This window comes from Ideonella sp. (assembly GCF_044358605.1).
GTDB lineage: Bacteria > Pseudomonadota > Gammaproteobacteria > Burkholderiales > Burkholderiaceae_C > Ideonella.
The window spans coordinates 1-56454 of the sequence record NZ_JBIKNQ010000021.1 but is presented as its reverse complement, the minus strand read 5'-3'; the positions used below and the strand labels follow the sequence as shown (position 1 = coordinate 56454).

General features: G+C 61.6%; 50 protein-coding genes, 2 tRNA genes and 1 other RNA gene (1 of these 53 only partly in view). 25 read left to right on the top strand and 28 right to left on the bottom strand.

Annotated elements, in window-relative coordinates:
- The 9 genes from ACIQ3Q_RS09580 to ACIQ3Q_RS09540 all read right to left on the bottom strand — a co-directional run.
- Nucleotides 1-551, bottom strand: partial view of a sulfite exporter TauE/SafE family protein gene (locus ACIQ3Q_RS09580; protein WP_396268850.1) — the 5' portion only. The gene continues 274 nt to the left of window position 1, outside the view; the window shows 551 of its 825 coding nt (coding positions 1-551); the start codon lies at nucleotides 549-551; the stop codon falls past the left edge of the window.
- The gene (locus ACIQ3Q_RS09575; RefSeq protein ID WP_396268849.1) at nucleotides 551-1024 is read right to left on the bottom strand and encodes an EVE domain-containing protein; all 474 of its coding nucleotides are present in this window, start codon (nucleotides 1022-1024) and stop codon (nucleotides 551-553) included. The genes ACIQ3Q_RS09580 and ACIQ3Q_RS09575 overlap by 1 nt, the downstream gene beginning before the upstream one ends.
- Nucleotides 1025-1068: 44 nt before the next feature.
- Nucleotides 1069-1249, bottom strand: a non-coding RNA gene (gene ssrS, locus ACIQ3Q_RS09570) — 6S RNA.
- Nucleotides 1250-1319: 70 nt separating this feature from the next.
- Complete coding sequence (locus ACIQ3Q_RS09565) at nucleotides 1320-1649, bottom strand: cell division protein ZapA (RefSeq protein ID WP_396268848.1); 330 nt, start codon at nucleotides 1647-1649, stop codon at nucleotides 1320-1322.
- Nucleotides 1646-1864 (bottom strand): DUF904 domain-containing protein, encoded by a 219-nt coding sequence (locus ACIQ3Q_RS09560; RefSeq protein ID WP_396268847.1) that lies wholly within the window; start codon nucleotides 1862-1864, stop codon nucleotides 1646-1648. Before ACIQ3Q_RS09560 ends, ACIQ3Q_RS09565 begins: the two co-directional genes overlap by 4 nt.
- A 56-nt stretch (nucleotides 1865-1920) precedes the next feature.
- Nucleotides 1921-3030, bottom strand: coding sequence for a lytic murein transglycosylase B (gene mltB / locus ACIQ3Q_RS09555; RefSeq protein WP_396268846.1), 1110 nt, complete (start codon nucleotides 3028-3030; stop codon nucleotides 1921-1923).
- A 7-nt stretch (nucleotides 3031-3037) separates the two neighbouring features.
- The gene (locus tag ACIQ3Q_RS09550) at nucleotides 3038-5080 is read right to left on the bottom strand and encodes a transglutaminaseTgpA domain-containing protein (protein WP_396268845.1); all 2043 of its coding nucleotides are present in this window, start codon (nucleotides 5078-5080) and stop codon (nucleotides 3038-3040) included.
- Nucleotides 5077-6039 (bottom strand): DUF58 domain-containing protein, encoded by a 963-nt coding sequence (locus tag ACIQ3Q_RS09545; protein ID WP_396268844.1) that lies wholly within the window; start codon nucleotides 6037-6039, stop codon nucleotides 5077-5079. Before ACIQ3Q_RS09545 ends, ACIQ3Q_RS09550 begins: the two co-directional genes overlap by 4 nt.
- Nucleotides 6039-6965, bottom strand: coding sequence for an AAA family ATPase (locus ACIQ3Q_RS09540; RefSeq protein WP_396268859.1), 927 nt, complete (start codon nucleotides 6963-6965; stop codon nucleotides 6039-6041). Before ACIQ3Q_RS09540 ends, ACIQ3Q_RS09545 begins: the two co-directional genes overlap by 1 nt.
- A gap of 63 nt (nucleotides 6966-7028) precedes the next feature.
- Here ACIQ3Q_RS09540 and ACIQ3Q_RS09535 point away from each other — a divergent pair, with 63 nt between their 5' ends.
- Together ACIQ3Q_RS09535 and ACIQ3Q_RS09530 are read left to right on the top strand one after the other, a co-directional pair.
- A complete protein-coding gene (locus ACIQ3Q_RS09535) occupies nucleotides 7029-7964 on the top strand; it encodes a histone deacetylase family protein (RefSeq protein ID WP_396268843.1) in 936 nt (311 codons plus the stop codon).
- A 2-nt stretch (nucleotides 7965-7966) separates the two neighbouring features.
- Nucleotides 7967-9229, top strand: coding sequence for a mechanosensitive ion channel family protein (locus ACIQ3Q_RS09530; RefSeq protein ID WP_396268842.1), 1263 nt, complete (start codon nucleotides 7967-7969; stop codon nucleotides 9227-9229).
- Nucleotides 9230-9287: 58 nt separating this feature from the next.
- On the opposite strand, the gene ACIQ3Q_RS09525 is transcribed toward ACIQ3Q_RS09530, so the two are convergent.
- Nucleotides 9288-10811: a fumarate hydratase gene (locus ACIQ3Q_RS09525; protein WP_396268841.1), complete on the bottom strand. Its 1524-nt coding sequence runs from the start codon at nucleotides 10809-10811 to the stop codon at nucleotides 9288-9290.
- 71 nt (nucleotides 10812-10882) lie between these two features.
- The gene (locus ACIQ3Q_RS09520; protein WP_396268840.1) at nucleotides 10883-11491 is read right to left on the bottom strand and encodes a YqhA family protein; all 609 of its coding nucleotides are present in this window, start codon (nucleotides 11489-11491) and stop codon (nucleotides 10883-10885) included.
- Nucleotides 11492-11655: 164 nt separating this feature from the next.
- Between ACIQ3Q_RS09520 and acs the strand changes: the two genes are divergently transcribed.
- Nucleotides 11656-13623 (top strand): acetate--CoA ligase, encoded by a 1968-nt coding sequence (gene acs / locus ACIQ3Q_RS09515; RefSeq protein ID WP_396268839.1) that lies wholly within the window; start codon nucleotides 11656-11658, stop codon nucleotides 13621-13623.
- Nucleotides 13624-13714: 91 nt separating this feature from the next.
- On the opposite strand, the gene ACIQ3Q_RS09510 is transcribed toward acs, so the two are convergent.
- Nucleotides 13715-14011 carry a c-type cytochrome gene (locus ACIQ3Q_RS09510; RefSeq protein WP_396268838.1) on the bottom strand — a complete coding sequence of 99 codons (297 nt, stop codon included), beginning with the start codon at nucleotides 14009-14011 and terminating at the stop codon, nucleotides 13715-13717.
- Nucleotides 14012-14128: 117 nt separating this feature from the next.
- On the opposite strand from ACIQ3Q_RS09510, the gene ACIQ3Q_RS09505 reads away from it, so the two are divergent.
- The gene (locus tag ACIQ3Q_RS09505; RefSeq protein ID WP_396268837.1) at nucleotides 14129-14407 is read left to right on the top strand and encodes a TIGR04438 family Trp-rich protein; all 279 of its coding nucleotides are present in this window, start codon (nucleotides 14129-14131) and stop codon (nucleotides 14405-14407) included.
- A 98-nt stretch (nucleotides 14408-14505) separates the two neighbouring features.
- Here ACIQ3Q_RS09505 and ilvD read toward each other — a convergent pair whose 3' ends face one another.
- Nucleotides 14506-16362, bottom strand: coding sequence for a dihydroxy-acid dehydratase (gene ilvD, locus ACIQ3Q_RS09500; RefSeq protein ID WP_396268836.1), 1857 nt, complete (start codon nucleotides 16360-16362; stop codon nucleotides 14506-14508).
- Nucleotides 16363-16475: 113 nt separating this feature from the next.
- Here ilvD and lgt point away from each other — a divergent pair, with 113 nt between their 5' ends.
- From lgt to asd, 4 genes are all read left to right on the top strand, one after another.
- A complete protein-coding gene (gene lgt / locus ACIQ3Q_RS09495) occupies nucleotides 16476-17294 on the top strand; it encodes a prolipoprotein diacylglyceryl transferase (RefSeq protein ID WP_396268835.1) in 819 nt (272 codons plus the stop codon).
- The gene (gene dnaQ / locus ACIQ3Q_RS09490) at nucleotides 17291-18001 is read left to right on the top strand and encodes a DNA polymerase III subunit epsilon (protein ID WP_396268834.1); all 711 of its coding nucleotides are present in this window, start codon (nucleotides 17291-17293) and stop codon (nucleotides 17999-18001) included. The genes lgt and dnaQ overlap by 4 nt, the downstream gene beginning before the upstream one ends.
- A gap of 37 nt (nucleotides 18002-18038) precedes the next feature.
- A tRNA-Val gene (locus tag ACIQ3Q_RS09485) sits at nucleotides 18039-18113 on the top strand.
- Between the two features lie 94 nt (nucleotides 18114-18207).
- The gene (gene asd, locus ACIQ3Q_RS09480) at nucleotides 18208-19056 is read left to right on the top strand and encodes an archaetidylserine decarboxylase (protein ID WP_396268833.1); all 849 of its coding nucleotides are present in this window, start codon (nucleotides 18208-18210) and stop codon (nucleotides 19054-19056) included.
- Nucleotides 19057-19190: 134 nt separating this feature from the next.
- Here the strand turns inward: asd and ACIQ3Q_RS09475 are convergent, their stop codons facing one another.
- From ACIQ3Q_RS09475 to ACIQ3Q_RS09460, 4 genes are all read right to left on the bottom strand, one after another.
- Nucleotides 19191-19958 carry a head GIN domain-containing protein gene (locus tag ACIQ3Q_RS09475; protein WP_396268832.1) on the bottom strand — a complete coding sequence of 256 codons (768 nt, stop codon included), beginning with the start codon at nucleotides 19956-19958 and terminating at the stop codon, nucleotides 19191-19193.
- 110 nt (nucleotides 19959-20068) lie between these two features.
- Entirely contained in the window at nucleotides 20069-20833 is a 765-nt protein-coding gene (locus tag ACIQ3Q_RS09470) for an arginyltransferase (RefSeq protein ID WP_396268831.1), read from the bottom strand.
- Nucleotides 20834-20863: 30 nt separating this feature from the next.
- Complete coding sequence (aat, locus tag ACIQ3Q_RS09465; RefSeq protein WP_396268830.1) at nucleotides 20864-21598, bottom strand: leucyl/phenylalanyl-tRNA--protein transferase; 735 nt, start codon at nucleotides 21596-21598, stop codon at nucleotides 20864-20866.
- Nucleotides 21599-21662: 64 nt separating this feature from the next.
- Nucleotides 21663-24155, bottom strand: coding sequence for a sodium-translocating pyrophosphatase (locus ACIQ3Q_RS09460; RefSeq protein ID WP_396268829.1), 2493 nt, complete (start codon nucleotides 24153-24155; stop codon nucleotides 21663-21665).
- Nucleotides 24156-24379: 224 nt separating this feature from the next.
- Between ACIQ3Q_RS09460 and ppa the strand changes: the two genes are divergently transcribed.
- Together ppa and ACIQ3Q_RS09450 are read left to right on the top strand one after the other, a co-directional pair.
- Nucleotides 24380-24916: an inorganic diphosphatase gene (gene ppa / locus ACIQ3Q_RS09455; RefSeq protein ID WP_396268828.1), complete on the top strand. Its 537-nt coding sequence runs from the start codon at nucleotides 24380-24382 to the stop codon at nucleotides 24914-24916.
- A 164-nt stretch (nucleotides 24917-25080) separates the two neighbouring features.
- On the top strand, nucleotides 25081-27810 hold the full coding sequence (locus ACIQ3Q_RS09450; protein WP_396268827.1) for a M16 family metallopeptidase: 2730 nt from the start codon (nucleotides 25081-25083) through the stop codon (nucleotides 27808-27810).
- 30 nt (nucleotides 27811-27840) lie between these two features.
- Here ACIQ3Q_RS09450 and ACIQ3Q_RS09445 read toward each other — a convergent pair whose 3' ends face one another.
- Entirely contained in the window at nucleotides 27841-29025 is a 1185-nt protein-coding gene (locus ACIQ3Q_RS09445; RefSeq protein WP_396268826.1) for a GNAT family N-acetyltransferase, read from the bottom strand.
- Here ACIQ3Q_RS09445 and ACIQ3Q_RS09440 point away from each other — a divergent pair.
- Nucleotides 29024-30733, top strand: coding sequence for an NAD+ synthase (locus ACIQ3Q_RS09440; protein WP_396268825.1), 1710 nt, complete (start codon nucleotides 29024-29026; stop codon nucleotides 30731-30733). The two genes, ACIQ3Q_RS09445 and ACIQ3Q_RS09440, sit on opposite strands and share 2 nt — an antisense overlap.
- A gap of 48 nt (nucleotides 30734-30781) precedes the next feature.
- On the top strand, nucleotides 30782-31120 hold the full coding sequence (locus ACIQ3Q_RS09435; protein ID WP_210807408.1) for a P-II family nitrogen regulator: 339 nt from the start codon (nucleotides 30782-30784) through the stop codon (nucleotides 31118-31120).
- Between the two features lie 61 nt (nucleotides 31121-31181).
- Here the strand turns inward: ACIQ3Q_RS09435 and ACIQ3Q_RS09430 are convergent, their stop codons facing one another.
- From ACIQ3Q_RS09430 to ACIQ3Q_RS09405, 6 genes are all read right to left on the bottom strand, one after another.
- The gene (locus ACIQ3Q_RS09430; protein WP_396268824.1) at nucleotides 31182-31772 is read right to left on the bottom strand and encodes a TIGR00730 family Rossman fold protein; all 591 of its coding nucleotides are present in this window, start codon (nucleotides 31770-31772) and stop codon (nucleotides 31182-31184) included.
- Nucleotides 31769-32149 carry a diacylglycerol kinase gene (locus ACIQ3Q_RS09425; RefSeq protein WP_396268823.1) on the bottom strand — a complete coding sequence of 127 codons (381 nt, stop codon included), beginning with the start codon at nucleotides 32147-32149 and terminating at the stop codon, nucleotides 31769-31771. Before ACIQ3Q_RS09425 ends, ACIQ3Q_RS09430 begins: the two co-directional genes overlap by 4 nt.
- A gap of 31 nt (nucleotides 32150-32180) precedes the next feature.
- Nucleotides 32181-32777 (bottom strand): RDD family protein, encoded by a 597-nt coding sequence (locus ACIQ3Q_RS09420; protein ID WP_396268822.1) that lies wholly within the window; start codon nucleotides 32775-32777, stop codon nucleotides 32181-32183.
- Nucleotides 32774-33493: a DUF3106 domain-containing protein gene (locus ACIQ3Q_RS09415; RefSeq protein WP_396268821.1), complete on the bottom strand. Its 720-nt coding sequence runs from the start codon at nucleotides 33491-33493 to the stop codon at nucleotides 32774-32776. The genes ACIQ3Q_RS09420 and ACIQ3Q_RS09415 overlap by 4 nt, the downstream gene beginning before the upstream one ends.
- Before the next feature lie 76 nt (nucleotides 33494-33569).
- Complete coding sequence (locus ACIQ3Q_RS09410) at nucleotides 33570-34067, bottom strand: DUF3619 family protein (protein ID WP_396268820.1); 498 nt, start codon at nucleotides 34065-34067, stop codon at nucleotides 33570-33572.
- Nucleotides 34064-34627: an RNA polymerase sigma factor gene (locus ACIQ3Q_RS09405; RefSeq protein ID WP_396268819.1), complete on the bottom strand. Its 564-nt coding sequence runs from the start codon at nucleotides 34625-34627 to the stop codon at nucleotides 34064-34066. Before ACIQ3Q_RS09405 ends, ACIQ3Q_RS09410 begins: the two co-directional genes overlap by 4 nt.
- A 234-nt stretch (nucleotides 34628-34861) precedes the next feature.
- On the opposite strand from ACIQ3Q_RS09405, the gene ACIQ3Q_RS09400 reads away from it, so the two are divergent.
- The 6 genes from ACIQ3Q_RS09400 to pbpG all read left to right on the top strand — a co-directional run bounded on the left by ACIQ3Q_RS09400 (nucleotide 34862) and on the right by pbpG (nucleotide 42489).
- Nucleotides 34862-36649: an acetolactate synthase 3 catalytic subunit gene (locus ACIQ3Q_RS09400; RefSeq protein WP_396268818.1), complete on the top strand. Its 1788-nt coding sequence runs from the start codon at nucleotides 34862-34864 to the stop codon at nucleotides 36647-36649.
- A gap of 167 nt (nucleotides 36650-36816) precedes the next feature.
- A complete protein-coding gene (gene ilvN / locus ACIQ3Q_RS09395) occupies nucleotides 36817-37308 on the top strand; it encodes an acetolactate synthase small subunit (protein WP_396268817.1) in 492 nt (163 codons plus the stop codon).
- Between the two features lie 62 nt (nucleotides 37309-37370).
- Nucleotides 37371-38387: a ketol-acid reductoisomerase gene (ilvC, locus tag ACIQ3Q_RS09390; RefSeq protein WP_396268816.1), complete on the top strand. Its 1017-nt coding sequence runs from the start codon at nucleotides 37371-37373 to the stop codon at nucleotides 38385-38387.
- 127 nt (nucleotides 38388-38514) lie between these two features.
- Entirely contained in the window at nucleotides 38515-39345 is an 831-nt protein-coding gene (pssA, locus tag ACIQ3Q_RS09385; protein WP_396268815.1) for a CDP-diacylglycerol--serine O-phosphatidyltransferase, read from the top strand.
- Between the two features lie 211 nt (nucleotides 39346-39556).
- Nucleotides 39557-41098: a 2-isopropylmalate synthase gene (locus ACIQ3Q_RS09380; RefSeq protein WP_396268814.1), complete on the top strand. Its 1542-nt coding sequence runs from the start codon at nucleotides 39557-39559 to the stop codon at nucleotides 41096-41098.
- 164 nt (nucleotides 41099-41262) lie between these two features.
- The gene (gene pbpG, locus ACIQ3Q_RS09375) at nucleotides 41263-42489 is read left to right on the top strand and encodes a D-alanyl-D-alanine endopeptidase (RefSeq protein WP_396268813.1); all 1227 of its coding nucleotides are present in this window, start codon (nucleotides 41263-41265) and stop codon (nucleotides 42487-42489) included.
- A 66-nt stretch (nucleotides 42490-42555) separates the two neighbouring features.
- On the opposite strand, the gene ACIQ3Q_RS09370 is transcribed toward pbpG, so the two are convergent.
- The 4 genes from ACIQ3Q_RS09370 to hpnC form a co-directional block, all read right to left on the bottom strand.
- The gene (locus tag ACIQ3Q_RS09370) at nucleotides 42556-43323 is read right to left on the bottom strand and encodes an IclR family transcriptional regulator (protein WP_396268812.1); all 768 of its coding nucleotides are present in this window, start codon (nucleotides 43321-43323) and stop codon (nucleotides 42556-42558) included.
- An 83-nt stretch (nucleotides 43324-43406) separates the two neighbouring features.
- A complete protein-coding gene (hpnE, locus tag ACIQ3Q_RS09365) occupies nucleotides 43407-44681 on the bottom strand; it encodes a hydroxysqualene dehydroxylase HpnE (protein ID WP_396268811.1) in 1275 nt (424 codons plus the stop codon).
- A complete protein-coding gene (hpnD, locus tag ACIQ3Q_RS09360; RefSeq protein ID WP_396268810.1) occupies nucleotides 44681-45529 on the bottom strand; it encodes a presqualene diphosphate synthase HpnD in 849 nt (282 codons plus the stop codon). The genes hpnE and hpnD overlap by 1 nt, the downstream gene beginning before the upstream one ends.
- Nucleotides 45526-46365 (bottom strand): squalene synthase HpnC, encoded by an 840-nt coding sequence (gene hpnC / locus ACIQ3Q_RS09355; protein ID WP_396268809.1) that lies wholly within the window; start codon nucleotides 46363-46365, stop codon nucleotides 45526-45528. Before hpnC ends, hpnD begins: the two co-directional genes overlap by 4 nt.
- A 159-nt stretch (nucleotides 46366-46524) precedes the next feature.
- Here hpnC and ACIQ3Q_RS09350 point away from each other — a divergent pair, with 159 nt between their 5' ends.
- The 7 genes from ACIQ3Q_RS09350 to lon all read left to right on the top strand — a co-directional run.
- The gene (locus ACIQ3Q_RS09350; RefSeq protein ID WP_396268808.1) at nucleotides 46525-47631 is read left to right on the top strand and encodes an efflux RND transporter periplasmic adaptor subunit; all 1107 of its coding nucleotides are present in this window, start codon (nucleotides 46525-46527) and stop codon (nucleotides 47629-47631) included.
- A 22-nt stretch (nucleotides 47632-47653) separates the two neighbouring features.
- Nucleotides 47654-50767 (top strand): efflux RND transporter permease subunit, encoded by a 3114-nt coding sequence (locus ACIQ3Q_RS09345; protein ID WP_396268807.1) that lies wholly within the window; start codon nucleotides 47654-47656, stop codon nucleotides 50765-50767.
- Between the two features lie 193 nt (nucleotides 50768-50960).
- A tRNA-Leu gene (locus ACIQ3Q_RS09340) sits at nucleotides 50961-51047 on the top strand.
- A gap of 41 nt (nucleotides 51048-51088) precedes the next feature.
- A complete protein-coding gene (tig, locus tag ACIQ3Q_RS09335; RefSeq protein WP_396268806.1) occupies nucleotides 51089-52396 on the top strand; it encodes a trigger factor in 1308 nt (435 codons plus the stop codon).
- Nucleotides 52397-52568: 172 nt separating this feature from the next.
- The gene (gene clpP, locus ACIQ3Q_RS09330; protein WP_396268805.1) at nucleotides 52569-53177 is read left to right on the top strand and encodes an ATP-dependent Clp endopeptidase proteolytic subunit ClpP; all 609 of its coding nucleotides are present in this window, start codon (nucleotides 52569-52571) and stop codon (nucleotides 53175-53177) included.
- Between the two features lie 132 nt (nucleotides 53178-53309).
- Nucleotides 53310-54578 (top strand): ATP-dependent Clp protease ATP-binding subunit ClpX, encoded by a 1269-nt coding sequence (clpX, locus tag ACIQ3Q_RS09325; protein WP_396268804.1) that lies wholly within the window; start codon nucleotides 53310-53312, stop codon nucleotides 54576-54578.
- A 97-nt stretch (nucleotides 54579-54675) separates the two neighbouring features.
- Nucleotides 54676-56454: endopeptidase La (gene lon / locus ACIQ3Q_RS09320; protein ID WP_396268803.1), on the top strand; the 1779-nt coding region annotated here is incomplete at its 3' end.

Here is a 56454-nt window from a genome sequence, read left to right as displayed (position 1 = left end):
GCGTTGTGGATGGGCACATTGCACCAGGTCATGAAGGGCACGCTGACAAAGCCGCCTCCCGCACCCACCAAACCCGAGAGAAAGCCAATTCCCGTGCCTGCGGCCGTTTGCCCGGCCATGCCTGGCATTTGGCGGCTGGGCGTGGGCTTGGTGTTGCGCAGCATTTGGGTGGCCGAGAAGCTCACAAACAAGCCAAACACAGCGGCCAGCACTTGGCCTTTGAGCAGAGCAAACGCACCGGCCCCGGCGAGCAAGCCGCCCAGCACAATGCCCGGCGCCATGCCTTGCACCAGGGGCCAGCGCACCGCGCCGCGCTTGTGGTGGGCCCGCACGCTGGAGAGCGAGGTGAAGGCAATAGTGGCCATGGAGGTGGCAATCGCCATCTTGACGGCCATATTGGCCGGCACGCCGCGCTGGCCCAAGATGATGGTCAGAAAGGGCACCATCAGCATGCCGCCGCCAATGCCCAACAGGCCCGCTAAAAAGCCGGCAACTAGCCCCAGGCTCAGAAGCTCCAGCAACAGGACAGGATCCAACAATGCGTTCAGCATCAGAGTTTCTCGGGTTCCAACAAGGCCAGCACAGCCTGCCATTCTTCAGGGCTGACGGGGGTGATGGACAAGCGGCTGCCGGGTTTCAGCAGCACCATGCTGGCCAGCTCTGGGTGGCTGCGCATCTCGCGCAGGCTCAGCAGCCGTGTCTGGCGCCGCAGCTTGACATGCACATGCACCCAGCGCGGTTTGTCTCGGCTGGCTTTGGGGTCGTAATAGGGGCTGTGCGCATCGAACTGGGTTTCATCCACCGTCACGCCGCTGGCCACTTCAGCCAGCCCCGCAACGCCGGGCTCGGAGCAAGACGAGTGATAGAAGAGCACGCCGTCCCCCACGCGCATGGCATCGCGCATGAAGTTGCGCGCCTGGTAGTTGCGCACGCCCGTCCAGGGCACGGTTTGCTGTGGCAGGCGAGCGAGGTCGTCGATGGAGCACTCGTCGGGCTCGCTCTTCATGAGCCAGTATTGCGTCATGGGGATGAGGGCGCCAAGCAGGGATGCGGCCCAAAAGGTGGGGGGGTGTCCGCCGCAAGCCGTGGGCCGCATTCCTGAACCCAAGGGTTACAGGTGGGCGAGGTCAGCATGGCTTCGGGTTCATCTGACGCGAGACGATCACACCAGCCTTGCAATGTTCCAAGCCCTTGCTCGCGAAAGCATCGGTTCAAGGAAATATAAAACCCACGCGGATGCGACGGACAACTGCATTCTAGGCCTGCCACGCTGGAGGAACGGCCGTGAAGACCGCAAAACCCCTGCGTGCTCGCAAGATTCAGAGCAAATGACCGTCGCCGCCCAAGACGCCGTCGAGGCGGTCGATCATGCGGTCCAGCGATGCGGTGGCCTCGGCGTCCAGGCTCTTGTCGGCCACATCGGGCGCGGCCTGTCGTTGTGGCGTGGCCGGGCGCTCGGCCAACTGGTAGGCCAGGTTCAAGGCGGCCAGCACCGCCATGCGCTCGCGGGCCTTGACCTTACCGGCGTCGCGAATGGCGCTCATTTCGTCGTCCACCAAGCGCACGGCGGCTTGCAGCAAGGCCTCGCCGCCCTCGGGGCAGGCCAGCAAATAGCTCTGGCCCAGGATGGTGACTTCCATTTGCTTCATCCACCTTCTCCTGGGGGGCTAGCGTCTTGGGTTGGCAGGCGCTCCAGCAAGGCGTCGATGCGCGCACGCGCAGCCCCGAGCCGAGACTTGAGGCTGTCGCGCTCAGCGCTCAGTGAATGCACCTGTTGGGTGAGCAGGGCATTGGTTCGGGCGAGTTCTTCGTGGCGCAGCACGAGCCGCTCGATGCGATCAGCAAGATCGGACAGTCGGGACATGGGCGTGGCGTGAGAGGCTGTCGGGTGGAAGACCATTGTAGGGGCGAGGGCGACACTCAAGGCTTGGCCTCAGGCCGCGCTTGGCGCAGGCTGCGCGCCAGCTCGATGACGGCCATGGCGTAGTAGCTGGACCAGTTGTAGCGCGTCACCACGTAGAAGTTCTTGGTGCCCGCCACATGCACCGGAGCGCGCTCGCCCATTTGCAACTCCACCAAGGCCAAGGGGCCTGTGTAGGCGCGTCCGGCTTCGTCCAGCTCGGCACCGCGCTCGGCCATTTGTTGGGCGGTGAAGGTGGGCACGATGTCCGGTGCCAGCAGGTGTGCGCGGTCACGCGTATCGGTGGGCGGCTTGACGGCAAAGTGGGTGGGCTGGCCCCGCTCCCAGCCAAATTCCGCAAAGTAATGGGCCACGCTGCCCACCACATCGGCACCGTGAGAGTTCAGATCGATCTTGCCGTCGCCATCAAAATCAATCGCGTACTTGAGGATGCTGCTGGGCATGAACTGCGGCAGGCCGATCGCACCGGCGTAGGAACCTTTGACGCTGTGCGGGTCGCGGCCCTCGCGGGCGCACCAGCGCAGAAAGGCCTCCAGCTCATCACGATAAAAGCCGCTGCGGTCGGAGCGCCCTTTGGGGAAGTCGAAGGCCAGGGTTGCCAGGGCGTCGATGACCTTGAAGTCGCCGGTGATGCGGCCATAGTAGGTTTCCACACCAATGATGGCCACGATGAAGGAGGCGGGCACGCCATAGCGGGCCTCGGCTTGGCGAAGACTTTCTTCGTGCTGGGCCCACCAGCGCACGCCCTCGCGCACACGCTGGGCATCCACCATGCGGGCCTTGTAAGCCTCCCAGTTTTTGGCCACCCCAGCCGGCGGTGGCATGACCAGTTGCGCCACTCGCGGCAGATAGCGCGCAGTGGCCAGTTGCTTCACGGCCCAATCGACGGGCAGTTGGTGGCGCTCTGTCACTTGCTGGGCGAAGGCCACCACGTCCTCGCGCTGGCCGTACTGCACCACGTCCGGTGCGGTGTCTGAGCGGGCAGCAGCCGCTTTGCCTTTGCTTGGCGCTGCGATGGCCGCCAGCGGGCCTGCCAATACGGTGGTGACGGCGAGCAAGGTCAGGGCAGACCTGGCAGAGTGCGAAAGGAGTGAGGTGCGGTAGGGCATGGCGGGATTATCTGGGCTTGGGAATACTGCGCATGGCTTGCCTGAAACCACGCCACCAGGCTGTGGTGTTCTGGCCGCGTTCTTGGGCATTCTTGGGCGCGTAGCGCTGTGCATGCAGGTCCAGCAAGGCTTGGGTGGCGGCCTGGGCGGCGGCGCCGTGTTTGCCGCGCAGCGCCAGCGCCCAGGTGTGCGGGTCTTGTGCTGCGGTGGCCGCAACACCTGCCCCTTGCAGCTCAGCCAAGATCTTCTGAGTAAGGCGTTGCCAGGGGGCTTGGCGGCGGGATTCGCGCCACGCCCACAGGGCGCCTAGCAGCCCGACGGTGGCGGCGATCAGCACGATCAAGCGCAGCAGTGACACGGCGTCCACCTTGCCCCAACCCCATTGCTCTAGCCATTGCTTTTGCTGGTCTTTGCCATAGCTCAGCACCCACACATTCCAGCGGTTATCCAGGGTTTCGGCCCAGCGTCTCAGGGTCTGACGCAGACCGGGGCTCACTGCATCAAAGGCCCCCAGCACCAAGCCTGGTGGCGCGCTCAGGGTTTGGCCCTGCTGCACGCGCTCGGGGGCCACCGCGGCCGTGGGGTCCACGCGCAGCCAACCGACCTCGGGCTGCCAGACTTCGGCCCAGGCGTGGGCATTGCTCTGGCGCACCACCTGCTGCCCGTCTTGCAGCAGCTTGTCTGCACCTTGGTAGCCAGTGACGATGCGGGCGGGCACGCCCATGGCCCGCATGATCACCACAAAAGAGGCCGCGTAATGCTCGCAGAAGCCGGCCCGTCGCCCGAGCCAAAACTCATCCACCGCATCGCCGAGGTAGGCACCAGGGCTCAGGGTGTAGACGAAGTTTTCTTGGCGAACATGCTGCAAAACGGCTTCAACCAACTGTGGCACGGTCGCCCCTTGCAGCGCGGGCTGGCTGCGCAGTTGCAGCGCCCAGGCGCGGCTACGCGGGTGTTTGCCGGGCGGCAGGGCCGTCAGCCGGGCGCGGGCGTTGTCGCTCAGGCTGCGCACTGGGTGCTGGGCCAAGGCCTGGCCGCTCAAGCGCACCCGCTGCGTCAGCGGTGCGCTCAAACTCCACTGCCCGGCGTTATCTGGCCCCGCAGGCAGCGTGGCCAGGGGCGGGTTGGCCACGGGCTTGTCCACGGTGAACTCTGGCAGCGGCAGCCAAGAGATCTGCAGCGGCTCCAGGGTCATCTCGTAGCGCAGGGGGCGGGCCTCCAGCGCTTGCTCTGCCAGGTCTGGCCGGGGCCGCCCAGGGCTGGCGCGCCAGCGTTCACCGTCATAGTCGGTCAGCACCGGTCCACGAAAGTACAGGCTGTTCGCAGGCTGTGGCGCGCCGGTAAACCGAATCCGAAGGGCAATGCTGTCGTCCGTGGCCAGCTTGGCCACATCACCCAGTTTCAATTGGTCTGACAAACCTGTGCGCGCACCGTCAGTGGGTAAAGCCCAAAGCGGCCCTAGGCGCGGAAAAAGCAGGAACAAGGCCACCATGACCGGCGTACCCCACAACGTGGCCTTGGCCGCCAGGCTGGCCGCTTGCCGGATGGGCGGTGTGCCTGCGGGCATGTGGGCCAAGGTCAGTGCCGTGAGCCAGCCCCACACCGACAGCGTCATGCCCACGGCGGTGAGCAAAGACTGCGAGTTCAGGAAATTGGTGAGCACCAAAAAGAAGCCCAGGAAGAACACCACCAAGGCGTCACGGCGGGCTTTCAGCTCCAGCGTTTTGGCGGCCATCAGCACCACCAGCAGGGTCACGCCGGCTTGACGGCCCACCAGGGTGCGCTCACTCCAGTACGTCAAGGCACCCGTCAGAACCACCAAAGCGATCAGACTCCAGCGGCCGGGCAGTGGGCGTTCTGTCCAGGCCAAACGGGCGCGCCAGGCCAGCACGCCCAGGCTGACCACCGAGACCCACACCGGCAGGGTAGGTAGGTGCGGCGCCATGGTCCAAGCGATCAAGGCCAGCATGAACAGCGTGTCCCGCGCTTCTCGCGAGGGTGGTTGGGGCCAGCGCCAGCGCAAGCTAAGGTCTGGGGTGCGCTCGCTCATCGTGGCTGTCCCGCTTTGTTGAACAGGGCCAAGCGCTGCAGCGCCGCGTGCTGGTGTGCCGCGCCTTGGGCCAGTGGCAACTCCTCAGCGCCCAAGCGCAATCCCCATTGCAGGCCTTGGGCTTCAGCGGCCAGCACCCACGTGGCCAAGCGGCTGAGGCGCAACTCCGGGTCCGCTGCCTGGGTGTGGCTCCAGTCCAGCCACAGGCGCTGGGCCACGCGGCTGCTGCGGTCACGGCTCACCAACTCGCCCGTGCGGGCTACTTTTTTCCAGGCGACTTGCCGCAACGAGTCGCCACGTTGCCAGGGGCGTATGCCCTCGACCTCGTCACGGCCCACGCGGCTTTGCGCCCCGTCGCCTTCTGGGTTGTCCGCCAAATGCGGCAGGGGCGGTGGGGTGGCCTCCAGCGCCGGGTAGATCCAGGCCTGGCCAGCCGGGCGCCAGAGCGACCAGGCCCTGAATAGGCCAAAGGGGAAACGGCATTCGACTTGCAGCGCGGGCAGGTCATGATGCCCACGCTGGCGCGCCAGGGTGCTGAGCACCACCGGCGTGATGCCTTCGGCGGCAATGTCCACCCAGACCTTGGGCTCGCGGCCTTGTAAGCCAAAACCCAGGCCAAAGCGCTGGCGGCCGGGGTTGTGCACGCTGATCTCCAGGCTCATGTCCTGGCCCGCGTGCGTGGGCTGAGGGGGGCGCACCTGCAGGCTCAGCCCACGCAGGCTGGCATGGGTGATGTGCAGCGAGGCGGCAGCACTGCCCGCCAGCAAAAAGGTCAGGGCGTAACCCAGATTGAGCTGGTAATTGATGGCGGCCACCAGCAGCAGCAGCAGGGTCAGGCCAAAGGCCCAACCGGCCCGGGTGGGCAAGATGTAGACGTTGCGCTGCGTGAGGGTGTGCACAGCCACCGGGCGCAGCCGTGCCAGCCACCAGTCGCGCCACCAAGCCTGTGGGCTGCGCATCAGGGCAATCCCACGGCCTCGATCATGGCGCGTACTTGTTCGCGGCGCCCGCGGCCTGCACCCGGCACCGGATGCAAGCGGTGTACCAGCGCTTGGGGCAGCACTGATTGCAGATCATGCGGGCTGACGTGATCGCGCCCAGCCATCAGGGCGCGTGCTTTGCCCAGGCGCAGCACACCCAAGGCGGCGCGGGGGGACAAGCCTTCGGTGAACCAGAGGCCAGAGCGGGTCTCGGCGATCAAGGCTTGCAGGTAGTCCACCAGCGCTTCAGAGGCATGGATGCCGCGCACCGCTTGCATCAGCGTCTTCAACTCTTCCGGGCTGATGACCGGCCGCAGCTTGGCCAAGGTGTCTCGGCGGTCTTCGCCTTGCAACAGTGCGCGTTCAGCCCGCTTGTCCGGGTAGCCCAGGCTGATGCACATCAAGAAGCGATCCAATTGGCTCTCGGGCAGCGGAAAGGTACCGAGTTGCTCGGTCGGGTTTTGGGTGGCGATCACGAAAAACGGCGAGGGCAGGGCGCGGGTGGCGCCGTCGGCACTGACCTGCTGCTCCTCCATGGCTTCGAGCAGGGCACTTTGGGTCTTGGGGCCAGCACGGTTGATCTCGTCGGCCAGAAGCACTTGGGTGAACAGCGGGCCGGGGTGGAAGACGAAGGCCTCTTTGGCGCGCTCGAAGACGCTGACGCCAATCAGGTCGCTGGGCAGCATGTCTGAGGTGAACTGCACGCGGGCAAACTGCAAACCCAGCGATAGGGACAGGGCATGCGCCAGGGTAGTCTTACCGACGCCGGGTATGTCCTCGATCAATAAGTGGCCACCAGCCAACAGACAGACCAAGCTGTCTTCCACCTGGGCGGCTTTGCCCACGATGATCGTGCTAATCTGATTCTTGAGGTCAGTCAAACGAGACTGCAGCTGAGCGTTCATCATTCAAGGACGATAACGCACTTCCAAAAGACACACAGGCCGGTGGACCCGGCCAATCCTGACATGACGACGGCATATTTCTCGCATCCTGACTGCCGCGCCCACGACATGGGCGCCGGACACCCCGAGTGCCCCCAACGCTTGGACGCCATTGAAGACCACCTTCTGGCCACCGGCCTGGACGTAGCGCTGACCCGCATGGACGCGCCGCTGGTGGAGCACAGCGACCTGATGCTGGCTCACGCTGAGGGCTACCTGATAGAGCTCAACGAGTTCATGCAGCAGGCGGCCGAGACCGGCGAGCACCGCGCCCTGGACCCCGACACGACCGTCTGCCCACACACGTGGCGGGCGGCCTTACGTGCGGCGGGTGCAGCCGTGGCGGCCACAGACGCCGTGATCGATGGCCGCGCTGAAAACGCGTTTTGCGCCATTCGCCCGCCCGGCCACCACGCGACGCGCAACGAAACCATGGGGTTTTGCTTTTTTAACAATGTGGCGGTGGCGGCTCGGCATGCCTTGGATGTGCGGGGTTTGAGCCGCGTGGCCATCATCGACTTTGATGTGCATCACGGCAATGGCACCGAAGACATCGTGGCTGGGGATGAGCGCATCCTGATGGTCAGCTTTTTCCAAGACAAGCTCTACCCTTACAGCGGCGGCGTGCCCAAGGGCGAGAACATGCTGAACTTGCCCATCCCACCTTACACGCGGGGGGCGGAGATTCGGGAACTGATTGAGGCCAACTGGATGCCTCGCCTGAATGACTTCAAGCCGGAGATGATTTTCATCTCGGCCGGGTTCGACGCTCACCGCGAAGACGATTTGGGGCAACTCGGGCTGGTGGAAGCCGATTACGAGTGGATCACCCGCCGCTTGGTGGACGTGGCGCGCACGCACAGCCAAAAGCGCATCGTGTCTTGCTTGGAGGGCGGCTATGCGCTAAGCGCACTGGGCCGCAGTGTGGCGGCGCACTTGCGTGCCTTGGCTGACGTTTAAGCATGGGTGAGCATTTCTTGCCAGGGTTGGACCTGGGCGCTGCGCTGGGCACATTGCGCCAGCCGAGTGCATGGATAGAGCTGGCAGTGGCCTTGAGCTGCCTGGGCATTTCGTGGGTCTTGGTGCGGCTGATGCGGGGCGCTCAGGCACCCGAGCGCTCTATCTGGTTTGGCCGCAAGATCGTCGACGGCGTGCTCTTCCCGGTGCTTGCACTGGTGTTGGCCTATGCGGCCAAACGCTTGCTGATTGCGATGGCTGTGCCGGTGGCAGTCTTCAAGATCGTGCTGCCGGTGCTGATCTCCTTTGCCATCATCCGGCTCTCGGTGCGGGTGCTGCATGCGGCCTTTCCGGAGTCGAAACTGGTGAAGGTCGCTGAGCGGACCATCTCCTGGATCGCTTGGCTCGCCATGGTGGCCTGGATCACTGGCGTCCTGCCTTTGCTGCTAGAGGAGTTGGATCAAATCCACTGGAAGCTCGGCGGCAGCAATGTCTCCATGCGCACGCTGCTCGAAGGCGCGCTGTCAGCGGGCTTTGTTTTGGTGCTGGCGCTGTGGGTCTCGGCGGCCGTGGAAGACCGTTTGCTGCGCGGGGCCACCGGTGAGCAGCTCTCACTGCGCAAGGTGGCCGCCAATGCGGTGCGCGCGGTGCTGGTGTTCTTGGGCCTGCTGCTGGCCTTGTCGGCCGTGGGCATCGATCTGACCGCGCTCTCCGTGCTGGGCGGCGCCATCGGCGTGGGCTTGGGTTTTGGCCTGCAAAAGCTGGCCGCCAACTATGTGTCGGGCTTTGTGATCTTGGCCGAGCGCAGCCTGCGCATTGGTGACATGGTCAAGGTCGACAACTTTGAGGGCCGCATCACCGACATTGCCACCCGCTACACCGTGATCCGCGCCCTGAACGGTCGCGAGGCCATCGTTCCCAACGAGATGCTGATCACGCAGCGGGTCGAGAACTCTTCTTTGGCGGACCCGCGTGTGTTGGTCTCGACCATGGTGCAAGTGGGCTATGGCACTGATCTGGATGTTTGCATGCCCGCACTCATTGCGGTGGTGGCTGGCGTGCCCCGCGTGATGGCCGACCCCGGGCCTGTGGTGCAGCTGTCCAACTTTGCGGCGGATGGGCTGGAGCTGACCATCAATTTCTGGATCTTGGACCCCGAGAACGGGCAGGGCGGCGTGCGCTCTGATGTGAACCTGGCGATCTGGAAGTACCTCCAGGCGCAAGGCATTGAGGTGCCGTACCCACAGCGGGTGGTGCACCAGGCCTAAGGCGGGCCAAAAGCAAAAACGCCCTGCAGGTGCAGGGCGTTTTCTTGTCAGTGGCGTGTTACTCCGTCACGACGGGGATCTTGCCAATCTTGGCTTGCCACAACTTCGGGCCGGTGATGTGGGCGCTGGTGCCGCCGGCATCTACGGCCACCGTCACGGGCATGTCGACCACGTCGAACTCATAAATCGCTTCCATGCCCAGGTCGGCAAAGCCCACCACCTTGGCGGCTTTGATGGCTTTGGACACGAGGTAGGCGCTGCCGCCCACCGCCATCAAGTAGGCTGACTTATTGTCTTTGATGGCTTGGATGGCAACGGGGCCGCGCTCGGCCTTGCCGACCATGGCAATCAGGCCGGTTTTCTCTAGCATCATGCGGGTAAAGCCATCCATGCGGGTCGCGGTGGTGGGGCCTGCGGGGCCGACCACTTCATCACGCACAGGGTCCACTGGGCCGACGTAGTAGATGACGCGGTTGGTGAAATCGACGGGGAGCGTCTCGCCTTTGGCCAGCATGTCGGAGATGCGCTTGTGTGCGGCGTCTCGGCCTGTCAGCATCTTGCCGTTGAGCAACAAGGTTTGGCCTGGCGTCCAGCTCGCCACCTCAGCCGGAGTCAAGGCATTGAGGTCTACCCGCTTAGATTTGTTGTAGTCGGGTGCCCAATTGACATTCGGCCAGAGGTCTAGGCTAGGCGGCTCCATGAAGGACGGGCCTGAGCCGTCCAGCACAAAGTGGCCGTGGCGAGTGGCGGCGCAGTTCGGGATCATGGCAATGGGCTTGGAGGCCGCGTGCGTGGGGAAGGTCTTGATCTTCACGTCCAGCACAGTCGTCAGGCCGCCCAAGCCTTGTGCGCCAATGCCCAGGGCATTGACCTTCTCATACAGCTCGATGCGCAGCTCTTCCAGCTTGTTTTGCGGGCCACGGGCCAGCAACTCATACATGTCGATGTCGTCCATCAGCGACTCTTTGGCCAGCAGGGCGGCTTTTTCAGCCGTGCCACCCACGCCAATGCCCAAGATGCCCGGCGGGCACCAGCCTGCACCCATGGTCGGCACGGTCTTGAGCACCCAGTCAACAATGCTGTCGCTGGGGTTCAGCATATAGACCTTGGACTTGTTTTCTGAGCCACCGCCCTTGGCAGCGACGATCACGTCCACGGTATTGCCTGGCACCACGTCCATGAAGATCACGGCGGGGGTGTTGTCCTTGGTGTTCTTGCGCTCGAAGATCGGGTCGGAGAGCACCGAGGCGCGCAGCTTGTTGTCAGGGTTGTTATAGCCCTGGCGCACGCCTTCGTTGACAGCGTCTTGGATGGAGCCGGTAAAGCCCTCCCACTTCACGTCCATGCCAATCTTCAGGAAGACGTTGACGATGCCGGTGTCTTGGCAGATGGGGCGCTTGCCTTCAGCGCACATGCGGCTGTTGGTCAAGATCTGGGCAATAGCGTCCTTGGCCGCAGGGCTCTCTTCACGCTCGTAGGCGCGGGCCAGGTGGGCGATGTAGTCGGCCGGGTGGTAGTAGCTGATGTACTGCAGCGCGGCTGCAACGGACTCGATCAGGTCGGCCTGGCGGATGGTGGTCATGGGAGGGTCTCCGTGGAGGGGCGGAATCGCGATCTTGTGCCAGCAGGCTTTCACCATGCTGGCGAGTGTGCTCAGTGCGGATGGGCTTGTGGGGGGTGAAGCAGCCGGTCGGTGGCGGCAATGGCCAGCGCAGACAGCAGAAAGACGACATGAATCACCGTCTGTGAAATCAGTACCTTGTCCGTGTAGGCGCCTGCATTGATGAAGGTTTTGAGCAAATGAATGGAGCTGATGCCGATGATGGCAGTGGCCAGCTTGACCTTCAGCACTGATGCGTTGACGTGGTCCAGCCATTCAGGTTGGTCGGGATGGCCGTCAAGGTTCATGCGCGACACAAAGGTTTCGTAGCCACCGACGATCACCATGATGAGCAGGTTGGAGATCATCACCACGTCGATCAAGCCTAACACCACCAGCATGATGATGGTTTCGTTCAGGCCGCTGAGTGTGGTGCCTGCGTCGACCTTGTACCCAATACTGGTGACCAGAATCTGTAAGGCATTCTTGTCGCCAAAGGCCGCTTCGATCAGGTGGGTGAGCTCGACCCAGAAATGAAAGACGTAGACGATCTGCGCCAATATCAGGCCGATATAAAGCGGCAGTTGCAGCCAACGGCTGGCAAAAATGAGCCGGGGCAAGGGCGGCAGAGGTTTGGAGGCGGAGGGGTCTTGAACGTTCATTTTGGATTTTGGTGCGCAGCAACGCCCGGCATTTTAGGTGGCTTGAGGGTGATCAAAGGGGCGCAGTCCCAGGAGTAAGGCCTTCGTCAGACGCTGGCGACACATTAAGCACCGTACGCACCGCATGGGTGCCATGCATCAAACCAGCCTCCAGGAGACAACACATGAGCGACGATCTCAAGGTTTACAACCCCAACCCGGCAGCAGCCGCTGCGGCTCACATCAACGGCATGGCCGCCTACGAGGCCCTGTGCAAAGAAGCCGAAACGGACTACGAAGGTTACTGGGGCCGCTTGGCCAAAGAGCTGATCACCTGGAAGAAGCCTTTCACCAAGGTGCTGAACGAATCCGAAGCACCGTTCTTCAAGTGGTTTGAGGATGGCACGCTGAATGCCTCCTACAACTGTCTCGACCGCAATATCGAGCGCGGCCTGGGCGACAAGACCGCCATCATCTTTGAAGCCGACGGTGGTGAAGTCACCAAGGTCACCTACAAAGAACTGCTGGCCAAGACCTGCCAGATCGCCAATGGCCTGAAGGCGCAAGGCGTGAAGAAGGGTGACCGCGTGGTCATCTACATCGCCATGTCCATCGACGGCGTGGCCGCCATGCAGGCCTGCGCCCGTATCGGTGCGACCCACTCGGTGGTGTTCGGTGGCTTCTCGGCCCAATCGCTGCGTGACCGCATCGAAGACACCGGCGCCAAGGCCATCATTACCGCCGACTGCCAAGTGCGCGGCGGCAAGCAATTGCCCCTGAAGGCCATCGTGGATGAAGCCCTGACATTGGGCGGCTGCGACTCCATCCAGAAGGTGCTGGTCGTCAAGCGCGGCGACGTGGCTGTGACCATGAAGGAGGGCCGCGATGTCTGGATGGCCGATGTGGTCAACAGCCAATCCACCGAGTGCGAGCCTGAGTGGGTGGAGGCCGAGCATCCCTTGTTCTTGCTCTACACCTCGGGCTCGACCGGCAAGCCCAAGGGCGTGCAGCACAGCACCGGCGGCTACCTGCTGCATGCCGCGCTGACCACCAAGTGGACCTTCGATCTGAAGCAAGACGACGTGTTCTGGTGCACGGCCGACATCGGCTGGGTCACGGGCCACACCTACATCACCTACGGCCCCTTGGCCCTGGGCGGTACCGAGATCGTGTTTGAAGGCGTGCCGACATACCCAGACGCTGGTCGCTTCTGGAAGATGATCCAAGACCACAAGGTCTCGATCTTCTACACCGCACCGACGGCCATTCGCTCGCTGATCAAGGCCGCTGAAGCCAACGATGCCGTGCATCCCAAGAGCTACAACCTCAGCAGCCTGCGTATCTTGGGCTCGGTGGGCGAGCCCATCAACCCGGCCGCCTGGGAGTGGTACCACAAGCATGTGGGCGGCGGCCGCTGCCCTATCGTGGACACTTTCTGGCAGACCGAGACCGGTGGCCACATGATCACCCCGCTGCCGGGTGCGACCCCGCTGATCCCCGGCTCCTGCACGCTGCCCTTCCCGGGCATCCAAGCCGCCATCGTCGACGAGACCGGCAAGGATGTGCCTTGGGGTCAAGGCGGCATCTTGGTGGTCAAGCGTCCTTGGCCTTCGATGATCCGCACCATTTGGGGCGACCCAGAGCGTTTCAAGAAGTCCTACTACCCTGAGGACTTCAAGGGTAAGTACTACCTTGCTGGCGACGGCGCCATCCGCGACGAGAAGACCGGCTACTTCACCATCACCGGCCGTATCGACGACGTGTTGAATGTGTCGGGTCACCGCATGGGCACGATGGAAATCGAGTCGGCGCTGGTGAGCTGCACCGAGCTGGTGGCTGAAGCCGCCGTGGTGGGTCGTCCTGACGACACCACCGGCGAAGCCATTTGCGCCTTCGTGGTGCTCAAGCGCAGCCGCCCCATGGGGGACGAGGCCAAGCAGATTGCCAAGATCCTGCGTGACCACGTGGGCAAGGAGATCGGTCCGATCGCCAAGCCCAAGGACATCCGCTTTGGTGACAACCTGCCCAAGACCCGCTCGGGCAAGATCATGCGCCGCCTGCTGCGCTCGATCGCCAAGGGCGAAGCCATCACCCAAGACACCTCCACGCTGGAGAACCCAGCCATCCTGGATCAGTTGTCTGAAAACAACTGATTGAGGCAGCGCGCAAGCGCCATGGCCCGCCGAGCGGTGGCCCATAAAAAAAGCCCCGCCAATGCGGGGCTTTTTGTTTCAGAGTGTCAGATCACTTGACCGACAACACCCAGGTGGCCAGTTGCTTGGCTTCGTCAGGGGTCACTTGGTTAGCAGGCATTGGCACTTGGCCCCAGGCGCCCACGCCACCCTTTTGAATCTTCTCTGCCAGCATGGCCACGGCGTTCTTGTCTTTGGCGTATTTGGCGGCGACATCCTTGTACGATGGGCCTACCAGCTTCTTGTCGGCGGCATGGCAAGCCATGCAGTTCTTCTTGGCCGCCAAGTCAGCGTTGGCAAATGCCGGAGAAACAGCGGTTACAACCAGCAAAGAGAGCAGCGCTTTCATCGGTATTTCTTCCTGTAGGAGGGGTTGGGGATGCTTTACATTCGCACAACGGATTCTAAGGAGTTCGGTTGACCCTTCGTTCGCGAATTGGCATTCATTTCCTAGACTTTCCAAGCCATGCTCTTCGTCATTGCCGGTATCGCTTTCGTCGCCATGCACTTCTTTGGGTTCGGTGCGCCTGCGCGCTGGAATTGGGAAGTGTTTGGTGACCTTTGGAAGTTTCTCAGCCCCTTCTTGCTCGCCTTGGCTTGGTGGCATTGGAAAGACGCCACGGGTCGAACCGGCAAAGAAGAGATGGACCGCGATGCTGAGCGCAAGGCAGAGCGGCACCGTCGAACCGCAGAGTCGTTGGGCTTGGGCAATCGGCGTGGAGACGATCCGCCGAAGGACCGGTGATTGGCTGAATCGGTGCGCGGCGACGCCGGCTCTTGGTACCGCCTCAGCAGGAAAGGGAGCCTCGGCTCCCTTTGTTGACTTTGAACGCGCCGTAAAGCTCAGTCGAGCTGCGACAAATCCCGCACCGCGCCCTTATCGGCCGACATAGCCAACTTGGCATAGGCCTTGAGCGCGGCAGACACCTTGCGCTGCCGGGGCTGCTCGGGCTTCCAGCCCTTGGCGTCTTGCTCAGCGCGGCGCTGTTGCAACTCTTCATCACTCAGCAGCGCATCAATGCGTCGCTGCGGAATGTCGATGCGGATGCGGTCGCCGTTGCGCACCAGGCCGATAGCGCCGCCTGCAGCAGCTTCAGGCGAGCAGTGGCCAATCGACAGCCCGGAGGTTCCGCCTGAGAAGCGCCCGTCAGTGAGCAGTGCGCAAGCCTTACCCAGCCCCTTAGATTTGATGTAGGAGGTGGGGTAGAGCATCTCTTGCATGCCGGGTCCACCCTTGGGGCCCTCGTAGCGCACGATCACCACGTCACCCGCCTTGACCTGATCGTTCAGGATGTTGGCGACGGCTTCATCTTGAGATTCGGTGACATGGGCCGGGCCTTCAAACACCAGCAGGCTGTCATCCACACCCGCTGTCTTAACGACACATCCTTGCAGTGCGATGTTGCCTGTCAAAACCGCCAAACCGCCTTCCTGAGAGAACGCATTCTCAAAGGAGCGGATGCAGCCCTCGGCACGATCCAAATCTAGGCTGGGCCAGCGCGATGCCTGGCTGAAGGCCACTTGCGTCGGGATGCCCCCTGGGCCTGCCATGTAAAAGGTCTTGACGGCTTCGTTGGGCGAGCGGGCGATGTCCCATTGGTCAAGGGATTCCTTCATGGTCTTGCTGTGCACCGTGGGGACATCGGTGTGCAGCTTGCCGGCCCGGTCAAGTTCACCCAAGATGGCCATGATGCCGCCCGCACGATGCACATCTTCAATGTGGTACTTGTTGGTGTTGGGCGCGACCTTGCACAGCTGCGGCACGACCCGCGAAAGGCGGTCGATGTCGGCCATGGTGAAGTCGATTTCGGCTTCTTGGGCAATGGCCAGCAAGTGCAAGATGGTGTTGGTCGAGCCCCCCATGGCGATATCCAGGGTGACGGCGTTCTCAAAGCCCTTGAAGCCCATGGAGCGGGGCAGCGCAGTGGCATCTTCTTGCTCGTAGTAGCGTCGGCACAGGTCCACCGCCACGCGACCCGCCTTCTTGAAGAGTTGCTCGCGGTCGGCATGGGTGGCCACCACCGTGCCGTTTCCAGGCAGGGACAGGCCCAGTGCTTCGGTCAGGCAGTTCATGGAGTTGGCGGTGAACATGCCCGAGCAGGAGCCGCAGGTCGGACAGGCCGAGCGCTCGACTTCCGCCAAGTCAGCATCGCTGACGTTGCTGTCGGCGGCCATGACCATGGCGTCGATCAGATCCAGCTTCTTGATCTCGATGGTTTGCGTTTGCGGGTTGGCCAAGCGCACCTTGCCTGCTTCCATGGGGCCGCCAGACACAAACACGGCGGGGATGTTCAGGCGCATGGCGGCCATCAGCATGCCCGGGGTGATCTTGTCGCAGTTGGAGATGCACACCAGCGCGTCGGCGCAGTGCGCATTGACCATGTACTCGACGCTGTCGGCGATCAACTCGCGGCTGGGCAGCGAATACAGCATGCCGTCATGGCCCATGGCAATGCCATCGTCCACCGCAATGGTGTTGAACTCTTTGGCCACACCGCCAGCCGCTTCAATTTCACGGGCCACCAATTGGCCAAGGTCCTTCAAGTGGACATGGCCCGGCACAAACTGGGTGAAAGAGTTGGCGATGGCGATGATGGGCTTGTCGAAATCGCCGTCTTTCATGCCGGTCGCCCGCCACAAGGAGCGAGCACCCGCCATATTGCGGCCAGCGGTAGAGGTTTTGGAGCGGTAAGCAGGCATGAGGCTTCCTGGGGCTGAGCGAAGTGACGAAGGCTTGTTGACGCCGATTTTCACCCATGGATGAACGAAGTGCGAAGCAAAGGGGCAACACCCTGCGCTTATCATGCCGCCCCATGCTCACACACCCGCAATTCAACCCCGTCGCGCTGGACCTGACAGGCCTGGGCCTGCCGATTCAGGTGCACTGGTACGGCATCACTTATCTGGTCGCGTTTGGCCTCTTCCTCTGGTTGGCCAACTTGAGGGTGCGCCAGCCCTGGTATGCCCAAGCGGGCTGGACGCGTCAAGACACCGAAGACCTGCTGTTTTTCGGTGTGATGGGTGTGGTCCCGGGAGGGCGGCTGGGCTATGTGCTGTTCTACAAGCCCGAGTACTACCTGCAGCACCCTTTGGAGGCGTTGGCGGTGTGGAAGGGGGGCATGGCTTTTCATGGTGGGCTCTTGGGCGTCGTGGCCGCCATGGCCTTGTTTGCCCACTTGCGCAAGCGCTCGTTTTGGCAAGTCACCGATTTGATTGCGCCTTGCGTGCCCACGGGCTTGGCGAGTGGCCGCGTTGGCAACTTCATCAACGGTGAGTTGTGGGGCAGAGCAGCAGATCCCTCAGTGCCCTGGGCCATGGTGTTTCCGCAAGCTCAAGATGGGGTGGCGCGGCACCCTTCGCAGGTCTACCAGTTTTTGCTGGAGGGCATGCTGTTGTTTGTGGTGCTGTGGTGGTTCGGCAAGAAGGAACGTCCTTTGGGCCAGGTCTCGGCGCTGTTCCTCTTGGGCTACGGCGCCACACGCTTTTTGGCCGAGTACTTCCGCGAGCCTGATGGCTTCTTGGGCCTGGGCGCTTTGGGCTTGAGCCGTGGCCAGTGGCTGTGTGTGCCCATGCTGGTAGCGGGTGCGGCCTTGTGGTGGTGGAGCGCGCGTCGCGCCAAGGTGCAGGCATGAGACAGATTTTTCTGGACACGGAAACCACCGGTCTGTCGCCCGAGAGTGGCGACAGGGTGATTGAGATCGGCTGTGTAGAGATGGTCAATCGCCGATTGACTGGCCACAACCTGCACCTCTACCTGAACCCCGAGCGCAAGAACAGCGAAGATGCGGTGCGCATCCACGGGCTGACCGATGCCTTCTTGGCGGACAAGCCGGTCTTTGCCGCCGTTGCGCAAGAGTTCATGGCCTATATCGCAGGCGCTGATGTGGTGATCCACAACGCAGCCTTCGATGTGGGCTTCCTGAATGCCGAACTGCGCCGCGTGGGCGCCCCCCCGTTTGCGCAGCAGGTGGCCAGCGTCACCGACAGCCTGTTGATGGCGCGCGAGATGTTCCCTGGCAAGGCGAACTCCTTGGATGCTTTGTGCAAGCGCTTGGAGGTGGACAACTCCAACCGTTCGCTGCACGGCGCCTTGCTGGACGCGGGCTTGCTGGCCGAGGTGTACATCCGGCTGACTCGCGGCCAAAAGACCCTGGTGATCGATGCTTCAGAAGAATCTCCGGGCGGGCCGCAGCTCGAAGTGGCGGCCATAGACTTCAGTGCTTTCGCTTTGACGGTGCTCGAAGTCAGCCCCGAAGAGCAAGCTGCGCACGAGGCTGTTTTGAAGGATTTAGATAAATCGAGTGGGGGCAAGACGCTGTGGCGAAATCTTGTGGCATAATCCAAGGCTTCCCGGAACGCAGCTTCCACTGAATACCGGGCGGTTAGCTCAGCGGTAGAGCACTGCCTTCACACGGCAGGGGTCGCAGGTTCGAACCCTGCACCGCCCACCAACACTAAAGCACCTCGCAGTTTCTGCCGGGTGCTTTTTTGTTGCTCTGTCACGCGTCTCTTGTCATCGCCTCTGAAGGCCCTCGAGGTTCAGTCATGAATGATCGTCTTGCCGTGTTGCCTCAATACCTCTTGCCCAAACAGGCTCTGACCGAATGGGCGGGCCGGTTTGCTTCGGTGCCACGGGGCGCACTGACCACCCGGGTGATTGAGCGCTTCATCCGACGCTATGGCGTGAACATGGCCGAGGCGGCTCACTCAGAGCCCAGCCACTACAAGACTTTTAACGACTTCTTCACCCGCGAGTTGCGGCCAGGTGCGCGCCCCTTGGCGCAGGCTGATTTGATTTGCCCAGTCGATGGCGCCATCAGCCAGTTTGGTGCGGTGGTGGGCTCGCAGATCTTCCAGGCCAAGGGCCATCACTACAGTGCGGAAGCCCTGTTGGGCGGCGATGCGCAAGAGGCCGCACGCTATGTTGACGGCCACTTCGCCACCATCTATTTGAGCCCCAAGGATTACCACCGCATTCACATGCCCTGCGACGGTGAACTGCGTCGCATGACCTATGTACCTGGGGCGTTGTTTTCGGTGAATCCCACCACAGCACGTGGGGTGCCGGGGCTGTTTGCGCGCAACGAGCGGGTGGTCTGCTTGTTCGACGGGCCTAAGGGGCCATTCGCATTGGTCTTGGTGGGTGCCACGATTGTGGGCAGCATGGCCACGGCTTGGCATGGCGTTGTCAACCCGCCGCGCATGGGCGCCCTGAAGACCCGGGACTATGCCCCGGGGCAGGTCAGCCTGAAGCAGGGCGCAGAGATGGGCCGCTTCTTGTTGGGCTCGACCGTGGTCTTGGTGTTCCCCAAGTCAGGTTTGGCCTTCAATGCGGGCTGGGCGCCAGCGGCACCTGTGCGCATGGGTGAAGCGATGGGGCAGTTTCGCGGCTGAAGCTGCTGCCACTGCCTCATCTTGAGGCAGCGGGTTCTTTGCTGTGCCCTGACAAGCACTTGCCGCGTTGCCCCAGGGCTTGTCCACAGGCTTGTGCAGCGCTGACGGGGACAAGCCCTCGGCCCCCGCCGGGCTTACTTCAGGTGAATGTCACCACTGCCCACCACTTTGCGGCTGACCTTGGCGGGCTTTCCCCAGACTCGAACATCGCCTGATCCGATGAGGTTGACCTCCACCGACTCGGCAGCATGCACGTTCACATCACCACTGCCGGCTAGATTGACCTTGGCCTGTCGCGCCAGCAGCTTACTCAGGTCTACATCGCCAGAGCCTGCCAAGTTGACATCGACTTGCTGGGCTGTGCCGTTGGCATTGAGATCACCTGAGCCCGCGAGGTTGGCCGTGAGGCTGCTCAGCTGCGCCCCTTCAAGGCGCATGTCTCCCGAGCCCGAAACGGCTGCGCTGAAGCGGTCCGCTTGCAGTTTGTGGATGTTGAGGTCACCGCTGCCACGCAGCTCGGCTCCTTGAAGCTGGGTAAAGCTCACGCTGACGACCATGGGCGAGGAGGTGCGCCAACTGGTCTTGGGCTTGCCGCGCACGACCAAGGTGTCTCCTTCCACCACGGTCTCTATCAGATCGGCCAAATTGTCATCAGCGCGGACGCTGACCTGCACACTGCTCGCCGACTTGGCCTCGACCGTGAACGAGCCTTCCAACCTCAGCTTGCTGAAGGCTGAGACAGCGCGGTTCTGCTCGACCACTTTGCCTGAGCCTTTGACCATGGTGCCGCCACTGCTGTACTCGATGGTCAAGGCCTGCGCGGTGAGTGGTGGCAATGCCGCCGCCGCGACCAGAGCCACGGCCAGCAGCAGCGGCGACATGCGAGGAAAGAATCGGGCCATGAAGGTCTCCTGAAATCCGTGATGTGATGTTGGCATCCTAGGAGCAAGGTCGCGGCAGGGCGACGCAAAGGCGACGGCCTGCAGCATGCTGCGACGAACGGTCGCTGGGTTCAACTGGGCTGCAGTTGCTCCGCGTCGGTGTCTATCCAGCGGCCGTCAATCAGGCACTGATGCGGCTTGAAGCGCACCTTGTAGGTCATCTTGGGGCTGGGGGCGATCCAGTAACCCAAGTACACCTGCGGCAGCTTCATTTGGCGCGCCTGCTCAATCTGCCACAGCACGCCATAAGTGCCCAGGCTCCCTTCGGCCTCTGGGTCATAAAAGGTGTAAACGGCTGAGAGTCCGTCGCTCAGGATGTCCACCACCGAGACCATGCGCAGCACGCCTCGGCCGGTTTCGCCTTCTTTCAGCGGCTCACGAAACTCCACCAGGCGCGAATTGACGCGACTTTGCAGCAAGAACTGGGTGTACTGGTCGATGCTGTCCTGGTCCATGCCACCGCCCGCATGGCGGGCTGCTTGGTATTTCAGGTAGAGCTCGTAATGCTCTTGGTCGAAGCCCAGCCGAATCACCCGAGTCTTGAGCCTGGCATGCTGCGCCCACGCCCGCCGCTGTGCCCGATTCGGTTTGAAGCGCTCCACGGGCAAGCGCAAGGGCACACAGGCGCGGCACTGGTCACACAAGGGGCGATAGGTAAAGAGGCCGCTGCGCCTGAACCCATTGGCCACCAAGGCGGAGTAGGCTTCGGCATGGATCAAATGCCCCGGCGTCGCCACTTGCGAGCGCGCCAAGCGGCCTGCCAGGTAGCTGCAGGGGTAGGGCGCCGTTGCATAGAACTGCAAGGTCGCGAAGGGCGCTTCTTTCGGATGGGTCACGGTGAGTGGAAAAGGCCGGCGGCCTGATCGTCACAAGCCCAAAGTCGTCCAGCAGTAGGGATCATAGGCCCAGGCCTTGGGCTGACGCACTCCCACAAGCGTGGACAAATGCGCTTCGAACTCAGACCGGGCGATAGGCCTTGCGCCCATGGAGCCCAGGTGCCCCGTGTTTTGCTGACAGTCGATCAAGGGGATGTCGCGCTGGCGGCAGAGTGCGACCAGGCCGGCCAGCGCGATCTTGGACGCGTCGGTCCGGTGCGCGAACATTGACTCACCAAAGAACATCTGGCCCAGGTTCAGGCCGTAGAGGCCGCCGACCAATTCGCCGTTCACCCAGGTCTCCACGCTATGCGCCACGCCGTGCTGGTGGAGGGCTATATAGGCTTGCACCATCTCGGGCAAGATCCAGGTGCCGCCTTGGCCGTCTCTGGGCGTGGTGGCGCAGGCCTGTATGACCCGCTCAAAAGCGGTGTTGACGCGCAACTCGCAGCCTTGGGCGCGTAGAAACTTGGTCAAGGTCTTGCGCAGCGAGCGATGCAGCTTGAACTCGGCCACAGGCAAGACCATGCGAGGGTCGGGTGTCCACCACAAAATGGGTTGGCCCTCGCTGTACCAAGGAAAGATGCCCTGGGAATAGGCCTGCACGAGTCGATCAACGCCGAGGTCGCCACCGGCAGCCAGCAAGCCCGGCGCCTCGCTGTCAGCATCCAGGGCCAATCGGGTGTCGGGAAAAGGGCTATGGGCGTCCAGCCAGGTGAGTTGCATGAGAGCGCGGCGCAAGAATGAAAAGGCCGACCCAAAGGTCGGCCTGCTGTAGCAGAAGGCGAGGTCAGAGCAAGCGTACCTCAACGCGGCGTGCTTCAGCGTCGTTGCCGGCATTGATCTGCTCTGGCTTCTTCATCTCAAAGCGATCTTCGGCAATGCCAGCGGCCTTCAGTGCATCACGGACTGCTAGGGCGCGCTCTTTGGCCAATTCAGCGTTCTTGGCCGGGTCCCCAGAAGCGTCATGAAAGCCGCTGATGCTCAGCTTGGCAGGGTTGATCTTGGCGGCCTCAGCGACTTTGCTGAGGGCGTCTTGCGCCCCTGCTGGCAGCGTGGCTGCACCGCTGGCGAAGAAGACCTTGGCCTCAGCGCTCGCGGCCTTGGGGTCGATGCTCACCTTGATCTGGACACCGCCTTTGTCCGCACTCATCGCCGGTGCCTTGGCGCCCTCGGTCACCATGTCCACCTTGGCTGCAGCGGGCGCCGCAGCATGGGTGGTGGCGCCCGTCATAGGCAGCAGCGGGACGATCAGCAGGGCCACGATGTTGATGATCTTGATCAGCGGGTTCACCGCAGGCCCGGCGGTGTCCTTGTAAGGGTCACCCACGGTGTCGCCGGTGACAGCGGCCTTGTGCGTCTCGCTGCCTTTGCCACCATGGTGCCCGTCTTCAATGTACTTTTTGGCGTTGTCCCAAGCGCCACCGCCGGTGCACATGGAGATCGCCACAAACAAGCCGGTGACGATGGTGCCCATGAGCAAACCGCCAAGGGCTGCCGCACCCAGAGTCATACCCACCACAATCGGCACCACCACAGGCAGCAGCGACGGCACCACCATTTCTTTGATGGCGGCGGTGGTCAGCATGTCCACGGCCTTGCCGTACTCGGGCTTGGCCGTTCCCGCCATGATGCCGGGAATCTCTTTGAACTGGCGGCGCACTTCAACCACCACCGAGCCTGCTGCGCGCCCGACCGCCTCCATGGCCATGGCACCGAACAGGTAGGGGATCAGGCCGCCAATGAACAGGCCCACGATCACTTTGGGGTCGCTGAGGTCAAAGCTCACCTGCATGCCGCGGCCTTCGAGCGAGTGGGTGTAGTCCGCAAACAGCACCAGCGCCGCTAAACCCGCCGAGCCAATGGCATAGCCCTTGGTGACGGCCTTGGTGGTGTTGCCCACAGCGTCCAATGGGTCGGTGATGTCTCGCACAGACGCAGGCAACTCGGCCATCTCGGCAATGCCCCCCGCGTTGTCGGTGATGGGGCCGTAGGCGTCCAGGGCCACCACGATGCCGGCCATGCTCAACATGGAGGTGGCGGCAATGGCGATGCCATACAAACCCGCCAAGCCATAGGACGCCATGATGGCCATGCAGACAAAGATCACCGGCCAAGCCGTGGAGCGCATGGACACGCCCAAGCCCGCGATGATGTTGGTGCCGTGGCCCGTGGTGGAGGCCTGAGCAATGTGCTTGACCGGGGCGTACTGCGTGCCGGTGTAGTACTCGGTGATCCACACCAAGGCGGCGGTCAACACCAAGCCGACGGCGCAGGCGCCAAACAACTTCATGTGGGTGCCGCTGCCCAAAGCGTCAGCCGGCATCACCGCAGCGGTCACGAAGTAGAAGGCGACCAAGGAGAGGCCACCCGCGACAGCCAAGCCCTTGTATAGCGCCGGCATGACGTTCTTCATGCCCGGCGTCGCCTTGACCACCGAGCAGCCGATGATGGAGGCGATGATGGACACGCCGCCGAGCAGCAGGGGATAGACCACCGCTGCCATCGGGGCTGCAGACACCATCAGAGCACCCAAGGCCATGGTGGCGATCAGGGTGACGGCATAGGTCTCGAAAAGGTCGGCGGCCATACCCGCGCAGTCGCCGACGTTGTCGCCGACGTTGTCGGCGATCACGGCTGGGTTACGGGGGTCATCTTCCGGGATACCGGCCTCGACCTTGCCCACCAAGTCGGCTCCGACGTCCGCGCCCTTGGTGAAAATGCCACCGCCTAGACGCGCAAAAATCGAGATCAATGAGGAGCCGAAGGCAAAGCCGAGCAAGGGCTTGAGCACACTGGCGAGCGACTCGTCTGGTGTCCAGTTGCCGTTAGAAATGAGATAGAGAAAAAACAGGCCCACACCCAGAAGACCCAGACCCACCACCAACATGCCGGTGATGGCACCGCCCTTGAAAGCAACGTCCAAGGCTGGGCCAATGCCGCGTGTGGCGGCTTGGGCGGTCCGGACATTCGCCCGAACCGAGACATTCATGCCAATGAAGCCGCAGGCTCCAGACAGCACAGCACCGAGTGCAAAGCCGAAGGCGGTGGTGCCGCCCAGAAAGATGCCGATAGGGATGACGAGCACGACGCCCACCAAGGCAATCGTCTTGTATTGCCGCGCGAGGTACGCTGCGGCACCTTGCTGAATGGCACCCGCAATCTCCTGCATTCGGGCATTGCCCGCATCTTGGCGCAGGATCCAACTGCGCTGTACGAATCCGTAAATGACGGCCAATAGGCCGCAAATCAGCGCTGCCCAGAGCGCTCCGTTGGTGGACATCAAGGTATCTCCTTCCGTTCGCACTATCGGTTTTTCATGCCTAGTTGACGACGGGCCTTTGTAGGGACGGTCGTAACGTGAACTCATACTACGGGAGACTGGGCGCTGAAATCTTGGTGTTTTCCTGCGGGTACTGGCGCCAAGTCACCCCCTGTCTGTCAGGGCGGGGCAAGGGCTTTACGTAGAATCCGGGTTTTCCCCTCAACCGACTCAACGAGATCCCCATGAGCCTGCAAAAAGTCCCCGCCGGTGCCAAGGCACCTGAGCAGTTCAACGTCATCATCGAAATCCCGATGAATGCCGATCCGATCAAGTACGAGGTGGACAAGGACAGCGGTGCGCTGTTTGTGGATCGTTTCATGACCACAGCCATGCACTATCCCTGCAACTATGGCTACATCCCTGAGACGCTGTCGGACGACGGTGACCCCGTTGACGTGTTGGTGGTCACGCCCTATGCACTGACCCCCGGCGTGGTGGTCACTTGCCGCCCTATCGGCGTGCTGAAGATGGAAGACGAAGCCGGTATGGACGCCAAGCTGCTGGCCGTGCCCATCACCAAGGTCTGCCCCATTTATTCACACTGGGAAAAGCCTGAAGACATCAACCAGATGCGGCTGAAGGCCATCCAGCACTTCTTCGAGCACTACAAAGACTTGGAAGTTGGCAAGTGGGTCAAGGTCACCGGCTGGGAAGGCCCGGAGTCTGCCAAGAAAGAGATCGTTGACGGCCAGAAGAACTGGGCTGCTAAGCAAGCCTGATTCTCCCGGTCGTTTGGGGTATCGTTACGCGCACTGCAGGCCCACCAGAAGTGGGATGCGGGCGCAGGCGGGCCCTAAGCACGTCGAGCGCCGCCCCTTGAGGCGGCGTTGTTGTTTCTGCAGGGCCTTGCGTGCGTCTTTTTCAAATCTGTGGAGAGAGAAACATGCGCCTCAAGGCCTCCTATGTGTTGATCAGCCTGGCCTTGCTCAGCCCCTCGCTGATCCTGGCCGCACCCGCCACGGCTCCGCAAGCCTTGGTTGCCGTTCGGGCGGTCGAAGGCATCACCGAGTACCGCTTGCCCAACGGTTTGCAGGTGCTCTTGGTGCCGGATGACTCCAAGCCCACGACCACGGTCAATCTGACCTACCGCGTCGGCTCCCGCCATGAGAACTACGGCGAGACCGGCATGGCGCACTTGCTGGAGCATCTGCTGTTCAAGGGCACGCCCAAGAACCCTCGCGTCTGGGGCGAATTCACCCAGCGTGGCTTGCGAGCCAACGGCAGCACTTGGGTGGATAGAACCAATTACTTCGCCAGCTTCAATGCCAACGACGAGAACCTGCGCTGGTTTTTGAGTTGGCATGCTGATGCGATGGTGAACAGCTTCATCGCCAAGAAGGACCTCGACACCGAGATGACGGTGGTCCGCAATGAGATGGAGATGGGCGAAAACAGCCCCGATGGCGTGCTGTTCGAGAAGACCTTGGCCACCATGTACCAGTGGCACAACTATGGCAAGAGCACCATCGGCGCGCGCGCCGATGTGGAGAACGTCGACATCGCCCGGCTGCAGGCCTTTTACAGAACCTACTATCAGCCAGACAACGCGACGCTGATCGTCACGGGTAAGTTCGACCCCGCCAAGGTCATGGGCTGGATCCGGGCCTACTTTGGCCGCATCCCTGCGCCCAAGCGGGCCTTGCCGCGCCTCTACACCCTGGAAGCCGTGCAGGACGGTGAGCGCAGCGTGACTTTGCGCCGCCAAGGTGGCGTGCCCTTGTTGTTTGCGGCCTATCACATCCCGCCGGGCGCGCATCCCGATTTCGCCGCCATCGAAGTGCTGGGTCGTGCGCTCAGCGAAGCGCCAGCAGGCCGCCTGCACAAGCAATTGGTCGAGAAGAGCCAGGCCGCGTCAGTGTTCTCGTTCGCCGCGGGCTTGGCGGACCCTGGCTTCATGATCTATGGCGCCCAGTTGGCACCAGGTCAATCGCAAGGTACGGCGCGCGACACCCTGCTCGCCACCTTGGAGGGCCTGGCTCAACAGCCTTTGAGCGATGAGGAAGTTGAGCGTGCGAAAGCCCGCTGGCTGAAGGACTGGGAGCTTCGCTTCTCCAACCCTGAAACCGTGGGGGTGGCCTTGTCAGAAGTGGTGGCCCAGGGCGATTGGCGTTTGTTCTTCTTGCTGCGTGATCGGGTGAAGGCTGTTACCACGGCCGACGTGAACCGCGTGGCCTTGGAACGCCTGCTGCCCGCCAACCGTACCTTGGCCCAATACATCCCCACCGATAAGCCGCAACGCGCGCCTAAGCCTGAGGCAGTGGATGTCGCTGCCCAGTTGAAAGACTTCAAGGGCGTGGCGCAGATTGCCAAAGCCGAGGTCTTTGAGGCCAGCCCGGCGAACATCGACGCGCGCACGCGCCGCTTAGAGCTGGCGCCTGGGCTCAAGGTGGCCTTGCTGCCCAAAGGCACGCGTGGCGATGTGGTGACGGCCAGCTTGACGCTGCGCCTGGGCGATGCGGAGTCCCTAAAAGGCCAAGAGGCCGTGGCGGAAGTGCTGCCCCAGATGTTGGACAAAGGTACCGTCAGCCTGACACGCCAGCAGGTCCAAGACCGGCTGACGGCCTTGAAGGCCGAGGTGCAATGGGGCGGTGGCGCGACCGAATGGGTGGCGCAGATCACCAGCACTCGCGAGCACCTGCCCGCGGTGATTGAGCTGCTGGGGCAGATGGTGCGCCAGCCCGCTCTGCCGGCCGAGGCTTTGGACGAGATTCGCCGCCAGACTTTGTCGGCCATCGAGGCCCAACGCAAGGAGCCCGAAGCCTTGGTGGCTGAGGCCCTGGGCCAGCATGGCAACACGTATCCGCGCGGCGATGTGCGGCACTTCCGTAGCTTTGACCAAGCCACAGAAGACCTGAAGGCTGTGACCTTGGATCAACTGAAGGCCTTCCACAGCAAGTTCGCCGGGGCAGGGCGGGCGCAGTTTGCGGCCGTAGGGGCTATGGACGAGGCGGCGGTTCAAGCAGCCTTGCGCAAAGCCTTTGAAGGCTGGGGCGCACCCACCGCCTACAAGCGGGTCGAGCGCCCGCTGGTGGCGGTGGCGCCGCAGCGCTTCCAGATCGAGGCACCGGACAAGCAAAACGCGACACTGCTGGCCCAACTGGCCTTGCCTATTCGCGAGTTGGATGCCGACCATGCAGCGCTCCTGGTGGCCAACTTTGCTTTTGGGAGTGGTGGCAGTTCACGCTTGTGGAAGCGCATTCGCGAGTCAGAAGGCCTGAGCTATGACGTGCGCAGCGGCATCCGTTGGGCTGCGCAAGATGCCAACAGCCTGTGGCAAGCCAGTGCGATCTTTGCGCCCCAGAACCGGGCCAAGGTCGAGGCGGCATTTGCCGAGGAGTTGGCCCGCGCCAGCAAAGACGGCTTCACGGCCGCCGAGATCGATGCAGCCCGGCAAGGCCTGCTGAACTTTAGGCGACTCTCCCGCGCGCAGGACCCGGTGTTGGCGGGCACGCTGGTCAATAACGAATACTTGGGCCGTACCTTTGCGGCAAGCCAAGCCCTGGAAGCTCAGATCGGTGCCGTCACGGCCGAGCAAGCCACGGCTGCTTGGCGCAAGTTCATCAAGCCTCAAAGCTTGGTGCTGGCAGTGTCCGGCGACTTCAAGGGCAAGTGATAGCGCAAAAGGCTACGGGCTGAGGTTTGCTCAGTCCGTGGCGCTCCGCTTCAGGGGGCTGCGGTCGTTGAGTTCGTCCAGATAGTGGTCCATGCCGCCGCGCTCGCGCGCCAAGAAATCTGCCACGGCTGAAGCGAAGGCCGGGTGCGCCAACCAGTGGGCTGAGCCCGTGGGGCTGGGCAAGAGCCCGCGCGCAATCTTGTGCTCGCCTTGTGCACCGCCCTCAAAGCGCAGGAAGCCATTGGCGATGCACCAGGCCAAGGGCTGGTAATAGCAGGCCTCAAAGTGCAGGCAACTGATGGCCTGGGTGCAGCCCCAATAGCGGCCCCAGGCCACGCCCTGCTGCCGGTCAATCGCCAGCAGCGAGGTGGCGACCCGCTCGCTGCCGAGGGTCGCCACAAACATCAGCCAATGCTCGGCTTGCGTGTCGGCCAGTGCCTGAAAGAAAGCTCGGGTCAGATAGGGCGAGCCGCCGTGCGCGGCATAAGTGCGCTGATGGCATTCATAGAAAAAGTCCCAGTCGGCTTCGCTGATGTCGCGGCCTTCGCGGACCTCAAAGCGAACACCTGCGTCACTGACTTTGCGGCGCTCTTGCTGGATCTTTTTGCGCTTATCGCGCTGCAGGTCGCCCAGAAATTCCTCAAAGCTGAGCCACGGCTGCTGAGGGCGGTTTTGCCAATGAAACTGCACGCCCGCGCGCTCCATCCAGCCCTGCTGCTGCATGACGGCGCGCTCGCCGTCGGTGGCGAAGAGCAGGTGCACCGACGACAGATTTGATTGCTGGGCCAAGGCCAGCAGCGATTGCCCTAAAGTCGCTCGGGCAGCGTCATCCACGGCCAAGAGCCTGTTGCCCGGCACGGGCGTGAAGGGGCAGGCCACCAGCAGCTTGGGGTAGTAGGGCAGGCCGTGGCGCTGATAGGCCTCGGCCCAAGCCCAGTCAAACACATACTCGCCCCAGGAGTGCGCCTTTAGATAGGCCGGTGCGGCGGCCACCAAGTGCGGGCCTTGGTGAACCGAGATGAACTGCGCCTGCCAGCCGGTGCGTGCCACCGCGCTGCCGGATTGCTCCAAGGCCAGCAGATAGCGGTGCTGCATGAACGGCGTTGGGTGGCTTTGCTGAGCGAGCAAATCGTCCCAGACGTCGGCGTCTAGCCCTGCCGGGCTGTCATGCACCTCGATGTGATAATCGCTCGCTCTCTTTAGCGTGTCGGACATGTCAGCCCAGCCCCCACTTTTTGTTGCCCTGGCCCAAGTCAATGTGACCGTTGGCGACCTGCCCGGCAATGTTCGTTTGTTGGAAGAGGCGGCCCGCCAAGCCTATGCGCAAGGGGCCAGGTTGGTGGTCGCCCCCGAATTGAGCCTGACGGGCTATCCGCCCGAAGACTTGCTGCTGCGCCCGGCCTTCATGGACGCTTGCGAAGCGGCTCTGCGGGGCTTGGCCGAAGTGCTCAAGGATCTCGACGGTTTGCATGTGGTGGTGGGTCATCCGTCTCGGCGGCAAGGGCCGGATGTTAGGACGAAGTCCGTGGGCGCACCGCGGGGCTTCAATTCGGCCTCAGTGTTGGCGGGGGGGCTTGTGCTGGGCACCTATCACAAGCGTGAACTGCCCAACTACCAAGTGTTTGATGAGCGCCGCTACTTTGTGTCGGGCCGTGATGCGGGTGCCGGGGCGCTGGTGGTGACGGTGGCCGGTGCCAAAGTGGGCCTGCTGATTTGCGAAGACGCTTGGTTCGACGAGCCTGCCGACGCGGCTGTGGCGGCTGGGGCAGAGATTCTTTGCGTGATCAACGCCTCACCGTTCCACCAAGACAAGCAGCAAGAGCGCGAGCAGCGCATGGCGCAGACGGCCAGGCGTGTGGCTCGGCCGCTGCTCTACGCCCACATGGTGGGCGGACAAGACGAAGTGGTGTTTGACGGCGCGTCGTTTGCCCTGGATGCCCAGGGGCAGTTGTGTGCGCGAGCACCGAGCTTTGAGGCGGCATTGCTGCCAGTTCAGTTCACCTTGGCGGGGCCGGGCCTCTGGCAGCCCTCGGGCGCGGTGGCCGAGGTGTTAGGGGCCGAGGCGCAAGTCTGGCAGGCCTTGGTGCTGGGGGTGCGCGACTATCTTGGCAAGAACGGCTTCCCCGGCGCCATCATCGGCTTGTCTGGCGGCGTGGATTCGGCGCTGGTTTTGGCCATTGCGGTCGATGCCCTCGGCCCCGAACGGGTGCGCTGCGTGATGATGCCTTCGGCGTATACGGCGGACATCTCATGGATCGACTCGCGCGACATGGTGGCGCGCCTCGGTGTGCGCTATGACGAAGTGCCCATCTCGCCGATGGTGGCGGCCTTTGAGTCCGCCCTGGCGTCGGAGTTTGCGGGCCTGCCTGTCGATGCCACCGAAGAGAACATCCAAGCGCGCGTGCGCGGCACCTTGTTGATGGCCTTGTCCAACAAATCTGGCCACATCGTCTTGACCACCGGCAACAAGAGCGAGATGGCGACCGGCTATTGCACCTTGTACGGCGACATGGCTGGCGGATTTGCCGTCATCAAAGATGTGGCCAAAACCTTGGTGTATCGCCTGTGTGCCTGGAAGAACACCCAGCCGACACGGCGTGCTGACGGCAGCATCGGCCCCGTGATCCCTGAGCGCATCTTGACCCGTGCGCCGTCGGCAGAGCTGCGCCCCGATCAAAAGGATCAGGACAGCCTACCGCCTTATGAGGTGCTGGACGCCATCTTGGAGCGCTATATGGAAGACAACCAGAGCGTGGCCGATATCACCGCCGCTGGCTTTCAGTCGGCCGATGTGGAACGCGTCACGCGTCTCATCAAGATCAACGAGTACAAGCGGCGCCAAGCGCCCATTGGCGTTCGCGTCACACACCGTGGCTTTGGCCGCGACTGGCGCTACCCCATCACCTCACGGTTCCGTGCTTAAATCGAGCATCCCTGTTCACGCATTCACTGTCCTTTTGGAGTTTCGTCAATGAAGCAGATCACCGCCATCATCAAACCCTTCAAGCTCGAAGAGGTGCGCGAAGCACTGGCCGATGTCGGCGTCTCGGGTCTGACAGTGACGGAGGTCAAGGGTTTTGGCCGCCAAAAGGGCCATACCGAGTTGTATCGGGGGGCTGAGTACGTGGTGGACTTCCTGCCCAAAGTCAAAGTGGAAGTCGTGGTCAAGGACAGCGATGTGGATCGCTCCATCGAAGCCATCGTGAAGGCTGCCAAAACCGGCAAGATCGGCGACGGCAAGATCTTTGTGATGCCGGTGGAGCAGGTGGTTCGCATCCGCACGGGTGAGACCGACGAATCCGCTGTCTGAGCCACAGCGGCCACAGCAGCAGCCCCTTGCGAGGGGCTTTTTTGCGCCTGTTCTCAGCGCTTCAGATCAGTTGGAAGCGGCCCGTCGAGCTGGCCATCGGGCTGGCCATACGATCGAGCAGGGCACCCGGATCCTGCTCGACAGTGAGCATAGCGTGCTGGCTGGCATCGGTGAAACCTGTGGCTTCGGTATGCGCCAAGAAGCTCAACAAGCCATCGAAGAAGCCCTGCACATTGAGCAGGCCGATCGGGTATTGGTGGTAGCCCAAATGGCGCCAAGTCCAGACTTCAAACAGCTCTTCAAACGTACCGATGCCGCCGGGCAAGGCCACAAAACCTTGCGAGAGTTCGGCCATGCGTTGCTTGCGCTGATGCATGGTCTGCACCACCACCAGTTCGCTTAGGCCGCGATGCGCCACTTCCAGGGTGAGAAGGCGTTCGGGGATGACGCCGATCACCTCGGCACCGTTGGCGAGTGCTGCGTCGGCCACCGCGCCCATCAGGCCGACATTGCCACCGCCATACACCAACCGCCAACCGCGGGCAGCGATGGCCTCACCCATGAGGTGTGCGTATTGCAGCCATTGTTCACCCACCCCAGGACGCGCGCCGCAATAGACGCACACAGCAGGCCGAGCACTTGGGAGGCTCACGCGGCGACCTTCATCCACAGCGCAGACACAAAAAGTCCGCCGCACAGCATGAGAGAGACGAAGACGGCCGCGCTGGCGATGTCTTTGGCGCGGCCAGAGAGTTCGTGGTGCTCGAAGCTGACGCGGTCCACCACGGCTTCAATGCCGCTGTTCAGCAGCTCGACAATCAGCACCAAGGCCACACTGCTGATCAACACCGCGCGCTGCGTCCAGTCTTGCCCCAGCCACAGTGCTAAGGGAATCAGCACGATGGCCAGCCAGGTTTCTTGGCGAAAGGCGCTCTCGCCCTGGTAGGCCTTTTTCAGGCCAGACAGGGAATAGCCGGTGGCGCGAATGATGCGATCGAGGCCGGTACGGCCCTTGTGAGGGTTGGTCATCTGGATGCAAAAGCTAAGGAGTCCGCGCCGCTCAGGCCTTGTGGGGCCGCTGACGGGGCGGATGGCGCCATGTGACAAGGCGTGTGCCGCAGACGGCATCGTGCCAGAACTGGCGCTGGGGGTGCAGGCGGGTCAGCAGGGCGTAGGTCACCACACCGGTGAACAAGGCCCAGAACAAGGCCCAGAACAAGGCCCAGAAGAAGGCTGCGCCACTGTGAAACCCGAGACTGCGCATAGACACCAAGGCCGGCACAAACCACAGCCAGCTCAGCAGGTAGCGCAAGCTGGCCCGCTGCCAAGTGACGGCGCGACCTTCAGCATCGACCAAGCGGATGTGCCAAGCCTTCATGGCCACAGTTTGCCCGCCGTGAGTCCAGAACCAGACGAAGTAGACGAACAACACTATGAACCAAAACAGCTGCAAACCCGGCGTTTCCTGCAGGGCCTGTCTCATTTGGGTCAGGCTCGCGTAAATCATTGAGTACACGAGACCCGAGATCATGAGCACGCCAAACAAGAGCACGCCTTCATAGAGGAAGGCCGAGAGACGACGGCTGAGGGGCGGTGTGCTCGCGGGGCTGCCGTCGGGGCCGGTCAGACCGGCCACCGGATCCAGAGGCGCGCTCACTGTGCCAGGGCGCCTGAGGCGGCGACGGCAGCAGTAGCGGTGGGCTGGATGGCCGCGCCTTGTGCGCCGCGTTGCGGCAACAGAGTCTTGCGGTCGACCATGCCCGGGTTGGCAGTGATCTTGGGCAAACCTGCTTGCTGGTGGGTGGGGTTGGCAGGCGGCTTGGTGATCAAGGTAGTGGTTGCACCAGTGTTGCTGCGAACCACCGTGGGCGCCACCGCGCGCGGTGGTGGCGCGTTGGTTGGGGGGGGCACGACCACATTGGACTTCTGAATCTGAGCGTCGAGCGGCGCCGAGCGCACGGCCTGATGGGCGGACTGCGCTCTAGGCTGAGCAGCGCCACTCGCCGTTCCTGTCGCGGCCATGGGTTTGGCACGAGCGGCAAACTCAGCTTTCTTTTCTGGGGGCAGAGCTTGGTAAGCCTCCCACTGAGCCTGCCGCTGAGCTTCAGGAACCTGCTTGGTTTGCTGAAACACGAGGCGCGCTTCGCTCCGCTGTTGCGGTGTCATCCGAGACCAATCCTGCATCCGGTCTCGCACGCGCTGCTGGTTCTCGGGGCTCATAGACGGAAAACGCGCCGCGATCTCCAACCACTTTTGGCGACGGTCAGCGTTCATATTGGCCCATTCCGGCCGCAGTGGCTGCAAGACTTGTTGCTGACTCGGGGTGAGGCCAGCCCAGTCTGGGCTGGCTTGGGCGGTCAGTGGAACGGCCAAAGCAAATTGCCCAAAGCTGCTGCATAGCAGCAAGCCTGCGCAGACAGCCAACCCGCTTGCTCGCTGGCGGATGGGTTTATTCGGTGACTTCGCTGATCTGAACATCTGAGGTCTCAACAGGCGGGGCCTTCAGGAATTCAAGGAATCCAGGGTCACGAAAGGCATCAGGAGGCAGGGGGTCAGACAACAGTGCACTGTCAACCTCGACAGCGGCTTGAATCTGAGCAGACTCGTGCCACTCATCGATGGCAAACATACCGACCAACAGCACCACCAAGGGCAGCGCAAATCCCATGCGCTGCAACCAACTACTGCCAGCCGGGCCACCACGCAGCGCCAAGCTTTGACCCATGGACGCGACGCCTTGTGCACCTTGGGTTTGGAGGCGAAGGGCACGGGCTCGCGCCAGCGCTTGCTCGCGGGCCACACGCAATCGCTCGTTCACCGTGTGATCAGCGGCCGCACTGCGCTCCGTCAGCAGGGCCGCAATGCGCAGCCCGACTCTGGCCTCGACGCCATCAAGGCTCTCTGGTCTCGTGTGTCCTGACAGATGAGGAGTGGTGTTGGCTTTCACAGCGTGATTCCCTTGGCTCGAAGTACTTTGGCCAGTGCTTGAACCGCTCTTGAGCAATGTGTTTTCACACTGCCTTCGGAGCAGCCCATCACCGTTGCAGTCTCCGCAACGTCCATTTCCTCCCAGTAACGCAGGAGGAAGGCTTCCCGTTGACGTCCGGGTAGACCTTGGACCGCTTCTTCGATTTTTAGCAAAATTTGTTCCCGGCCGACGGTGTCCGCCGCGCTCTCTGCGCCGAGGGTTCCCTCGGCAGCCAGCATTTCGAGCAAGTCGAAGTCGCCATCTTCCCCGGCCACTTCAAAATCGGAAAGGTTCTGCATCACCGCATTGCGCACTTTTTGGCGCCTGAAGTGGTCCATCGTGGCATTCGACAGAATGCGTTGGAACACCAGGGGTAGTTCGGCGGCGGGGCGGTCGGCGTACTTTTCGGCCAGACGAATCATGGCGTCCTGAACAATGTCCAGGGCTGCATCCTCGTCACGCACGGCGAAAAAGGTGCGCTTGAAGGCGCGTTTTTCGGTGCTCCTGAGGAAGTCCGTGAGTTCTTTATCGGTGGCCAAGGCGAACAATTGCTCGGGTCGAGCCCGAAAAACTGGCGGATTATGTCATCCGAATCCGGGTAAGTACTGCAACAGTGCGATAATGCTACTTCGCACAATTTGCGATCAGGGTCTCAAGCCGTCCCGACCAAGGGAGCAGGCAGTTGTTGACGCGCAGGTTCCGAGTCCGCCCCACAAGGGTGCGAGGAGGGGCACCGAAGGTTTTTCGTCAGAGAAATTCACAGAGGTTCGAAAATGGACATGTCTGCCGCGGATATTAAGCGTGCCGCCTTGGCACAGCCGCAAAATTCTTCCCCCGCCACCACCGCTCAGGAGCCCAACGGCTCCCAAATTCTCGTTCGCTGCTTGCAAGCCGAAGGGGTTAAGTTCATCTGGGGTTACCCAGGCGGATCGGTGCTCTACATCTACGATGCGCTCTACCAGCAAGACACGATTCAGCATGTGTTGGTGCGCCATGAGCAAGCTGCAGTGCATGCCGCCGACGGCTATGCCCGCGCAACAGGCGATGTAGGTGTTGCCCTGGTGACTTCCGGTCCGGGTGTGACCAATGCCGTGACAGGCATTGCGACCGCCTATATGGACTCCATTCCGATGGTGATCATCACCGGTCAGGTGCCGACGCCCGCCATTGGCCTGGACGCCTTCCAGGAGTGCGACACCGTGGGCATCACGCGCCCCATCGTCAAGCACAACTTCTTGGTCAAGGACGTTCGCGACCTGGCCATGACCTTGAAGAAAGCCTTCCACATTGCTCGTACCGGTCGCCCTGGCCCGGTCGTGGTGGACATTCCCAAGGATGTGTCGCTGAGCAAGACGCCATTCCACTACCCGGAACAGGTGGAAATGCGCTCCTACAACCCCGTCAAGAAGGGGCATGGGGGCCAGATCCGTAAGGCGGTTCAGTTGTTGTTGCAAGCTCGTCGCCCCTACATCTACACGGGCGGTGGCGTGATCTTGGGTAATGCCACAACCGAGTTGCGCGAACTGTGCGACTTGCTGGGCTACCCGGTCACCAACACGTTGATGGGCCTCGGCAGTACGCCGTCTAGTGACCCCAAGTTCCTGGGCATGCTGGGCATGCACGGCACTTATGAAGCCAATATGACCATGCAGCACTGCGATGTGCTCTTGGCCGTAGGGGCGCGTTTCGATGATCGCGTGATTGGCAACCCCAAGCACTTTGCGTCGGTGGAGCGCAAGATCGTTCACATCGACATCGACCCTTCCTCGATCTCCAAGCGCGTCAAGGTGGACATTCCCATCGTCGGCGACGTGAAGGATGTGTTGCAGGAATTGATCGCCCAAATCCGCGAAGCCCAAGCCCGTCCCGAGGCTGGTGTGTTGGCGCAGTGGTGGGGCCAGATCAACGAGTGGCGCAAGCGTGAGTGCTTGGCCTATAAGCGCAGCCCCGATGTCATCAAGCCCCAGCAAGTGGTCGAGGCTCTCTGGGAGATGACATGTGGCACCGACGCCTACGTCACCTCCGATGTGGGTCAGCACCAGATGTGGGCGGCCCAGTATTACCGCTTTGAAGATCCGCGCCGCTGGATCAACTCTGGGGGCTTGGGCACCATGGGCGTGGGCTTGCCGTATGCGATGGGCATCAAGCTCGCCAAGCCTGACGCCGATGTGTTCTGCATCACCGGTGAAGGCTCCATACAGATGAACATTCAGGAGCTCTCCACCTGCCAGCAGTACAAAACGCCGGTCAAGGTGATCGCTCTGAACAACCGCTACCTGGGCATGGTGCGTCAGTGGCAAGAGTTGGATTACCAAGGCCGTTACTCGCACAGCTATATGGATGCGCTGCCTGACTTCGTCAAGCTGGCCGAGGCCTATGGCCATGTGGGCTTGAAGATCGAGAAGCCCTCGGAAGTCGAGCCTGCGCTGCGCGAAATGATCCGCCTCAAGGATCGCACCGTCTTCTTGGACGTGCGCACGGACCCGACCGAGAACGTCTGGCCCATGGTCAAGGCGGGTAAGGGCATCTCCGAGATGCTGTTGGGCTCTGAAGACCTCTGACGTCTGCAAGCTGCCGTTGGCATTCGGGTTTACCGGCTCGAATGTCGTGTGGCAGCGGAAGGCGGCTGAACTTCAGACAAAGCGTTAGACATTCACTGAATCGGTGCGGTCAAGGCGCAGCAGTTACCGCTGCTGCGCTGAAGAGCCCCACCAGGAGTTGAAGACACATGAAACACATTATTGCGGTGCTGCTCGAGAACGAGCCGGGTGCCCTGTCCCGCGTCGTGGCCTTGTTTTCTGCCCGCGGCTACAACATCGAAAGCCTGACGGTCGCCCCGACCGAGGATGCGTCCCTGTCGCGCATGACCATCGTCACCACCGGCTCCGATGACGTCATCGAGCAGATCACCAAGCACCTGAACCGCCTGGTGGACGTGGTCAAGGTGGTCGATCTGACCGAAGGCCAGTTCACCGAGCGTGAACTCATGCTGATCAAGGTGCGTGCTGTCGGCAAGGAGCGCGAAGAGATGAAGCGCATGGCCGACATCTTCCGCGGTCGCATCATCGACGTGACCGAGAAGAGCTACACCATTGAATTGACTGGCGACGCTGGCAAGCTCGATGCCTTCATCGAAGGCATTGACCGCGCCGCCATCCTAGAAACCGTGCGCACCGGCTCCAGCGGGATCGGGCGCGGCGAGCGCATCTTGCGCGTCTGATTGCCGCTCGGCGATCACCCTTTTCCCCATCCCGCCTGATTTCATTGCAAGAGAGAACCATCATGAAGGTTTATTACGACAAGGACGCCGACCTCTCCCTCATCAAGGGCAAGAACGTCGCCATCATTGGCTATGGCTCCCAAGGCCATGCACACGCACAGAACTTGAACGATTCTGGCGTCAAGGTCACCGTGGCCCTGCGCAAGAGTGGTGCTTCTTGGGCCAAGGCCGAAGGCGCTGGCCTGAAAGTGGCAGAGATTGCTGACGCGGTGAAGGCTGCTGACGTGGTCATGATCTTGTTGCCTGACGAGCAGATCGCTGAGGTCTACAAGAACGAAGTAGAACCCAACATCAAGTCGGGTGCCTCCTTGGTCTTCGCCCACGGCTTCAATGTGCACTACGGCCAAGTCGTGCCGCGTGCCGATCTGGACGTCTGGATGGTCGCCCCCAAGGCCCCTGGCCACACCGTGCGCGGCACCTACCGCCAAGGTGGCGGCGTGCCTCACCTGATCGCCGTCTACCAAGATAAGTCGGGCAAGGCACGTGACTTGGCTCTGTCTTACGCTGCAGCCAACGGCGGCGGCAAGGCCGGCATCATCGAGACCAACTTCCGCGAAGAGACTGAGACCGACTTGTTCGGTGAGCAGGCTGTGCTGTGCGGTGGGACGGTGGAGCTGATCAAGGCTGGTTTCGAAACCTTGGTCGAGGCTGGTTACGCCCCCGAGATGGCCTACTTCGAGTGCCTGCACGAGTTGAAGCTGATCGTGGACCTGATCTACGAAGGCGGCATCGCCAACATGAACTACTCGATCTCTAACAACGCCGAGTACGGCGAGTACGTCACCGGCCCGCGCGTCGTGACCGCAGAGACCAAGAAGGCCATGCAGCAATGCCTGAAGGACATCCAGACCGGTGAGTACGCCAAGAGCTTCATCCTGGAAAACAAGGCCGGTGCACCGACCCTGATCTCGCGTCGCCGTTTGACCGAAGAGCATCAGATCGAAGTCGTGGGCGAACAGCTCCGCGCCATGATGCCTTGGATCAAGGCCAACAAGTTGGTCGACAAGTCCCGCAACTGATGGCTCAAGACTCAGCCCGGGCTCGTGTTCAGGCTGTTTCTTGCTGACCCCGAGGCCGCTCAACAGCGGCCTTTTTCAATTTTGGGCTGAGGTATGCTCCACAGCTTGATCAACCCTGACATGGTTCATGAACAGTCCTGAACAAGTACCTCAAGACGACGACGCTGAAGTGGTCGAGCCTGCTCGTCCACGCCGCAAAGGCATTTATGCCTTGCCTAACGCGGTCACCTTGGCCGCGTTGTTTGCAGGCTTCTACGCCATTGTGATGGCCATGAATGGCCGCTTCGAGCACGCCGCAGTGGCCGTGTTCTGCGCCATGGTGCTCGACAGTTTGGATGGGCGCGTGGCGCGTATGACCAATACGCAAAGCGCGTTTGGCGAGCAAATGGATAGCTTGTCGGACATGGTGAGCTTTGGTGCAGCTCCGGCTTTGATCGTCTACGAGTGGGCCCTCAAGGGGCAGGGCAAGTGGGGCTTGATCCCGGCCTTTGTGTATTGCGCCTGTGCTGCATTGCGCTTGGCCCGCTTCAATACCAATATCGGCGTGGTCGATAAGCGCTACTTCCAGGGCTTGCCCAGCCCGGCCGCAGCAGCCTTGGTGACGGGCTTTATTTGGGTCATGGACGACGCAGGCTTCAAAAACGTCTCCACCATGCCTGTGATGCCTTGGGTGGCAGCAGCGGTTGCCTTGTACGCAGGCTTGACCATGGTCACCAATGTGCCGTTTTACAGCTTCAAAGACGTCAGCTTCAAGAAGTCGGTGCCCTTCATTGTGATCGTGGCCATCGCCGTGCTGATCGCGTTGATCAACCTACATGTGCCCGGCATGCTGTTTGGGCTGTTCTGCGTCTATGGCGTATCAGGGTATGTGGTGTATTTCATGCGCAAGGCCAAGGGTAAACCGGTGAGTGTGATCGCCACCTCCACCGATGAGCCCGACGAGCGCGGATTGCACTGAGTCACACCGAAACTTCGTGCTATATTCGTGCGATGAACTCGATCCAGATGGCCCGCACTATTGCGCTATCGCTACCCCTAGCACTGCTGCGGGCACGTTGATCGATTTCGTCTGAACCTCACAGTTTTTCCGAATTCACGGCCCGCCAGCGCAACGCAGCGGGCCGTTTTCATTCGGGCTGCGTGCACCTCGTATTTCCACGGAGCTATCCATGAGTGACAAGCTGATCATTTTCGACACGACCTTGCGTGACGGCGAGCAATCGCCAGGCGCCTCCATGACCCGCGATGAAAAGCTGCGCATTGCCCGTCAACTGGAACGCCTGCGTGTGGACGTGATCGAAGCTGGTTTTGCGGCCTCGTCCAATGGCGATTTCGAAGCGGTCAAGACGATTGCCGATCACATCAAAGATTCCACTGTTTGCTCGCTGGCGCGCGCCAACGACCGCGATATCTCGCGGGCCGCCGAGGCACTGGCCGGATCTCAACGTGCGCGCATCCACACCTTCATTGCGACGAGCCCGCTGCACATGGAGAAAAAGCTTCGCATGTCGCCGGACCAAGTGTTCGAGCAAGCCAAGTTGGCCGTGCGCTTTGCGCGCAATTTATGCGGTGATGTTGAGTTTTCACCGGAAGATGGTTATCGCTCTGAGCCCGACTTTTTGTGCCGTGTGCTGGAGGCGGTGATTGCGGAAGGTGCCACCACCATCAATATCCCGGATACCGTGGGCTACGCTATCCCTGAGCTTTATGGCGAGTTCATCCGCAATTTGCGCGAGCGCGTACCCAATTCCGACAAGGCCATTTGGTCCGTTCACTGCCATAACGATTTGGGCATGGCCGTTGCCAATTCGCTCGCGGGCGTCAAGATCGGTGGCGCTCGCCAGATTGAATGCACCATTAACGGCTTGGGTGAGCGAGCCGGTAATTGCGCACTGGAAGAAGTGGTGATGGCCATTCGTACCCGTCGCGACTACTTTGGGCTCGAGACGGGTGTCGACACCACTCAAATCATGCCGGCTTCGCGCATGGTCAGCCAAACAACCGGCTTTGTGGTGCAACCCAATAAAGCGGTGGTGGGGGCAAACGCCTTTGCCCATGCCTCGGGCATCCACCAAGATGGTGTTTTGAAAGCGCGTGACACCTACGAAATCATGCGGGCTGAAGACGTGGGTTGGGCCGCCAACAAGATCGTGCTGGGCAAGCTCTCTGGGCGCAATGCCTTCAAGCAGCGTTTGCAAGAGTTGGGCATTGAGCTGGAGTCCGAGGGCGAGATCAATGCGGCCTTCACGCGCTTCAAAGATTTGGCCGACCGAAAGAGCGAGATTTTTGATGAAGACATCATTGCGCTGGTTTCCGACGAGAGCGTGACGGCGGTCAAGGAGCACTTTCGCTTGATTTCTTTGGCTCAGCGCTCGGAAACCGGCGAGCGGCCTCAGGCTTCGGTGACTTTGGCCGTCGGTGACACCGAACACGCGGTACACAGCGAAGGTAATGGCCCTGTCGATGCCAGCCTACGAGCCATCGAGAGCGTGGTGCAAAGTGGGGCTGAAATGCTGCTGTATTCGGTCAATGCCATCACCTCAGGCAGCACAGAATCGCAGGGCGAAGTGACGGTACGCCTGCAACATGGGGGGCGGGTGGTCAATGGCGTAGGGGCTGACCCAGATATTGTGGTGGCCTCGGCCAAAGCCTATTTGTCGGCGCTGAACAAGTTGCACTCCAACACGGAGCGGGTCGCCGCACAGGGTTGAGTGCTTCTTATCCCTTGGCGGCAGGTGTCGCCAAGGCTTGCGTCCCGATCACCGAGCGCATTAGCACTTTAGGAAATTGACGCAAGTTTTTGATATTGCGAGTTTTTTTGGTTTCCAATAGACTCCATCCAACGCGCGCGACGCGCTTCTAGCGCCCCATAGCCATGCAAAAGTTTTTCTCACACAGCTTTGCACGCTGCTTTCAGCCTCTTTTCGGGGCTGCTTGTGCTGTGGCGCTGGCCCTGACGTTGGGGGTTGCTCCCGCAGAAGCAACAACCAAGAGCAAGACGGCAAGCAAATCCTCGGCCAGTACCAAGCAGGCTCCCCCTAAGGCGGCCGGCAACAGCAAGGCTGCCAAATCCGGCAAGTCGGCCAAGAAGGTGTCGGCTTCTGGTGGCAGCAAAGCTCGCGCAAGCACATCGCGTGGTAACTCAGTGGCCCGTGTTGCGGCTTCAACCCGCAGTAAGGGCAAAGCGACGGTTTCGGCCAAGCGCTCAGTGGTGCGTCTGCCTGCTGAGCCTGCGCGCCAGTCCTTCGGTCAGCTCTACGGCTTGCACGACACGCAAGATCCGCTGTCCTTGAAGTCCAGCGTGGCCTATGTGCTGGACCAAGACACCAACGAGGTGTTAATCAGCAAGAACTCTCAGGCCGTGCTGCCCATCGCGTCCATCACCAAGTTGATGACTGCCGTGGTGGTCAGCGAGTCTCAGCAGTCCCTGCACGAGGTGCTCACCATCTCGCAAGACGATGTGGACACGGAAAAGGGCAGTTCCTCGCGTTTGCAAGTGGGCAGCCAGTTGACCCGCGGCGAAATGCTGCACTTGGCGCTGATGTCTTCTGAGAACAGAGCAGCGAATGCGCTGGGTCGCCACCATCCTGGCGGCTTGTCGTCCTTCGTGGCGGCCATGAACAGCAAGGCGCGCCAATTAGGCATGCACGATACCCGCTATGTGGAGCCCACCGGCCTATCTAGCCAAAACCAATCGAGCGCGCAAGATTTGGCCACCCTGGTGAAAGTGGCCTACAACTTTCCCCTGATTCGCGAGTTGTCGACCTCAGCGGAGTATCAGGTCAGCATTGGTCAGCGCCAACTGAATTACCACACGACCAATCGGTTGGTGTTGAACCCCAATTGGGACATCGGTTTGCAGAAAACGGGTTACATCAGCGAAGCAGGCCAATGCTTGGTCATGCAAGCGCAATTGGCCGGCCGTAAGTTGATCCTGGTGCTGCTAGATTCCGCAGGCAAGTACTCCCGCATTGGTGATGCTGAGCGCATTCGCCAATGGCTGATCTCTTCGGATATGGTCAGCCTTGGCGCTGGTGGCCGGCGTCTGGGGGTGTTGAATACGCCGGCAGCGGCGCCGACGGTGCAAAGCACGGTGCACTGAGCGCCAATGCCACCAAACAACAAAAAAGCCAGATCGTTGATCTGGTTTTTTGCTTTTTAGAGTGGCTCAGCCTCTGAAGCCCAAGGACTGAGAGATCTGACTGGCGGTGCCCTTGACGCGGTCTAGCCAGCTTTCTTCCAGCCTGTCTGCTGGCGCTGACACAGAGAGGCCCGCCACCAGCTTGCCTTGGTCGTCAAAGATGCCAGCCGCCATACAGCGCACGCCCAATTCCAGTTCTTCATCGTCGCGTGCCACAGCGTCGCGCCGCACACGGGCCAACTCGCGCTCCAGGGCTGTTAGGTCGGTCAAGCTGTTGCGGGTGTGGCCGGCCAATCCGGTTCGGGTGGCATAGGCACGAACCCGCTGCGGATCCTCATGGGCCAAGAAAAGCTTGCCTACAGAGGTCAAATGCAAGGGAGCACGGCCACCCACAGCGCGCACCACCTGCATGCCGGAGCGCTCGCTGTAGGTCCGTTCGATATACACAATCTCGTCGCCTTGCCGTACCGAGAGATTGACGGGTTGGTGGGTGAGTTTGTGCAATTCACGCATGGGGCCAATCGCGGCATCCCGCACGTCCAGCCGAGCCTTGACTAAATTGCCCAATTCCAGCAGGCGCATGCCCAAGCGGTAAGCACCCGCCTCAGGGCGGTCAACCAAGCGGCCAGCGGCCAAATCGTTCAAGATGCGATGGGCGGTAGAAGGGTGCAGCCCCGTTCTTTCACTCAGGTCTTTCAGGGGTACCGGGTCCTGATGCGAGGCCAGAACATCCAGCAGCGCAAAGGCTCGGGACAAGACTTGAATGCTGGGAGTCTGAGGGTCCTTTTTCGTCATAGGTCCATACCGCGTAGAAGCCCGCATTTTTGCATGGCGAAACGCATTTGCGCCAGCGCTATCCGGCCGCAAGGCTCAAATCCTCAGAAGGTCCCAGCAGCGTGCCCAGCGCGAACCGCGCCTTCAAGGGTTGCAGGGTAGGGCCCATCGACGTAATCTCCGGCGGCGCGCAAGCCCGGTGCAATCTGCATCTGCGGCCGCAAAAGGCCGGGGCTGCAGACAAAAGTGGCACGTTTGTCTGCACGGACCGCCACGACTTCGTAGTCGGAGGCCCGCTGCCCGGCGGAGGGCATCATGGCCTGCAAAGCCTGCTGGCGCACGGCTTGGCCGCAGGCCTCTAGGCCTTCTGAAAGGCTGGGGCCAGCCGCACTGACCACCAAGGCAAACAGGTCGGAAGGCCCCCCCAAGGCGCCCAAGTCAAAGCCGAACTGCGCCGGAGCGCCCGTGTCGCCAGTGAAACTCAACATCGGGCAGGGCCACTTGGCCCCTTGCGCCCGCAGCCAGACTGTCACGATAGGCTCGTGTTGCAGGCTGGCTGCGCAGGCTGCCCAACTTGGCGCCAAGGCGCCAACCAACTTGGAGGTTTCGCGGGCTGGCGTGGCAAGGATGACTTGGTCAAACGATTGGCCTTCAACCAGCCACCCACCGGCTTCGGCGGTGAGCTGTCGCACCGGCTTTCCGGCATGAAGCTGTGCGCCCTGGGCCTGGAGCCAGGCCCAGGCGGGCGCAGGAAGCAAGTCGCTTAAAGGCTGGCGGGGCAGCAGCAGGTCGGCAGACCCGGTGGGGCCGAACAGGGCGTCCCGAAGCACATTCAAGAAGACTTGCCCGCTGGCACTGGCGGCATCGGTGTTCAGGGCGGCGACGCACAAGGGCTCAATCAGCGCTTGCATCAGGTCTGGTGGTGCATCGCGGCAGAGTTGGGCAACGCTGGCTTCACTGGCGCAGCGAAAGCCGGACAGCCGCCACCCCACGGCCAGCCGGATCAAGCGCAGGCGGCTGCGCCAGGGCATGTCGCGCCATGCGAAGACACCGCGCAAAAAGGCCAATGTGGTCGGCCCGCTGGGCAGGCAAAGCCCCTTTCCCGCCGCATCGATCAAACGCAGGGGCATGCGATGCAGGGCCAGTGTCGGGTCCACGCCGACGGTCCGCATCAAGGCCAGTGTTTGGCTGTAAGCGCCAATCAGAATGTGCTGGCCGTTGTCCAGCGGCAGGTCACCATGAGGCAGCGTGCGAGCGCGCCCGCCGGGCCGGTGCGCTGCCTCAAAAACGGTGACGTGGTGGCCGGCCTGAATGGCGGTGACTGCGGCCGACAATCCTGCCCAGCCCGCGCCCACCACCGCCACACGGTGCGCTGCCATCAATGGCCGCGCCAATGAGTGCGCCAAGCGATCCACAGCTTGCGCAGGGGGGTCAGCGATGTGCGCTGATGCAGCACTTGAAAGCCTTGACGTTCAATGTCGACCAGCAGGCTGCGGTAGATATTGGCCATCATCAGTCCGGGCTTTTGCGTGTTGCGGTCTGCCTCGGGCAGCAGCGCAAACGCTTCGTCATAGAGCCGATGTGCACGCTGGGCCTGAAAGCTCATCAAGGCGCTGAAGCGTTCGCTGTAGCCCCAAGGGGCGCTGCGCTGCAGGATCTCGTGGGCCTTGACCTCAAACTGCTGCAGCTCGCTGATTGGCAAATAGATGCGGCCGCGTCTGGCATCGTCACCCACATCGCGAATGATGTTGGTCAGCTGCATAGCCAGACCCAGGCGGTGCGCGTACTGGATGGTTTGCTCGCTGCTGCGGCCGAAGATGGAGCAGGCTACTTCGCCCACCACACCGGCCACCAAATGGCAGTAGCGCTCCAGGCCCGCAAAGTCCAGGTAACGGGTTTGGTCCAGGTCCATCTGGCAGCCGTCGATCACCGCCATCAGGTGCTCGGGCCGAATGCCAAAGGCCGAGCTGTGGGGCAGCAAGGCCTGCATCACAGGGTGGCTGGGCTGGCCTGCAAATGCGCTGGCCACTTCCTTGCGCCACCAAGCAAGCTTGACTGCGGCCACTTGGGGGTCACTGACCTCATCGACCACATCATCGACTTCACGGCAAAACGCGTAGAACGCGGTGATGGCGGCCCTGCGCTCGGCCGGCAAGAAGAGGAAGGCATAGTAGAACGACGAGCCACTGGCGGCAGCCTTTTGCTGCACGTACTCTTGCGGCGTCATTGGGCACGCATCCAAAGCGCGCGCCAGATCAGCGCGGGGGCATCCCAGGCGGTCAGGCGCGGGCGGTGGGCGATGCAGTGGAAGTTCATAGCTTCGATTTTCTCAAGAATTCTTAAGCCCCCAAGCACGACCAGGCGCAACTCCCATCCGGCGCGGCCGGGCAGGGTGTGCACAAGCGGCTGGCCTTGCAGCATCAGCTCTTTGGCCCACTGCACCAGATCGCGCACCAAGGCTTGTGCCGCTGCATCAGGGGCTGCGCTGTCGCTCAGCGCGCTGAGCTTTGCCCGAGACAGGCCAAACTGCCGTAAATCGCTGTCTGCAACATAGTGACGGCCGCGCGGCAAGTCACGGCTGAGGTCTTGCCAGAAGTTGATCAACTGCAGTGCGCTGCAGATGGCATCAGACTGCTGCAGGGCTTGGGCTTGGCCAATGCCGTAGAGGTGTAGCAGCAAGCGGCCTACCGGGTTGGCCGAGCGACTGCAGTAGGCCAACAGTGCAGGGCGGTCGGGGAAGGGCTGGTTATAGGTGTCTTGCTCGAAGGCATCCAGCAGCGCGGAGAGCAACTCGCTCGGCAAGCGGTGCATGCGGATGGCCTCTCGTAAAGGGTCAAACACGGCCGCCCAACGCGGGCTGACGGGTTCGTTGCTGTAAGCGCTGTGGAGATCGCGCCGATACGCGGTGAGGTCCGCACGGCGCTGCTCCGGGCTGGCCTGGCCTTCGTCCGCGAGGTCATCGGCCGTTCGGGCAAACCAATAGATGGCCGTGACGGCGGGCCGCAGCGCAGGCGGGCAGAGCCAGGAGGCGACGGGAAAGTTTTCGTAATGGTCAACGCTCACCGTGCCGATTGTCACCGGGTCTGCGACGCCGCCCTGTTGGACGTATGGAATCGCAGACAGGGACGTTGACCGCAGCGGTCAGGCCCACTATATTACTGACCAGTCAGTCATTAATTTAAAGTTGCTGAGCTGCTAGGCCCAGCAGAAAGAGGATTCACGGTGAAGATTCAGCACTTGGCAGGCCCTTTGGCCGTGCTCGCCCTGGGCCTAGTGGCCTGCTCGAGACCTGAGCCCGTGGTGGAGCCCATTCGGGCGGTCAGAACGACGGTGGTGGGTGCCGGAGACACTCAGTCCCGCCACGAATTCGCCGCGGAGATCCGCGCTCAATCGGAGTCTCGTTTGAGTTTCCGGGTCGGAGGCAAGCTGCTGAGCCGCTCAGTGCAGTTGGGTGACAGCGTAAGGGCGGGCCAGGTGTTGGCCCAGTTGGATCCTCAGGACTTGAAGCTGGGGGCGGATGCGGCCAAAGCCGCCTTGGCTGCGGCGCAAACCCAATATGAACAGGCAGAAGCCGACGCGCGCCGCTACCGCGACCTGCGCGCCCAGGGCTTTATTGGTGCGGCCGAAATGGACAGGCGCGACGCGGCCGCGAAGTCGGCCAAAGCACAATGGGATCAGGCACGCGCGCAAGCCAACTTGCAGGGCAACCAAACCCAATACGCCAGCCTCGTGGCCGACCGATCCGGTGTGGTGACGGCAGTTGACGCCGAGCCCGGGCAGGTGCTGGCTGCTGGCATGCCGGTGGTCCGCGTGGCCTATGACGGGCCTAGGGACGCGGTGTTCGCGATTCCAGAACATCAAGTGGGCACCATGAAGGCTCTGCAAGGCAAAGTCGGCGCATTGACGGTGCAACTCTGGGGTGACGCCACGCCACATAAGGCCACGCTGCGCGAGGTGTCTGCAGCGGCGGATTCGCAAACCCGCACGTTCCAAGCCAAGGCCGATGTCGGCGCCATGCCGGCCAAATTGGGGCAAACCGCCACTGTGACGGTGGCGCACTCGGCGCCCAACGCTGCCCTGCGTCTGCCGCTGACGGCGGTGGCTAACGCCAAGGGGCAGTCTGTGGTGTGGGTGCTGGACACCACGGCGATGACGGTGCGGCAGCAAGCCATCGTGGTGGCCACGGCCGACGGCAATGACGTGCTGGTGGCCTCGGGCTTGAAGGCAGGCGAGGTGGTGGTGACGGCAGGGGTCCACGTGCTGACGCCGGGCCAAAAGGTCCGCCTGTTCAAAGACCCTGCAGCAGCAGCGTCTGCGGCGTCGCGCTGAGTCGGGCCAAGAGAGTTCACGCATGAGCCACAACCCTGACACGGGCGCGACGCGCTTCAATATCTCACGCTGGGCCCTGGAGCATGCTCCACTGACGCGCTACCTGATGGTGGTGCTGATGATCCTGGGGTTAGCCGCCTACTTCCAACTTGGCCAGGACGAAGACCCACCGTTCACCTTCCGCGCCATGGTGGTGCAAGCCTTTTGGCCTGGTGCGACGGCCCAGCAAATGGCAGAGCAGGTCACCGACAAGGTCGAGCGCACGCTTCAAGAGGTGCCCAATGCCGACATTCTGCGCAGCTACACCAAGCCCGGCGAGTCGTTGACCATCATTCAGCTCAAGGACTCCACGCCGGGCAAAGAGGTGAGCGAGGCTTGGTACCAAGCGCGCAAGCGTGTCAATGACATGCGCCATACCTTGCCGGCTGGGGTGATTGGCCCGGTCTTCAATGACGACTTCGGCGATGTCTATGGCTCCATCTACGCTTTGCGCGCCGATGGCTTTTCACCCGAAGAGCTTCGCGTGCATGCTGAGCGCATTCGCTCCAGCCTGCTGAGGGTGTCGGATGTTGCCAAAGTCGAGTTGTTTGGTGCTCAAGCTGAGAAATTGTTCGTCGAGATCTCCCAAAAGCGCTTGGCGCAACTGGGCATAGACCTGAATCAAGTCATCGGCCAATTGGGTGCTCAGAACGCGGTCGAGGGGGCCGGTGTGTTGAATGCAGGCACCCAGAGCCTACAGGTTCGGGTGGGCGGCGCACTGCAGAATGAAGACAGCTTGCGCCAATTGCCGATTCGGGTGGTGAACCCCGCTACCGGCCAGGCGACGTCATTGAAGTTGGGTGACATTGCCGAGATTAAGCGCGCCTACGTCGACCCACCCACCGTGATGGTGCGTCACCAGGGCCAGCAAGTCATTGCGCTGGGTGTCTCCATGGCCAAAGGTGGCGACATCATCCGCATGGGCAAGGCCTTGCAAGCCAAGACGGCAGAGATCAAAGCGCAGCTCCCCGTGGGCATTGAGCTGAGTCAGATCCAAGACCAGCCGCAAGCGGTCAGCCGCTCGGTCAATGAGTTTGTCGGCGTGCTGATTGAGGCGGTGGTGATCGTGTTAGCGGTCAGCTTCATCAGCCTGGGCCTGCATACCAAGCCACTGCGCATCGACATTTGGCCCGGCATGGTGGTGGGCATCACCATCCCCTTGGTGCTGGCCATCACCTTTGTCACCATGTTCTATTGGGGCGTTGGGCTGCACAAGATCTCACTCGGCTCGCTGATCATCGCCTTGGGGCTCTTGGTGGATGACGCCATCATTGCGGTCGAGATGATGGTGCGCAAAATGGAGGAAGGCTTCGATCGCAAGTCGGCCGCCACCTACGCGTATGAGGCGACCTCCATGCCCATGCTGACAGGTACCCTGATCACTGCGGCAGGCTTTCTTCCTATCGGCCTGGCCAAATCTTCCGTGGGTGAGTACACCTTTGCCATTTTTGCCGTCACCTCAACGGCCTTGGTCATCTCTTGGGTCGTCTCGGTTTACTTCGTGCCCTACTTGGGCGTCTGGTTGCTCAAGACCAAAAAGTCTCATGACGGCGAGGCTCACGAGTTGTTTGACACGCCGTTCTACACCCGCTTCAGGGCGTTGGTGAACTGGTGCGTGGAGCACCGCTGGGCCACGATCGGCGCCACCCTGCTGGTCTTTGCGCTGGGCATTGTCGGCATGGGCAAAGTGCAGCAGCAGTTTTTCCCAGATTCCAGTCGTCCGGAATTGCTGGTGGACTTGTGGTTGCCTGAAGGCTCCACCATCCAGGAGTCAGAAGCTCTGGCGCGGCGCTTTGAGCAGCGCGTGGCCAAAGAGCCAGGCATTCAGAGCGTGACCGGCTGGGTGGGCAGCGGCGTGCCGCGTTTTTACCTGCCGCTGGATCAGATCTTCCCGCAGGCCAACGTCAGCCAGTTCATCTTGCTTCCCACGAGCTTGGCAGAGCGCGAGGCCCTGCGCAAGCGCCTGCCCGAGGTCTTGGCCAGTGAGTTCCCCGAAGCGCGAGCCCGGCTGAAGCTCCTGCCTAACGGCCCGCCGGTGCCTTATCCGGTGCAGTTCCGTGTCGTGGGACCCGATGTGCAATCGGTGCGGGAATGGGCTGACCAAGCCAAGGCCATTTTGCGCACCAACCCCAGCATGCGCGGGGTGAACGACAACTGGAACGAATCGGTCAAGGTTTTGCGCTTGAACATCGACCAAGACAAGGCCCGAGCCTTGGGCGTGAGCAGCCAAAGCATTGCCCAGGCCTCGCGGGTCATGTTGTCGGGCAGCGTGATTGGGCAGTTCCGGGACGGCGACAAGCTGGTGGACATCGTGCTGCGCCAACCCAAGGACGAGCGCGACGCCATCACCGACATTGGCAATGCCTACATTCCCACCGCCAACGGCCGCTCGATCCCGTTGACCCAAATCGCCAAGATCGATTTCACCTGGGAGCCGGGCGTGTTGTGGCGTGAGGGCCGCAAATATGCCGCCACAGTGCAAGGTGATGTGGTCGACGGTGTGCAGGGCGCCACGGTCACCGCCCAGGTCTGGCCAGAGCTGCAGAAGCTCAAGGCACAAATGCCGGATGGCATGGACATTCAGATTGCCGGTGCCGTGGAGGAAAGCTCCAAGGGGCAAGGGTCGATTGCGGCGGGCGTGCCCGTCATGCTGTTCATCATGTTGACCTTGCTGATGTTGCAGTTGCACAGCTTCTCACGCACGGTCTTGGTCATCTTGACTGCGCCCTTGGGCATCGCCGGCGTGGCGGCTGCACTGCTGCTGCTCAACCGACCCTTTGGCTTCGTGGCATTGCTGGGCTTTATCGCCTTGGCCGGGATGATCATGCGCAACTCGGTGATCTTGATCGACCAGATCGAGCAGGGCAGGGTGCGGGGTGTGGCCACTTGGGACGCCATCGTGGAAGCGGCGGTGCATCGCTTCAGGCCGATTGTGCTGACCGCTGCAGCGGCTGTGCTGGCGATGATCCCACTGTCGCGCAGCGTGTTTTGGGGGCCGATGGCGGTGGCCATCATGGGGGGGCTCATCGTGGCCACTGTCCTGACCTTGCTGGCGCTGCCGGCCATGTACGCCGCCTGGTTCCGGGTCAAGCGCTGAGATCTGGGCGCACATTCAGGGGGGCGGCGTGAATAAATCGCCGCAAGCCCGATAGAATACGCGGTTTACCGGTTCGCCCAAGGGTGGGTGATGGGGGGCTAAAAAACCCTGCATCCGCTCTGACCGACTGTTTTTGGGGTGCCGCGCCACCGGCTGAGCTTTGTGCAGAGCCAGCAGGGTGGAGTGGCCATTTGCGCGGGTGGCGAAATTGGTAGACGCACCAGGTTTAGGTCCTGACGCCAGCAATGGTGTGGGGGTTCGAGTCCCCCCCCGCGCACCATCCCCTCTTATCTCCGCACACATCACAACAGAGTCCGCACCATGGCAGTGAACGTTGAAACTCTCGAAAAGCTCGAACGCCGCATCACCCTGACGCTGGCGGCCTCTGAGGTCAACTCCGAAGTTGAGTCTCGCCTCAAGAAGCTGGCCCGCACCGTCAAGGCTGACGGTTTCCGTCCGGGCAAAGTGCCGATGTCCGTCGTGGCCCAGCGCTATGGCTATTCGGTGCAATACGAAGTGATGAACGACAAGCTCGGTCAAGCCTTCGCTCAGGCCGCCAATGAGGCGCAACTGCGTGTGGCCGGTGTGCCCAATATCAACCAGAAGGACGAAGCGGCTGAAGGCACGATGGCCTTTGACGCGACCTTCGAGGTGTACCCCGAAGTGGCCCTGGGCGATCTGTCTGGCGCTGAAGTCGAACGCGTCACGGCTGAGGTTGACGACGCCGCCATCGACAAGACCGTCGAGATCCTTCGCAAGCAGCGCCGCACCTTCGCTCAGCGCCCCGCCGCTGAAGGTGCTCAAGCCGGTGATCGCGTGACCATCGACTTCGAAGGCAAGATCGACGGCGAGCCGTTCTCCGGTGGCAAGGCTGAAGCCTTCCAATTCCTGGTCGGTGAAGGCCAGATGCTGGAGCAGTTTGACCAAGCCGTGCGCGGCATGAAGGTGGGTGAGTCCAAGACTTTCCCTTTGAGCTTCCCGGCTGACTATCACGGTGCCGATGTGGCTGGCAAAGAAGCCGACTTCTTGGTCACCATGAAGAAGGTCGAAAGCCAAAACCTGCCCGAAGTGAATGACGAGTTCGCCAAGTCGCTGGGCATTGCCGAGGGCTCGGTGGCTGGCCTGCGCGCTGACGTGAAGAAGAACCTCGAGCGCGAAGTGAAGTTCCGCGTCCAGTCCCGCAACAAGGCTGCCGTGATGGACGCTTTGGTCAAGGTGGCTGAGTTGGACCTGCCCAAGGCCCTGATCGCCTCTGAAACGGAGCGCCTGGTGGAAGGTGCCCGTGCCGACCTGAAGCAACGCGGTGTGAAGGACGCTGAGAAGGCGCCGATTCCTGCCGAGATCTTCACCCCTCAAGCTGAGCGTCGTGTGCGTTTGGGCCTGGTGGTGGCTGAGTTGGTCAAGGTCAACAACCTGCAAGCCAAGCCGGAGCAATTGCAAGCGCACATCGAAGAGATGGCCCAGAGCTACGAAAAGCCGGCCGATGTGGTGCGTTGGTACCTGTCGGACCGCAACCGCATGGCTGAAGTCGAAGCCGTGGTCATCGAAAACAATGTGGCTGAGTTCGTCTTGTCCAAGGCCAAGGTCACCGAAAAGGTGCTGCCTTTTGATGAATTGATGACCGCTTGATCAAGCGCACATTGGCTGAGGGGCGCGCCGTGCTCCCCCGCATTGAATGATCATCGCCCGACCGTCAGGTCGGGCGTTCTTTTTTGTGGATTCAAACTTGGTTTTGCAGCGACATAATGGCTGCGTGCCATCGCAAGACGATGGCTCTAAGCCCAAATTGGGAAGGAACTCCATGAGCGCACTCGAAACGCAAGGCCTGGGCATGGTGCCCATGGTGATTGAACAGTCTGGCCGCGGTGAACGGGCCTATGACATCTACTCGCGCCTGCTGCGCGAGCGCATCATTTTCTTGGTCGGCCCCGTCAATGACCAAAGCGCCAATTTGGTGGTGGCGCAGTTGTTGTTCTTGGAAAGCGAGAACCCCGACAAAGATATCTCGTTCTACATCAATTCGCCGGGTGGCAGTGTGAGCGCTGGCATGTCGATTTTCGACACCATGCAGTTCATCAAGCCTGATGTCTCGACCATGTGCATGGGCATGGCCGCCAGCATGGGCGCTTTCCTGCTGGCCGCTGGGGCCAAGGGCAAGCGCTTCTCGCTGCCCAATTCCAAGATCATGATTCACCAGCCCTTGGGTGGCACGCAAGGTCAGGCCACGGACATCGAGATCCATGCCCGTGAGATCTTGAAGACCCGCGAGCAACTCAACCGCATCTTGGCCGAGCGCTCTGGCCAGCCGCTGGAAAAGATCCAAACCGACACCGAGCGCGATTACTACATGAGCGCCGAAGAAGCCAAAACCTATGGCTTGATCGACCAAGTTCTGGACAAGCGCGGCTGAGCGTTACATTGATGCGGGTTTAATGCGCCCAGCTTGGCCGCTAAAGGCCATCTTTTCCTGGGCCAGATACCCGCATCAATTGGTCTATCATTCATCCATCTTTCCTCCTGAACAGCCACGGCTCGCACATCCATGCCCGATAAGAAAGGCGCCTCTGGCGAAAAGGTCCTCCACTGCTCTTTTTGCGGAAAGAGCCAGCACGAGGTCAAAAAGCTCATCGCCGGGCCCTCGGTGTTCATCTGTGATGAATGCATTGAGCTCTGCAACGACATCATTCGGGATGAAGTTCCGGCAGAAGGCCCGGCTGGTAAATCCAGCAAGTCTGATTTACCCACGCCCTCTGAAATTAAAGCCAGCCTAGACCAATACGTCATTGGCCAGGAGATGGCTAAGCGCATTCTGTCTGTAGCGGTTTACAACCACTACAAGCGCCTGAAACACATGGGCGGCAGCAAGGATGAGATCGAGCTCTCCAAGAGCAATATCTTGCTGATCGGCCCGACAGGCTCTGGCAAGACGCTCTTGGCACAAACCTTGGCGCGCCTGCTCAATGTGCCTTTTGTGATTGCCGACGCCACCACGCTGACCGAAGCCGGTTATGTGGGTGAGGACGTCGAGAACATCATCCAAAAGCTGCTGCAGAACTGCAATTACGACGTCGAGCGCGCCCAGCGTGGCATTGTCTACATCGACGAAATCGACAAGATCACCCGCAAGTCTGAAAACCCGTCCATCACCCGAGATGTCTCGGGCGAGGGCGTGCAGCAGGCTTTGCTGAAGCTGGTTGAAGGCACTATGGCCAGCGTACCTCCGCAAGGTGGGCGCAAGCACCCGAATCAGGACTTCCTGCAGATTGACACCACGAACATCTTGTTCATTTGCGGTGGCGCTTTTGATGGCCTGGAAAAGGTCATCCAGAACCGCACCGAGAAGTCGGGTATCGGTTTTGGCGCCACCGTGCACAGCAAGACCGAAAAGCGCGTCTCTGAAGTGTTCCGCAATGCGGAGCCTGAGGACTTGGTGCGCTTTGGCTTGATCCCAGAGTTGGTGGGCCGCTTGCCTGTGGTGGCGACCTTGGGTGAACTCACTGAAGAAGCCCTGGTGCAGATTTTGGTGGAGCCCAAGAACGCTTTGCTCAAGCAGTATCAAAAGCTCTTCTCCATGGATGGGGTCGAGTTGGAGATTCGCCCCTCGGCCTTGGCGGCGATTGCCCGTCGTGCCTTGGCGCGCAAGACCGGTGCGCGGGGGCTGCGCTCCATCATGGAAGGCGCCTTGATCGACACCATGTTCGATTTGCCCACACTTGACGGTGTGGCCAAGGTGGTGGTCGATGAGCACATCATCGACGAAGGTGGTAAACCGCTGTTGGTCTACCACGAGCAATCCAAGGCGAGCGCCTGACCGCTGCCCAAACTCTGAAGTTGGTCAATCTCATGCGGCCAACTCCTTGCAATTCAATGCTCGAGCCCCATGTGGGTTTGAGAAAGTGAGGCATTCCATGTCAGGACATCCCATCCTTCCCTCTGAACCCATCGCGCTGCCTTTGCTGCCTTTGCGCGACGTGGTGGTTTTCCCCCACATGGTCATTCCGCTGTTCGTTGGCCGCCCCAAGAGCATCAAGGCTCTAGAGGCCGCCATGGAAGCGGGCCGCCAAATCATGCTTGTGGCTCAAAAGGCCGCCGGCAAGGATGAACCGCGCCCTGAAGACCTGTTCACCACCGGTTGCGTCTCCAGCATCTTGCAGATGCTCAAGCTGCCCGACGGTACGGTGAAGGTTTTGGTCGAAGGCGTGCAGCGCGCCAACGCGCAAAGCGTGACCGATGACGGCGAGCATTTTTCGTCCGTGGTGCTGCCTATTGCGCCTGCTGGTGAGCCCACCCCCGAGGTGGAAGCACTGCGCCGCGCGGTGACTCAGCAGTTTGACCAATACGTCAAACTCAACAAGAAGATCCCGCCGGAGATCTTGACCTCCATCGCCGGCATCGACGACCCGGGTCGTTTGGCCGACACCATCGCTGCGCATTTGCCGCTGAAGCTGGAGTCCAAGCAAGCGGTGCTGGACCTGGTGGACGTGGCCAAGCGCTTGGAAAAGCTGCTGGAGCAACTCGAGCACGAGGTTGACATCCTGCAGGTGGAAAAGCGCATCCGTGGGCGTGTGAAGCGCCAGATGGAAAAGAGCCAGCGCGAGTACTACCTCAACGAGCAAGTCAAAGCCATCCAGAAGGAATTGGGTGACGGCGAAGAGGGCGCGGATCTCGAAGAACTTGAGAAGAAGATCAAGGCCGCCCGCATGCCCAAAGAGGCACGCAAGAAGGCCGATGCTGAGCTGAAAAAGCTCAAGCTGATGTCGCCCATGTCGGCTGAAGCCACGGTGGTGCGCAACTACCTCGACACCCTCTTGAACCTGCCTTGGTCCAAGAAGTCCAAGATCAAGCACGACCTGGGCAATGCCGAGGATGTGCTGAACGAAGACCACTACGGCCTCGACAAAGTCAAGGAACGCATCCTGGAGTACCTTGCGGTGCAACAGCGCGTTGAGAAGGTCAAGGCGCCTATCCTCTGCTTGGTGGGGCCTCCTGGCGTGGGCAAGACCTCGCTGGGACAGTCGGTGGCGCGCGCCACCGGCCGCAAGTTCGTGCGCATGGCCCTGGGTGGCGTGCGTGATGAAGCCGAGATCCGTGGTCACCGTCGCACCTACATCGGCTCCATGCCGGGCAAGGTGCTGCAGAGCCTCTCCAAAGTCGGTGTGCGCAATCCGCTGTTCCTGCTCGACGAGATCGACAAGCTGGGCATGGACTTCCGGGGCGACCCGTCCTCCGCCTTGCTGGAGGTGCTGGACCCCGAGCAGAACCACACCTTTGGTGACCATTACGTGGAGGTCGACTTCGACCTCTCGGACGTGATGTTTGTGGCCACCTCTAACTCGATGAACATCCCCCCAGCGCTGCTGGACCGGATGGAAGTGATTCGCCTGTCGGGTTACACCGAAGACGAAAAGCTGCACATCGCCCAGAAGTATTTGCTGCCCAAGCAGGCTGCCAATAACGGCGTGAAGCCCGAAGAGATGGAAGTGGCGGAATCCGCTATCCGCGGCATCATTCGCTACTACACCCGTGAGGCTGGCGTTCGTTCGCTGGAACGTGAGATATCCAAGATCTGCCGCAAGGTGGTCAAGGGCATTCAGCTCAAGACCTACAGCGGCAAGGTGGTGGTGACGGACGAAAATCTGAACGACTTCCTGGGTGTGCGCAAGTACGACTTTGGCCGTGCCGAGAAG

Excerpts from the sequence above, each read along its gene's own strand:
- ACIQ3Q_RS09575 (WP_396268849.1), bottom strand. The coding sequence starts at position 1,024 with ATGACGCAATACTGGCTCATGAAGAGCGAGCCCGACGAGTGCTCCATC.
- ACIQ3Q_RS09565 (WP_396268848.1), bottom strand. The coding sequence starts at position 1,649 with ATGAAGCAAATGGAAGTCACCATCCTGGGCCAGAGCTATTTGCTGGCC.
- ACIQ3Q_RS09560 (WP_396268847.1), bottom strand. The coding sequence starts at position 1,864 with ATGTCCCGACTGTCCGATCTTGCTGATCGCATCGAGCGGCTCGTGCTG.
- mltB (WP_396268846.1), bottom strand. The coding sequence starts at position 3,030 with ATGCCCTACCGCACCTCACTCCTTTCGCACTCTGCCAGGTCTGCCCTG.
- ACIQ3Q_RS09550 (WP_396268845.1), bottom strand. The coding sequence starts at position 5,080 with ATGAGCGAGCGCACCCCAGACCTTAGCTTGCGCTGGCGCTGGCCCCAA.
- ACIQ3Q_RS09545 (WP_396268844.1), bottom strand. The coding sequence starts at position 6,039 with ATGCGCAGCCCACAGGCTTGGTGGCGCGACTGGTGGCTGGCACGGCTG.
- ACIQ3Q_RS09540 (WP_396268859.1), bottom strand. The coding sequence starts at position 6,965 with ATGAACGCTCAGCTGCAGTCTCGTTTGACTGACCTCAAGAATCAGATT.
- ACIQ3Q_RS09535 (WP_396268843.1), top strand. The coding sequence starts at position 7,029 with ATGACGACGGCATATTTCTCGCATCCTGACTGCCGCGCCCACGACATG.
- ACIQ3Q_RS09530 (WP_396268842.1), top strand. The coding sequence starts at position 7,967 with ATGGGTGAGCATTTCTTGCCAGGGTTGGACCTGGGCGCTGCGCTGGGC.
- ACIQ3Q_RS09525 (WP_396268841.1), bottom strand. The coding sequence starts at position 10,811 with ATGACCACCATCCGCCAGGCCGACCTGATCGAGTCCGTTGCAGCCGCG.
- ACIQ3Q_RS09520 (WP_396268840.1), bottom strand. The coding sequence starts at position 11,491 with ATGAACGTTCAAGACCCCTCCGCCTCCAAACCTCTGCCGCCCTTGCCC.
- acs (WP_396268839.1), top strand. The coding sequence starts at position 11,656 with ATGAGCGACGATCTCAAGGTTTACAACCCCAACCCGGCAGCAGCCGCT.
- ACIQ3Q_RS09510 (WP_396268838.1), bottom strand. The coding sequence starts at position 14,011 with ATGAAAGCGCTGCTCTCTTTGCTGGTTGTAACCGCTGTTTCTCCGGCA.
- ACIQ3Q_RS09505 (WP_396268837.1), top strand. The coding sequence starts at position 14,129 with ATGCTCTTCGTCATTGCCGGTATCGCTTTCGTCGCCATGCACTTCTTT.
- ilvD (WP_396268836.1), bottom strand. The coding sequence starts at position 16,362 with ATGCCTGCTTACCGCTCCAAAACCTCTACCGCTGGCCGCAATATGGCG.
- lgt (WP_396268835.1), top strand. The coding sequence starts at position 16,476 with ATGCTCACACACCCGCAATTCAACCCCGTCGCGCTGGACCTGACAGGC.
- dnaQ (WP_396268834.1), top strand. The coding sequence starts at position 17,291 with ATGAGACAGATTTTTCTGGACACGGAAACCACCGGTCTGTCGCCCGAG.
- asd (WP_396268833.1), top strand. The coding sequence starts at position 18,208 with ATGAATGATCGTCTTGCCGTGTTGCCTCAATACCTCTTGCCCAAACAG.
- ACIQ3Q_RS09475 (WP_396268832.1), bottom strand. The coding sequence starts at position 19,958 with ATGGCCCGATTCTTTCCTCGCATGTCGCCGCTGCTGCTGGCCGTGGCT.
- aat (WP_396268830.1), bottom strand. The coding sequence starts at position 21,598 with ATGCAACTCACCTGGCTGGACGCCCATAGCCCTTTTCCCGACACCCGA.
- ACIQ3Q_RS09460 (WP_396268829.1), bottom strand. The coding sequence starts at position 24,155 with ATGTCCACCAACGGAGCGCTCTGGGCAGCGCTGATTTGCGGCCTATTG.
- ppa (WP_396268828.1), top strand. The coding sequence starts at position 24,380 with ATGAGCCTGCAAAAAGTCCCCGCCGGTGCCAAGGCACCTGAGCAGTTC.
- ACIQ3Q_RS09450 (WP_396268827.1), top strand. The coding sequence starts at position 25,081 with ATGCGCCTCAAGGCCTCCTATGTGTTGATCAGCCTGGCCTTGCTCAGC.
- ACIQ3Q_RS09440 (WP_396268825.1), top strand. The coding sequence starts at position 29,024 with ATGTCAGCCCAGCCCCCACTTTTTGTTGCCCTGGCCCAAGTCAATGTG.
- ACIQ3Q_RS09445 (WP_396268826.1), bottom strand. The coding sequence starts at position 29,025 with ATGTCCGACACGCTAAAGAGAGCGAGCGATTATCACATCGAGGTGCAT.
- ACIQ3Q_RS09435 (WP_210807408.1), top strand. The coding sequence starts at position 30,782 with ATGAAGCAGATCACCGCCATCATCAAACCCTTCAAGCTCGAAGAGGTG.
- ACIQ3Q_RS09425 (WP_396268823.1), bottom strand. The coding sequence starts at position 32,149 with ATGACCAACCCTCACAAGGGCCGTACCGGCCTCGATCGCATCATTCGC.
- ACIQ3Q_RS09400 (WP_396268818.1), top strand. The coding sequence starts at position 34,862 with ATGGACATGTCTGCCGCGGATATTAAGCGTGCCGCCTTGGCACAGCCG.
- ilvN (WP_396268817.1), top strand. The coding sequence starts at position 36,817 with ATGAAACACATTATTGCGGTGCTGCTCGAGAACGAGCCGGGTGCCCTG.
- ilvC (WP_396268816.1), top strand. The coding sequence starts at position 37,371 with ATGAAGGTTTATTACGACAAGGACGCCGACCTCTCCCTCATCAAGGGC.
- pssA (WP_396268815.1), top strand. The coding sequence starts at position 38,515 with ATGAACAGTCCTGAACAAGTACCTCAAGACGACGACGCTGAAGTGGTC.
- ACIQ3Q_RS09380 (WP_396268814.1), top strand. The coding sequence starts at position 39,557 with ATGAGTGACAAGCTGATCATTTTCGACACGACCTTGCGTGACGGCGAG.
- pbpG (WP_396268813.1), top strand. The coding sequence starts at position 41,263 with ATGCAAAAGTTTTTCTCACACAGCTTTGCACGCTGCTTTCAGCCTCTT.
- ACIQ3Q_RS09370 (WP_396268812.1), bottom strand. The coding sequence starts at position 43,323 with ATGACGAAAAAGGACCCTCAGACTCCCAGCATTCAAGTCTTGTCCCGA.
- hpnE (WP_396268811.1), bottom strand. The coding sequence starts at position 44,681 with ATGGCAGCGCACCGTGTGGCGGTGGTGGGCGCGGGCTGGGCAGGATTG.
- hpnD (WP_396268810.1), bottom strand. The coding sequence starts at position 45,529 with ATGACGCCGCAAGAGTACGTGCAGCAAAAGGCTGCCGCCAGTGGCTCG.
- ACIQ3Q_RS09345 (WP_396268807.1), top strand. The coding sequence starts at position 47,654 with ATGAGCCACAACCCTGACACGGGCGCGACGCGCTTCAATATCTCACGC.
- tig (WP_396268806.1), top strand. The coding sequence starts at position 51,089 with ATGGCAGTGAACGTTGAAACTCTCGAAAAGCTCGAACGCCGCATCACC.
- clpP (WP_396268805.1), top strand. The coding sequence starts at position 52,569 with ATGAGCGCACTCGAAACGCAAGGCCTGGGCATGGTGCCCATGGTGATT.
- clpX (WP_396268804.1), top strand. The coding sequence starts at position 53,310 with ATGCCCGATAAGAAAGGCGCCTCTGGCGAAAAGGTCCTCCACTGCTCT.